This window comes from Stenotrophomonas sp. CASM101 (assembly GCF_049384845.1).
Lineage (GTDB): Bacteria > Pseudomonadota > Gammaproteobacteria > Xanthomonadales > Xanthomonadaceae > Stenotrophomonas > Stenotrophomonas hibiscicola.
In genome coordinates, this window is record NZ_JBMRFR010000017.1 from 1 (window position 1) to 57,671 (window position 57,671).

General features: G+C 68.0%; 39 protein-coding genes and 1 pseudogene (1 of these 40 running past the window's edge). 36 read left to right on the forward strand and 4 right to left on the reverse strand.

The features are described from left to right. Nucleotides 1–315: 315 nt before the first annotated feature. The 17 genes from purL to pncB all read left to right on the forward strand — a co-directional run bounded on the left by purL (nucleotide 316) and on the right by pncB (nucleotide 28,617). On the forward strand, nucleotides 316–4,200 hold the full coding sequence (gene purL, locus VG543_RS17740; RefSeq protein WP_154081343.1) for a phosphoribosylformylglycinamidine synthase: 3,885 nt from the start codon (nucleotides 316–318) through the stop codon (nucleotides 4,198–4,200). Between the two features lie 437 nt (nucleotides 4,201–4,637). Then, entirely contained in the window at nucleotides 4,638–12,161 is a 7,524-nt protein-coding gene (locus VG543_RS17745) for an ESPR-type extended signal peptide-containing protein (RefSeq protein ID WP_423178920.1), read from the forward strand. 157 nt (nucleotides 12,162–12,318) lie between these two features. Further along, nucleotides 12,319–14,172: a S8 family peptidase gene (locus VG543_RS17750; RefSeq protein ID WP_021203162.1), complete on the forward strand. Its 1,854-nt coding sequence runs from the start codon at nucleotides 12,319–12,321 to the stop codon at nucleotides 14,170–14,172. A gap of 136 nt (nucleotides 14,173–14,308) precedes the next feature. Continuing rightward, nucleotides 14,309–16,030 (forward strand): type II secretion system ATPase GspE, encoded by a 1,722-nt coding sequence (gene gspE, locus VG543_RS17755; protein ID WP_058980469.1) that lies wholly within the window; start codon nucleotides 14,309–14,311, stop codon nucleotides 16,028–16,030. A 24-nt stretch (nucleotides 16,031–16,054) separates the two neighbouring features. After that, nucleotides 16,055–17,275, forward strand: coding sequence for a type II secretion system protein XpsF (gene xpsF / locus VG543_RS17760; protein ID WP_312543480.1), 1,221 nt, complete (start codon nucleotides 16,055–16,057; stop codon nucleotides 17,273–17,275). A gap of 49 nt (nucleotides 17,276–17,324) precedes the next feature. Further along, complete coding sequence (gspG, locus tag VG543_RS17765) at nucleotides 17,325–17,768, forward strand: type II secretion system major pseudopilin GspG (protein WP_021203164.1); 444 nt, start codon at nucleotides 17,325–17,327, stop codon at nucleotides 17,766–17,768. 6 nt (nucleotides 17,769–17,774) lie between these two features. Beyond that, the gene (gene xpsH, locus VG543_RS17770; protein ID WP_019661005.1) at nucleotides 17,775–18,269 is read left to right on the forward strand and encodes a type II secretion system protein XpsH; all 495 of its coding nucleotides are present in this window, start codon (nucleotides 17,775–17,777) and stop codon (nucleotides 18,267–18,269) included. Beyond that, nucleotides 18,266–18,685 carry a type II secretion system protein XpsI gene (gene xpsI / locus VG543_RS17775; RefSeq protein WP_312543481.1) on the forward strand — a complete coding sequence of 140 codons (420 nt, stop codon included), beginning with the start codon at nucleotides 18,266–18,268 and terminating at the stop codon, nucleotides 18,683–18,685. The genes xpsH and xpsI overlap by 4 nt, the downstream gene beginning before the upstream one ends. Next, complete coding sequence (locus VG543_RS17780) at nucleotides 18,682–19,314, forward strand: type II secretion system protein J (protein ID WP_019661007.1); 633 nt, start codon at nucleotides 18,682–18,684, stop codon at nucleotides 19,312–19,314. Before xpsI ends, VG543_RS17780 begins: the two co-directional genes overlap by 4 nt. Beyond that, the gene (locus VG543_RS17785) at nucleotides 19,311–20,174 is read left to right on the forward strand and encodes a general secretion pathway protein GspK (protein ID WP_019661008.1); all 864 of its coding nucleotides are present in this window, start codon (nucleotides 19,311–19,313) and stop codon (nucleotides 20,172–20,174) included. Before VG543_RS17780 ends, VG543_RS17785 begins: the two co-directional genes overlap by 4 nt. Further along, nucleotides 20,171–21,316 (forward strand): PilN domain-containing protein, encoded by a 1,146-nt coding sequence (locus tag VG543_RS17790; RefSeq protein ID WP_312543482.1) that lies wholly within the window; start codon nucleotides 20,171–20,173, stop codon nucleotides 21,314–21,316. The genes VG543_RS17785 and VG543_RS17790 overlap by 4 nt, the downstream gene beginning before the upstream one ends. Next, nucleotides 21,297–22,004 carry a type II secretion system protein GspM gene (gspM, locus tag VG543_RS17795; protein WP_312543829.1) on the forward strand — a complete coding sequence of 236 codons (708 nt, stop codon included), beginning with the start codon at nucleotides 21,297–21,299 and terminating at the stop codon, nucleotides 22,002–22,004. The genes VG543_RS17790 and gspM overlap by 20 nt, the downstream gene beginning before the upstream one ends. Further along, complete coding sequence (locus VG543_RS17800; protein WP_423178919.1) at nucleotides 21,994–22,782, forward strand: hypothetical protein; 789 nt, start codon at nucleotides 21,994–21,996, stop codon at nucleotides 22,780–22,782. The genes gspM and VG543_RS17800 overlap by 11 nt, the downstream gene beginning before the upstream one ends. Before the next feature lie 9 nt (nucleotides 22,783–22,791). Next, the gene (gene gspD / locus VG543_RS17805; protein ID WP_329859338.1) at nucleotides 22,792–24,999 is read left to right on the forward strand and encodes a type II secretion system secretin GspD; all 2,208 of its coding nucleotides are present in this window, start codon (nucleotides 22,792–22,794) and stop codon (nucleotides 24,997–24,999) included. 650 nt (nucleotides 25,000–25,649) lie between these two features. Further along, entirely contained in the window at nucleotides 25,650–26,501 is an 852-nt protein-coding gene (locus VG543_RS17810) for a glycosyltransferase family 2 protein (protein WP_021203169.1), read from the forward strand. Then, on the forward strand, nucleotides 26,498–27,337 hold the full coding sequence (locus tag VG543_RS17815; RefSeq protein WP_019661014.1) for a glycosyltransferase family 2 protein: 840 nt from the start codon (nucleotides 26,498–26,500) through the stop codon (nucleotides 27,335–27,337). Before VG543_RS17810 ends, VG543_RS17815 begins: the two co-directional genes overlap by 4 nt. Before the next feature lie 101 nt (nucleotides 27,338–27,438). Continuing rightward, nucleotides 27,439–28,617, forward strand: a complete 1,179-nt coding sequence (gene pncB, locus VG543_RS17820; RefSeq protein WP_021203170.1) for a nicotinate phosphoribosyltransferase — start codon at nucleotides 27,439–27,441, stop codon at nucleotides 28,615–28,617. A gap of 10 nt (nucleotides 28,618–28,627) precedes the next feature. On the opposite strand, the gene VG543_RS17825 is transcribed toward pncB, so the two are convergent. Further along, entirely contained in the window at nucleotides 28,628–28,993 is a 366-nt protein-coding gene (locus VG543_RS17825) for a hypothetical protein (RefSeq protein ID WP_111098855.1), read from the reverse strand. Between the two features lie 459 nt (nucleotides 28,994–29,452). Between VG543_RS17825 and VG543_RS17830 the strand changes: the two genes are divergently transcribed. The 13 genes and pseudogenes from VG543_RS17830 (at nucleotide 29,453) to bcsZ (ending at nucleotide 48,677) form a co-directional block, all read left to right on the forward strand. Then, entirely contained in the window at nucleotides 29,453–29,992 is a 540-nt protein-coding gene (locus VG543_RS17830) for a fimbrial protein (protein WP_019661017.1), read from the forward strand. Nucleotides 29,993–30,077: 85 nt separating this feature from the next. Continuing rightward, nucleotides 30,078–30,806 (forward strand): fimbrial biogenesis chaperone, encoded by a 729-nt coding sequence (locus VG543_RS17835; RefSeq protein ID WP_019661018.1) that lies wholly within the window; start codon nucleotides 30,078–30,080, stop codon nucleotides 30,804–30,806. Nucleotides 30,807–30,898: 92 nt separating this feature from the next. Further along, a pseudogene (locus VG543_RS17840) lies at nucleotides 30,899–33,483 on the forward strand (fimbria/pilus outer membrane usher protein). Next, nucleotides 33,474–34,508, forward strand: a complete 1,035-nt coding sequence (locus VG543_RS17845) for a fimbrial protein (protein WP_021203174.1) — start codon at nucleotides 33,474–33,476, stop codon at nucleotides 34,506–34,508. The pseudogene VG543_RS17840 and the gene VG543_RS17845 overlap by 10 nt, the downstream one beginning before the upstream one ends. Before the next feature lie 213 nt (nucleotides 34,509–34,721). Further along, the gene (locus tag VG543_RS17850) at nucleotides 34,722–36,260 is read left to right on the forward strand and encodes a BcsE family c-di-GMP-binding protein (RefSeq protein ID WP_019661021.1); all 1,539 of its coding nucleotides are present in this window, start codon (nucleotides 34,722–34,724) and stop codon (nucleotides 36,258–36,260) included. Further along, nucleotides 36,257–36,436, forward strand: a complete 180-nt coding sequence (gene bcsF / locus VG543_RS17855) for a cellulose biosynthesis protein BcsF (protein WP_019661022.1) — start codon at nucleotides 36,257–36,259, stop codon at nucleotides 36,434–36,436. The genes VG543_RS17850 and bcsF overlap by 4 nt, the downstream gene beginning before the upstream one ends. Beyond that, nucleotides 36,433–38,064: a cellulose biosynthesis protein BcsG gene (gene bcsG / locus VG543_RS17860; protein ID WP_423181123.1), complete on the forward strand. Its 1,632-nt coding sequence runs from the start codon at nucleotides 36,433–36,435 to the stop codon at nucleotides 38,062–38,064. The genes bcsF and bcsG overlap by 4 nt, the downstream gene beginning before the upstream one ends. Continuing rightward, nucleotides 38,064–38,243 carry a cellulose biosynthesis protein BcsR gene (gene bcsR / locus VG543_RS17865; protein ID WP_021204328.1) on the forward strand — a complete coding sequence of 60 codons (180 nt, stop codon included), beginning with the start codon at nucleotides 38,064–38,066 and terminating at the stop codon, nucleotides 38,241–38,243. The genes bcsG and bcsR overlap by 1 nt, the downstream gene beginning before the upstream one ends. Beyond that, complete coding sequence (gene bcsQ, locus VG543_RS17870) at nucleotides 38,240–38,995, forward strand: cellulose biosynthesis protein BcsQ (RefSeq protein WP_423178917.1); 756 nt, start codon at nucleotides 38,240–38,242, stop codon at nucleotides 38,993–38,995. The genes bcsR and bcsQ overlap by 4 nt, the downstream gene beginning before the upstream one ends. Continuing rightward, the gene (bcsA, locus tag VG543_RS17875; RefSeq protein WP_423178916.1) at nucleotides 38,995–41,619 is read left to right on the forward strand and encodes a UDP-forming cellulose synthase catalytic subunit; all 2,625 of its coding nucleotides are present in this window, start codon (nucleotides 38,995–38,997) and stop codon (nucleotides 41,617–41,619) included. The genes bcsQ and bcsA overlap by 1 nt, the downstream gene beginning before the upstream one ends. Next, entirely contained in the window at nucleotides 41,616–43,979 is a 2,364-nt protein-coding gene (gene bcsB, locus VG543_RS17880; RefSeq protein ID WP_219634192.1) for a cellulose biosynthesis cyclic di-GMP-binding regulatory protein BcsB, read from the forward strand. The genes bcsA and bcsB overlap by 4 nt, the downstream gene beginning before the upstream one ends. Continuing rightward, the gene (bcsC, locus tag VG543_RS17885) at nucleotides 43,979–47,560 is read left to right on the forward strand and encodes a cellulose synthase complex outer membrane protein BcsC (protein ID WP_423178915.1); all 3,582 of its coding nucleotides are present in this window, start codon (nucleotides 43,979–43,981) and stop codon (nucleotides 47,558–47,560) included. The genes bcsB and bcsC overlap by 1 nt, the downstream gene beginning before the upstream one ends. Further along, on the forward strand, nucleotides 47,544–48,677 hold the full coding sequence (gene bcsZ, locus VG543_RS17890) for a cellulose synthase complex periplasmic endoglucanase BcsZ (RefSeq protein WP_134731600.1): 1,134 nt from the start codon (nucleotides 47,544–47,546) through the stop codon (nucleotides 48,675–48,677). The genes bcsC and bcsZ overlap by 17 nt, the downstream gene beginning before the upstream one ends. 65 nt (nucleotides 48,678–48,742) lie before the next feature. Here the strand turns inward: bcsZ and VG543_RS17895 are convergent, their stop codons facing one another. From VG543_RS17895 to ettA, 3 genes are all read right to left on the reverse strand, one after another. Continuing rightward, the gene (locus VG543_RS17895; RefSeq protein WP_312543494.1) at nucleotides 48,743–50,059 is read right to left on the reverse strand and encodes an NCS2 family permease; all 1,317 of its coding nucleotides are present in this window, start codon (nucleotides 50,057–50,059) and stop codon (nucleotides 48,743–48,745) included. A 64-nt stretch (nucleotides 50,060–50,123) separates the two neighbouring features. Further along, complete coding sequence (locus VG543_RS17900; RefSeq protein WP_058980447.1) at nucleotides 50,124–50,813, reverse strand: outer membrane protein; 690 nt, start codon at nucleotides 50,811–50,813, stop codon at nucleotides 50,124–50,126. Nucleotides 50,814–51,047: 234 nt separating this feature from the next. Then, nucleotides 51,048–52,712, reverse strand: a complete 1,665-nt coding sequence (gene ettA, locus VG543_RS17905; protein WP_005415249.1) for an energy-dependent translational throttle protein EttA — start codon at nucleotides 52,710–52,712, stop codon at nucleotides 51,048–51,050. A gap of 252 nt (nucleotides 52,713–52,964) precedes the next feature. On the opposite strand from ettA, the gene VG543_RS17910 reads away from it, so the two are divergent. The 6 genes from VG543_RS17910 to ribD all read left to right on the forward strand — a co-directional run. Next, complete coding sequence (locus VG543_RS17910) at nucleotides 52,965–53,441, forward strand: RcnB family protein (RefSeq protein ID WP_019661032.1); 477 nt, start codon at nucleotides 52,965–52,967, stop codon at nucleotides 53,439–53,441. A gap of 159 nt (nucleotides 53,442–53,600) precedes the next feature. After that, nucleotides 53,601–54,854 (forward strand): serine hydroxymethyltransferase, encoded by a 1,254-nt coding sequence (glyA, locus tag VG543_RS17915; protein WP_019661033.1) that lies wholly within the window; start codon nucleotides 53,601–53,603, stop codon nucleotides 54,852–54,854. 65 nt (nucleotides 54,855–54,919) lie between these two features. Continuing rightward, complete coding sequence (locus tag VG543_RS17920) at nucleotides 54,920–55,339, forward strand: hypothetical protein (protein WP_312543499.1); 420 nt, start codon at nucleotides 54,920–54,922, stop codon at nucleotides 55,337–55,339. Nucleotides 55,340–55,365: 26 nt separating this feature from the next. Then, nucleotides 55,366–55,815: a hypothetical protein gene (locus VG543_RS17925; RefSeq protein WP_423178921.1), complete on the forward strand. Its 450-nt coding sequence runs from the start codon at nucleotides 55,366–55,368 to the stop codon at nucleotides 55,813–55,815. A gap of 144 nt (nucleotides 55,816–55,959) precedes the next feature. Next, nucleotides 55,960–56,481 carry a transcriptional regulator NrdR gene (gene nrdR / locus VG543_RS17930; protein WP_019661036.1) on the forward strand — a complete coding sequence of 174 codons (522 nt, stop codon included), beginning with the start codon at nucleotides 55,960–55,962 and terminating at the stop codon, nucleotides 56,479–56,481. Nucleotides 56,482–56,601: 120 nt separating this feature from the next. Then, nucleotides 56,602–57,671, forward strand: the 5' portion of a protein-coding gene (ribD, locus tag VG543_RS17935; RefSeq protein ID WP_423178913.1) for a bifunctional diaminohydroxyphosphoribosylaminopyrimidine deaminase/5-amino-6-(5-phosphoribosylamino)uracil reductase RibD. It continues 16 nt past the right edge of the window; 1,070 of the gene's 1,086 nt are visible here — the first part of the coding sequence; the start codon lies at nucleotides 56,602–56,604; the stop codon falls past the right edge of the window.

Sequence of the window (57,671 nt, forward strand, 5' to 3'; positions counted from 1 at the left end):
GCAGGACCGTTGGCGCCATGGATGGCGCCATCGAGCCCCCATGGGTGAGGGCGCTTTGTTTGCGAAGCACTGCTTCGCAAGCGCCCGAACGCCCAGCCGCCAGCGGCTGGGCCGGACCGCGGAGCGGGGTTTACGGCGTGTCCTGCTGGCCCCCACCCCCCCGCCATCCCACGGGAACCCAGCTCTTGCTTGGGCCGTGGACGTTGCCGTTGCTTCGGCTGTTGCCTCGGCGGGTGCCGGGCGCCGCCCGGCCAAAGCCCTTCCCCCGCTTCCGGTACAATGTCGGGCCCGTTTCCCAACTACGGTTCCCCGGACATGATGGTCCTCGAGGGCGCGCCCGCCCTGTCGCCGTTCCGCCGCGAACGTCTTGAATCCCGCCTGCAGTCCATCGCTCCCTCCCTGCGCATCAGCGGTGCCTGGCACGTCTACTTCGTGCAGCCCGAAGGCAGCGCCGCCCCCGACCTGACCACCCTGTGCCGCATCCTCGAAGCGGCGCCGCAGGCCGAAGCCGTGGCCGAAGGCGCAGTCAGCCGCATCGTGGTGCCGCGCCTGGGCACGCTGTCGCCGTGGTCGAGCAAGGCCACCGAACTGGTCCGCGGTGCCGGCCAGCCGGTCAGCCGGGTCGAGCGTGGCCTGCGCATCGACGTGCAGGGTTGGCCGGCCGATGCCGCCGCCCAGCAGGCGCTGGTCAAGGCGCTGCACGACCCGATGACGCAGTCCGTGCTGGAGACCGTGGAACAGGGCCAGGCGCTGTTCTCGGCACCGGCCCGGGGTGAACTGGAGCGCGTGCCGGTGGACCAGCTGGAGGCCGCCAACCAGCGCCTCGGCCTGGCCATGGCCCAGGACGAGATCGACTACCTGCGCGAGCGTTTCACTGCGCTGGGCCGGTCGCCGTCGGACGTGGAACTGATGATGTTCGCGCAGGCCAATTCCGAGCACTGCCGCCACAAGATCTTCAACGCCAGCTGGACCATCGACGGCCAGGAGCAGGACCGCTCGCTGTTCCGGATGATCAAGAACACGCACCAGCAGACCCCGCAGCACACGCTCAGCGCGTACAGCGACAACGCCGCGGTGATTGAAGGCCATCCGGCGTCGCGTTACCGCCCGGATCCGGCCAGCGGCGAGTACCGCCGCGAGCCGCAGGTGCCCAGCGCGTTCCAGATCAAGGTGGAAACGCACAACCACCCGACCGCGATCGCGCCATTCCCCGGCGCCTCGACCGGTGCCGGTGGCGAGATCCGCGACGAAGGCGCGACCGGCCGCGGCGGCAAGCCCAAGGCCGGCCTGACCGGCTTCTCGGTTTCGCACCTGCGCATTCCGGAACTGCCGCAGCCGTGGGAGGCGCCGCGCGCGCTGAACCCGCGCATGGCACCGGCGCTGGAAATCATGACCGACGGCCCGCTCGGTGGCGCGGCGTTCAACAACGAGTTCGGCCGCCCGAACCTGCTCGGCTACTTCCGTAGTTTCGAACTGCCCGAAGGCGCCGATCTGGTGCGCGCCTACGACAAGCCGATCATGCTGGCCGGTGGCCTCGGCGCGATCGACCGCGTGCAGGTCGACAAGATCCCGCTGCAGGCCGGTGATGCGGTCATCGTGCTGGGTGGCCCGGCGATGCTGATCGGCCTGGGCGGCGGTGCCGCCAGTTCGGTGGCCTCCGGTGAAAGCGCCGAGGACCTGGACTTCGCCAGCGTGCAGCGCGACAACCCGGAAATGGAACGCCGCTGCCAGGAGGTCATCGACCGCTGCGTGGCGATGGGCGCCGACAACCCGATCAAGTTCTTCCACGATGTCGGCGCCGGTGGCCTGTCCAATGCCATCCCCGAACTGCTGCACGACTCCAGGGTCGGCGGCGTGATCGATCTGGGCAAGGTGCCCACCGATGACCCGTCGCTGTCGCCGATGCAGCTGTGGTGCAACGAATCGCAGGAACGCTACGTGCTGGGCGTGGCCCAGGAGCGCCTGGCCGAGTTCGCCGCGCTGTGTGCTCGTGAGCGCTGCCCGTTCGCTGCAGTTGGCGTGGCGACCGCCGAGGAACATCTGGTGGTGGCCTATGGCGCCGTGCCGGGCCACACCCCGGCCGACGCACCGATCGACCTGCCGATGGACGTGCTGTTCGGCAAGCCGCCGAAGATGCACCGCGACACTGCGCACCCGCCGACACCGCGCTGGCCGGCGCTGAAGACCGGTGGCCTGGATCTGCAGGAAGCAGGCCTGCGCGTGCTCGCGCACCCGACGGTCGCCTCGAAGAACTTCCTGGTCACCATCGGTGATCGCAGCGTCGGTGGCCTGACCGCACGCGAACAGATGGTCGGTCCGTGGCAGCTGCCGGTGGCCGATGTTGCGATCACCCTGGCCGACTTCGACGGCGTCGCCGGCGAAGCGATGTCGATCGGCGAGCGCACCCCACTGGCCCTGCTCGATGCGGCTGCTTCGGCACGCATGGCGGTGGGCGAAGCGCTGACCAACCTGTGCGCGGCGCCGGTCGATGCGCTGGATGAGATCAAGCTGTCGGCGAACTGGATGGCCGCGGCCGGCCACCCGGGCGAAGACGCACTGCTGTACGACGCTGTGAAGGCAGTGGGCATGGAACTGTGCCCGCAGCTGGACATCAGCATCCCGGTGGGCAAGGACTCGTTGTCGATGCAGGCGCAGTGGCACGACCAGGGTGAGGCGCACAAGAGCGTGTCGCCGGTGTCGCTGGTGATCTCGGCGTTCGCGCCGGTGGCCGACGTGCGCCAGCAGTTGACCCCGCTGCTCGACCGGGAGGTGGACAGCGAGCTGTGGCTGATCGGCCTGGGGGCCGGCAAGCAACGCCTGGGTGGTTCGATCCTGGCCCAGGTGCATGCCGACCACAGCGAACTGCCGGCCTTTGCCGGTGCCGCCCCGGACCTGGACGATCCGCAGCGCCTGCGGGGTTTCTTCGAACTGATCCGCGATGCGCGCCAGTCCGGCCTGCTGCTGGCCTATCACGACCGCAGCGACGGCGGTGCCTTCGCCGCGTTGTGCGAAATGGCCTTCACCTCGCGCCTGGGCCTGGACATCACCCTCGATGCCTGGGGTGACGATCCGTTCCGCAGCCTGTTCAACGAAGAACTGGGTGCGGTGGTGCAGATCGCACGCGAAGACCGCGCCGCGTTTGCCGACCTTGTCGAACGCCATGCATTGACCGAATGCGCGCAGCGCATCGCCAAGCCGACCACCGCACCGGTGGTGCGCGTGTCGCTGGGTGGCGAAAACTTGGCCGAATGGCGCTGGGAAGCGTTGTTCGACGCGTGGTGGTCGGTTACCCACGCGATGCAGAAGCGCCGCGACAATCCGGCCAATGCCGACGCAGAGCGCGAGGTGGCACGTGCCTTCAACGCACCGGGCCTGAAGCCGAAGCTCAGCTTCGATCTCAACGAAGACGTGGCCGCACCGTTCATCAGCAGCGGTGCGCGCCCGCGCGTGGCCGTGCTGCGCGAGCAGGGCGTCAATGGCCAGATCGAAATGGCCAACGCCTTCGAACGCGCCGGCTTCCGCGCCTTCGACGTGCACATGAGCGACCTGATCGAAGGCCGCGTGGCGCTGCAGGACTTCACCGGCCTGGTGGCCTGTGGTGGCTTCAGCTATGGCGACGTGCTCGGTGCCGGCCGTGGCTGGGCTACCTCGATCCTGGAGCGCAGCGCACTGCGTGATGCCTTCGCCGCGTTCTTCGCACGCGAAGACAGCTTCGCGCTGGGCGTGTGCAATGGCTGCCAGATGATGAGCCAGCTGAAGAACATCATTCCGGGTGCCGAGCACTGGCCGCAGTTCCGCCGCAATGCCAGCGAGCAGTTCGAAGCCCGTACCGCACTGCTGGAAGTGGTGGAGTCGCCGTCGATCCTGCTGCGTGGCATGGCCGGCTCGCGCCTGCCGGTGGCGGTGGCGCATGGTGAAGGCCAGGCAGTGTTCGACACGGCCGTCGACCAGGCCGCGGCCCGCGTCTCGCTGCGTTACATTGATGGCCATGGCAACGTTGCCAGCCAGTATCCGCTGAATCCGAATGGTTCGCCGGATGGCATCACCGGCCTCACCAGCAGCGACGGCCGGGTCACCATCATGATGCCGCACCCCGAGCGCACCCCGCGCGCGCTCAACATGAGCTGGGCGCCGGCCGAATGGCAGGGTGATTCGCCGTGGATGCGCATGTTCCGCAACGCACGGGTGTGGTGCGGCTGATCGCAGCATTGCGCGCACGGCGCAATGCCATCGCGTATGGAAAACCCGCCGCGTTGCCGGCGGGTTTTTCTTTGCGCGCGCGAAACCCTTGTCGCGCCCGCTAGTTACATCGATTTTCATGCGCCAGCAGTTCGTCACGTGTGCATAACGAAGTTCTTTTATAAACACGCGAAATGGTGAACTGCTTCACGGCAATAGGATTTGCCGTGTCAAAGTCTTGACGATCTGCAAAGTTGCCGTTAACACTTGAAGCCCGTTTCAGAATCATTCATTTCGCAGTAACCGCTTGGCGCATGCGCTCGGGTTTCTGTCGCTGCGCGCCGTTCGGCATTACCCGCAGTAAATCACGCGAATAGACGCCCCCAGGGGACGCTGGGCCAGAAGGCTCGGCAATGGCGTCGCTTTGCCCAAAACCAGTCCAATCAGGAGCCGTACCGATGAATCGGATTTATCGCAAGGTCTGGAACAAAGCATTGGGTCAGTTGGTGGTGGCCTCGGAGCTGGCCTCCTCCGACAGCAGCGGTGGTGTTGTCGACCAGCGCCGCGATACGACACAGGCCACGCCCGCGCTGTTGGCGGTGGCACTGGGCCTGGTATTGGGATTGGGCATGAGCAGTTCCGCCGCTGCACAGTCGGTGCAGATCGGTGGCAGCGCCACCTGTGTGGCACTCAGCGGCAAGCTGCTGGAAAAGTGCCTGGTTGAAGGCACGGCCAGTGCCAAGGGCAGCAACGCGGTGGCGATCGGTGGCAACAGCAGCGCCAGTGCAGCCAACAGCGTTGCGCTGGGCGCAGGCTCCAAGGCTACGCGCGCCAACACGGTGTCTGTCGGCGATGCCGGCAAGGAACGGCAGATCACCAACGTGGCCGCCGGTACCCAGGCCACCGATGCGGTGAACAAGGGGCAGCTGGATGCGCAGGCGCGCGCCACGCAGGCCGCGCTGGCGGATGTCGCCGCAGCTGGGGACCGCTACTTCAAGGCTGATGGCGCAGGTGATGACAGCGACGCGGCCAAGATCGACGGGCAAGGCGCGGTAGCCGCCGGTGCCGGCGCCCAGTCCCTGGCCAATGCCACCACCGCCATCGGCACCCAGGCCATTGCCGCCGGTCTCGGCGCCAGTGCGTTCGGACAAGGCGCATTGGCGATCGGCGATGCCAGCGTGGTGGTCGGGCAGAGCGCCGCAGCGTTCGGTCTCGGTGACACCGCCGTTGGCGCCAGCGCCTATGCCGCCAGCGAGAACGGCGCGGCCACCGCGCTGGGTGCGTTGTCCGAAGCAAGCGCCGACGGCGCCACTGCCGTAGGTGGTGGCGCTGTGGCGATGGGCCCAGGCAGTTCCGCACTGGGTCGAGGCGCCACTGCCGCAAACGAAGCCTCGATTGCGGTGGGTGCATTCAGTACCGCCGTGGGCGAATACAGCACCGCACTGGGCTCCAATTCGGCGGCGGTTGCCACCGGTAGCGTGGCGCTGGGCGCAGGCTCGCTGGCCGACCGTGTCGATACGGTGTCCGTCGGTGCGACCGAGTACGGCCTGACCCGGCAGATCACCAGCGTTGCGGCAGGTACTGAAGATACCGACGCGGTCAATGTCGGCCAGCTGAAGGACGTGGCTACCGTGGCCGATGCCACCGCCAAGCGATTCCAGGCTACTGGCAGCAGCAACAGCGATGCCGGCGCGCTGGCCGAAGGTGACGAGGCACTGGCGGCCGGCGAGGCGGCCAACGCCATCGGCAACGGCGCCACCGCTGTGGGCGCGGGCGCCAACGCCATTGCGCAGAACGCGACCGCCGTGGGCAACAACGCACTGGCCTCGGGCCAGAACAGTGCCGCGTTCGGCAACAACGCACAGGCCAACGGCCCGGGCAGCGTCGCCGTCGGTGGTGCCGCTGTCGATGCCGATGGCAATCCGCTGATCACCAGTGGCGGCGTACCGGTGGAAACCGGCGCCACCAGTGCCGGTGTCGGTGGCACCGCGGTGGGCGCCAGTGCCGAAGCCAGCGGCTTTGCGGCGTCGTCCTACGGGGTAGGTGCCTATGCCGCCGGCGCGCAGGCATCCGCGTTCGGTGCGGTCGCCAACGCCATCGGTGATTACTCCACGGCGCTGGGTACGCAGAGCAACGCCACCGGCACCAGCAGCGTGGCCATCGGTGGCCCGGCCGACCTGATTCCCGGCCTGGGTTTCTTCGTGCAGACCCAGGCCAGCGGCGAAGCGGCGACAGCCGTCGGTGCCGGTGCCATCGCAAGCGGTGACCGCGCGGTGGCCAACGGCAGCCTGACCGAAGCCTCCGGTGCTGAAGCCACGGCCGTTGGCTACTTCGCTTACGCCCCGGGTGAGAATGCCAGCGCACTCGGCGCGCAGACCTGGGCCAGCGGCGCACAGAGCACGGCCGTCGGGTACTACGCCACCGCGCGTGGCGCCAACAGCGTCGCGCTTGGCGCGAATTCCGAAGCGGTGCGCGCCAACAGCGTGGCCGTCGGCAGTGCCGGCAACGAACGGCAGATCACCAGCGTCGCTGCCGGCAGCGAAGCCACCGATGCAGTGAACAAGGCGCAGCTGGACGCCGTGGCCAGTACCGCGGACAACACCGCGCGCTTCTTCCAGGCCCAGCCGGAAGCGGGCAGTAATGCCGGTGCGCTCGCCGAGGGCGAAGGCGCGGTGGCGTCCGGTTCGTCGAGCAATGCGATCGGCGTCGGTGCGGTTGCACATGGCGCCGCCGCTTCGGCGATCGGTGATGACAGCGTGGCGGTGGGTCGCAACAGCAGCGCCACCGGCAACGGCGGTGTTGCCATCGGTGGCCTCGGCCAGGCCTACGACGAGTACAACCAGCCGATCATCGGTGCCGACGGCACGGCGCAGCAGGTAGGCACCACCGCCGTCGCCAACGCCACCGCAGTGGGCAGCGGCGCACAGGCCACCGGCGCCGCCAGCAGCGCGTTCGGCAATGCGGCCAAGGCCAGCGGGGACAACAGCTTCGCTGCTGGCGGCACGTCGCGTGCAACCGGCAGCTATGCGGTCGCGGTTGGTGACAGCGCCTTCGCCAGCAGCGATGACAGCACCGCGGTAGGGGGTTACAGCTGGGCGACGGCCAGTGGCGCAGCAGCGTTCGGTTCGGGTGCGTGGGCCACCGCCACCAACGCGTCGGCCTTTGGCAACGCGGCCTGGGCCAGTGGCAGCGGCGCAACCTCCATCGGCTACAACAGCTGGGCCAATGGGGCCAGTTCCACTGCGGTCGGCCGCGGTGCGTTCGGCTATGGCGACAACAGCGTGGCACTGGGCTTCCAGGCGCTGGGCAACAGCATCAACAGCATCGCCATCGGTACCAATACGGTGGCCGGCGGCGAAAGTGCGATCGCGTTGGGCGCCGGCAGCAACGCCAGCGCCAGCAATGCTGTCGCGCTCGGTGCCGGTTCAGTTGCCAGCCGTGCACGCACGGTGTCGGTGGGCAGCAGCGGCAACGAACGCCAGGTCACCAACGTCGCTGCCGGTACCCAAGCCACGGACGCGGTGAACAAGGCACAGCTGGATGCAGTGGCAACCACCGCCACCACCACCAGCCGCTTCTTCCAGGCCAGCGGCAACGGCGACGACGTGACTGGTGCCCTGGTAGACGGTGACAACGCGCTGGCCGCCGGTGATGCGGCCAACGCCATCGGCAACGGCGCCACCGCGCTCGGCAGTGGTGCCAATGCGCTGGCCAACAACGCGCAGGCGATCGGCTTCAACGCGCTGGCCAGCGCCGCCAACGCCAGCGCCGTCGGCGCCAACGCGCAGGCCACCGGTGAGTACGCCACCGCACAGGGCGCGGAAAGCGAAGCCAGCGGCGAGCAGAGCGCGGCGTTCGGCGCGGCCAGCGTTGCCAGTGGCGCCGGAAGCACTGCCAATGGCGTTCTGTCCGAAGCGTCCGGTGAAGAGGCCGTAGCCGTGGGCTACTTCAGCAATGCCAGCGGCGATGCGGCCACCGCTGTCGGCAGCGAGAGCGTGGCCAGCGGCACCGCGTCGGCAGCGTTCGGCATCGGTGCAGAAGCGACCGGTGGCTACAGCACCGCCATCGGTGGCTATGCGCAGGCCTCGGCGTTCAACGCCACCGCCTTCGGCAACTTCGCCAATGCCTCCGGTTCCAACAGTGTGGCAGTGGGTGGCGATGCGGAAGCCTCCGGTGCCTACAGCACGGCCACCGGCCAGGGCAGCCTGGCCACCGGCACCAACAGTGTTGCCGTCGGCGGTTCGCTGTTCGGCGTGCTGGCCACCGAAGCATCGGGCAACTACTCCACCGCCGTCGGTGGTGGCGCCTGGTCCGGTGGCATCAACAGCACCGCACTGGGCAACGCCGCCGAATCGCGCGCGTCCAACAGCGTGGCGCTGGGTGCCGATTCGATCGCCGACCGCGACAACACCGTGTCGGTGGGCGGTGGTGGCAATACCCGCCAGATCACCAACGTGGCTGCTGGCACGCAGGGCACTGATGCGGTCAACAAGAACCAGCTCGACGCCGTAGCCGCTGCAGCGGAAAAGACCAGCAGGCAGTTCCAGGCCAGTGGCAACGCCGATGGTGAAACCGGCGCCCTGGTTGAGGGCGACAACGCGTTGGCCGCCGGTGATGCGGCCAACGCCATCGGCAACGGCGCCACCGCACTCGGTAGCGGCGCCAATGCGCTGGCGGCCAACGCCACGGCGGTGGGCCTCGATGCGCTGGCCACCGGCGACAACGCCGCAGCGTTGGGCAGTGCCGCACAGGCCACCGGCGAAGACAGCCTTGCGCTCGGCACCGGCGCCAGCGCCAGCGAGCTGGGTGCCAGTGCCGTGGGTGCGCGTGCACAGGCCAGTGGTGCATACAGCACCGCGACCGGCACTGAATCCAACGCCAGCGGCACGCAGGCACTGGCCAGCGGCTTCCGCAGCGCCGCCTCGGCCGATGGCACCACCGCCGTCGGTGGCTATGCCGAAGCAAGCGGACGCCTCGGCACCGCGTTGGGCTATGGCTCGGCGGCCAGTGGTGCCAACACCACGGCAGTCGGCTTCGGCGCTGCCGCGGCCGGTACCGGTGCCGTGGCCGTAGGTCAGTCCAGCGAGGCCAGTGGCGAGGAGAGTGTGGCCATTGGTGGCAGCACCTTCTTCGGCTTGATCCCGTCGCGTGCCAGCGGCACTGGTGCAGCGGCATTCGGTGCGGGTGCGTGGGCGACCGAAGACTACGCGACCGCGATCGGCTGGAACTCGTGGGCGGATGCGGCGGATGCCACTGCGCTGGGTGCCGGTGCCACCGCCAGTGGGTTGAACAGCGTGGCGCTGGGCGCCGGCTCCAAGGCCGAGCGCGACAATACCGTGGCTGTGGGAACCGCGGGCGGTGAGCGCCAGGTGACCCATGTTGCAGCCGGCACTGAAGCCACCGATGCGGTGAACAAGGGCCAGCTGGACGCGGTGGCCAGCGTTGCCGACAAGACCAGCCGCCAGTTCCAGGCCAGCGGCAATGCCGATGGCGAAGCAGGCGCACTGGTGGAGGGTGACAACGCGCTCGCCGCTGGCAATGCGGCAAATGCAATTGGCAACGGCGCTACGGCGTTGGGCAGCGGCGCAACGGTGGTCGCTGCCAATGCCACGGCGGTCGGCGTCGACGCACTGGCCACGGCCGAGCAGAGCGTGGCCATCGGCAGCGGTGCCAGCAGCACCGCAGACAGTGCCGTTGCGCTGGGTGCACAGAGCAGCAGCGGCGGCGCCGCCAGCATTGCGATCGGCGCGCAGTCGCAGTCGCAGGGCATCGGGGCGACCGCTGTCGGTGGCATGGCCGAGGCCGCCGGCCTTGCGGCTACCGCAGTGGGCTACGGCGCGATCGCCGATGGCCGCGAAACGACCGCAGTCGGCAACTTCGCGCAGGCCAGCGGCTGGCGCGCCACGGCGTTTGGTGCAGGTGCCAGCGCCGGCTTCTTCGGCACCGCCGTAGGCAGTGCTGCGCAGGCCGCCGATGTTTCCACGGCGGTGGGCCAGGGCACCATCGCGCAGATCGCCGGCGCCGGCTTCGGCGTGCAGGCAAAGGCTGGCGAGTACGGCACCGCTCTGGGCAACAACGCCGCCACCGGGTTGAACGGCGTGGCGGTCGGCTTCAACGCACTGGCCGGACAGGATGCCGCCAGCGCCAGCGCCGGCCAGTTCACTACCGCCATCGGCAGTGAAGCGTGGGCCACCGAAGATGGCGCCACCGTGGTCGGTTACAACAGCTATGCGCAGGCCAGCAACGCGACGGTGCTCGGCAGCAACACCTGGACCACCAAGGACGCCGGTAACAGCGTCGCGTTGGGCGCGGGCTCGCTGGCCGACCGCGCCAACACGGTGTCGGTGGGTGCTGCGCAGGAGTGGCTCGATGCCGCCGGCGTCACCCACAGCGCGATCAACCGCCAGCTCACCAATGTCGCGGCGGGTACGCAGGCCACCGATGCGGTGAACAAGGGCCAGCTCGATGCAGTGGCCGCCACCGCCGATGCGGTCGGCCAACGCTTCAAGGCCAACGGTTCGGGTACCGCCAGTGCCACCGGCACCGATGCCGTGGCCATTGGCGGCAACGCCAACGCCAGTGGCGGCCGCAGCAATGCGTTGGGCAGCGGTGCCGCGGCCATCGGCAATGCGACGCTGGCACTGGGTGCCAACAGCGGCGCCAGCGGCAACAACTCGGTGGCATTGGGTGCCGGTTCGCGCGCGCTGGAGGCCAACGTGGTCTCGGTCGGCGGTGGCAACGGCACCGCCGGTCCGGCCACGCGGCGCATCGTCAACGTCGCCGACGGCCGCATCGCTGCCGGCAGCACCGATGCGATCACCGGCTCCCAGCTCAACGTCACCAACCAGCGGGTGGGAGCAGTGGAAACCCGCGTGGGTGACTTCGACTCGCGCATCGCGACGGTCGAGACCACGGCGGCCAGTGCGGTCGGCTACGACGACGCCAGCCGTGACCGACTGACCCTGTCCGGTTTCCAGGGCACCACCATCGACAACGTCGGTGCCGGCAGCATCGCCGCCGGTAGCCGCCAGGCGATCAACGGCGGGCAGCTGTTCCAGTCGCTAAGTGATGCCGCCAGCTTCCTCGGCGGTGGCGCCAGCGTTGGCATGCAGGGCGTGTTCGTGGCGCCGAACTACGTGATCCAGGGCGCCACCTACAGCAACGTCGGCGATGCGCTGGGCGCGCTGGACCGCAAGGTCAGCGAGATCGACCGTCGCACCGCCGGTGGCACGCGTGCCGGAACCGCCAGCCTGCGCGCGATGAGTGCCTCGCTGGATGACAGCCCGCTGGCCAGCGCCGCGGATGCGCGTGCAACAGCCGATGCAGCACCGGCCGGCACCGCGCGGGTGCAGGGTACGCCGACGGCCGCCGCGGCGGGTGCTGGCATTCCGGTCGGGACCCCGGCGACCGGCGCCAATGCGGTGGCCATGGGCGAGGGCGCCGTCGCCAGCGGCGCGTCGTCCACCGCCGTCGGCCAGGGTGCCAGTGCCACGGCTGCCAACGCCGTGGCACTGGGCCAGGGTTCGGTCGCCGATCGTGCCAACACCGTGTCGGTCGGCAGCGAAGGCAACGAACGCCAGGTCACCAACGTCGCCGCCGGCACCACCGCCACCGACGCCGTCAACAAGGGCCAGCTGGACCGTGGCGTAGCCACGGCGAACAGCTACACCGACAGCCGCGTCCAGGCCGTCGCCGACAGCTTCGATGTGTTCAAGGGCGAAATCGATGGACGCCTGCGCCACATGGACCGCCGCATCGACCGCCAGGGTGCGATGAGTGCGGCGATGCTCAACATGGCCACCAGTGCCGCCGGTATCCGCACCCAGAACCGGGTCGGCGTCGGCATCGGTTTCCAGGGCGGCGAGTCGGCGTTGTCGCTGGGCTACCAGCGTGCGATCAGCGATCGCGCCACGGTTACCTTCGGCGGTGCCTTCAGCAGTGACGACAGCTCGGTTGGCGTCGGTGCCGGCTTCGGCTGGTAAGCCAAACCACTGCGCCGGCGGCCACCCACGCCGGCGCCAAACCTGCAAACAGGGCCTGGGGGGAGGTCACGGCAATCCCGGCTGGGCCGGCCGGGAGTCGTCAAGGAATGATGGCCGCAGTGTTGGTTCGATCCATGACCCAGAAGAGGAATTCGACGTGATCAAGAAGCAGAACCTTCGCATCAATGTGCTTGCCGCCGCCGTGCTGTCGATGACCGCCGTCGGTGCCGTCCACGCCGCCGGGTTGCCGACCCGTGAACCGGTGCGCCAGGCCAGCACCGCCGAGCCGGGCACCCAGCGCATCATCGTCAAGTACCGTGCCGGCACCGCTGCGGCGGGCGACCGGTCGGCCAAGCTGTCCACCGTGCAGTCCGCGCTGACCCGCGCCAGCCTGTCCGGTGGCACTACCCGCGCCAGCGCGCTCGGCCCGCAGGTCGTGCGCAGGCTGGGCGTCGGTGCCGACCTGATCCGCCTGCAGGGGCGCCTGGCGCCTGCCGAACTGCAGCGCGTGCTGAAGGAACTGAAGGCCGATCCGTCCGTGCAGTACGCCGAGGCCGATGTGAAGCTGCGCCGTACCGAGCTGCGTGCCGGTGACGTGCAGCCGGCGCTGGCGCCGAATGATCCCTATTACCAGCAGTACCAGTGGCACCTGCACAACGCCACCGGCGGCATCAACGCACCGTCGGCGTGGGATGTATCGCAGGGCGAAGGCGTGGTGGTGGCGGTACTCGACACCGGCATCCTGCCGCAGCACCCGGACCTGGTCGGCAACCTGCTGGAAGGCTACGACTTCATCAGCGATGCCGAGACGTCGCGCCGTGCCACCAACGACCGCGTGCCGGGCGCGCAGGACTATGGTGACTGGGTCGAGAACGACAACGAGTGCTACACCGGCTCCGTCGCCGAGGACAGCTCCTGGCACGGTACCCATGTGGCCGGTACCGTGGCCGAGCAGACCAACAACGGCGTCGGCATGGCCGGTGTCGCGCACAAGGCCAAGGTGCTGCCGGTCCGCGTGCTCGGCAAGTGCGGTGGCTACCTTTCCGATATAGCCGACGCCATCACCTGGGCCTCCGGCGGCACGGTGGCCGGCGTACCCGCCAATGCCAACCCGGCCGAGGTCATCAACATGAGCCTCGGCGGCAGCGGCAGCTGCGACGGGACCTACCAGGAAGCGATCAATGGCGCGATCTCGCGTGGCACCACCGTGGTCGTGGCGGCCGGCAACGAGACCGACAACGCCTCCAAATACCGTCCAGCCAGTTGCGACGGCGTGGTGACCGTCGGCGCCACCCGCATTACCGGCGGCATCACCTACTACTCCAACTACGGCACCCGCGTGGACCTGTCCGGTCCGGGTGGTGGTGGCAGCGTCGATGGCAATCCCGGCGGCTACGTCTGGCAGTCCGGTTCCGATGCGGCCACCACGCCGGAGTCGGGCAGCTACAGCTACATGGGCATGGGCGGCACGTCGATGGCCTCGCCGCACGTGGCTGCCGTCGCTGCACTGGTGCAGAGCGCGCTGATCGCCAAGGGCAAGGATCCGCTGGCCCCCGCCGCGATGCGCACCCTGCTGAAGGAAACCGCGCGTCCGTTCCCGGTCAGCATCCCGACCGCCACTCCGATCGGCACCGGCATCGTCGATGCCAAGGCGGCGCTGGCCAAGGCGCTGGAAGAGCCGTGCACCGAGAACTGTGGACCGGTGGCGACGCCGCTGACCAACAAGGCCGCCGTGGGGGGGCTGAACGGCACGGCCGGCAGCAGCCGCCTGTACAGCTTCGAGGCAGCCGCTGGCAAGCAGCTCAGCGTGATCACCTACGGTGGCACCGGCAACGTGTCCGTCTACATCGCCCAGGGTCGCGAGCCGAGCGCCAGCGACAACGATGGCAAGTCGACCCGTCCCGGCACGTCCGAAACGGTACGGGTGAACAAGCCGGTGGCAGGCACCTACTACATCAAGGTAGTGGGCGAAGCGGCCTACAACGGCGTGAGCATCCTCGCCACGCAGTAAGCCTGACGTGTCGTAGTTGAACGGCCGAGGCCCGTCATCCTGTGTGACGGGCTTCGTCTTTTTACGAAAGCTGGCCGCAGGGCGGCGGAAATCATGGCTTAACTGCTAAAGTCGGTCCGATTGACAGGAGAGTCACGTGAACGCGCTCGCTGCAACCGTTACCGACGATGCCGAAGGCCGCATCCTGGATGCGCTGCTGGCACGCGGCCGGCTCAAGGAAGGAGACCTGGCGCGCGCGCGGCCGTTGCACGCCGAGGCCGGCGGCAGCCTGCTGGGCCTGCTGGTGCGCCTGGGCCTGGTGTCTGAACGCGACCAGGCACAGACCAGCGCGGAGGTGCTGGGCCTGCCGCTGCTGGAGGGCAGGCAGGTGCCGGAGGCCCCGCCACAGGCACTGGCCGAGGGCATGCCACTGTCGCTGCGCTTCCTGAAGCAGTTCCATGTGTGCCCGCTGGAGTTGAATGAACACGGGGTGCGTCTGTGGCTGGCCGATGCCCACGATGCCTATCCGCAGCAGGCCGTGCAGTTGGCGCTGGGGGTTCCGGTGACACCGGTGCTGGGCATGCGCGCGGAGATCGATGACCTGGTCGAGCGCTGGTTCGGCCAGGGCCGCAGCGCGATGGGCGCGATCGTGGAGACCGCAGACGGCGAGGGCGGCGCGGTCGACGATATCGAGCACCTGCGCGACCTGGCCTCGGAAGCGCCGGTGATCCGCCTGGTCAACCTGGTGATCCAGCGTGCGGTGGAACTGCGCGCGTCGGACATCCATGTCGAACCGTTCGAGAGCCGCCTGAAGGTCCGCTACCGTGTCGATGGCGTGCTGGTGGAGGGCGAAAGCCCGCCGGCCAACCTCACCGCAGCGGTGATCAGCCGCATCAAGATCATGGCCCGGCTCAACATTGCCGAGCGCCGCCTGCCGCAGGACGGCCGCATCATGCTGCGCGTGCAGGGCAAGGAGCTGGACCTGCGCGTGAGCACCGTGCCGACCGCGCACGGCGAAAGCGTGGTGATGCGCCTGCTCGACCGCGAGACAGTGGTGTTTGATTTCCACCGGCTGGGGTTCACCGATGCGTTCCTGCCGCAGTTCCGCAAGGTGCTGGAACAGCCGCACGGCATCCTGCTGGTGACCGGCCCGACCGGCTCGGGCAAGACCACCACGCTGTACACCGCGCTGAGCCAGCTCAATACCGCCGACGTCAAGATCATCACGGTCGAGGACCCGGTCGAGTACCAGATCGAGGGCATCAACCAGATCCAGGCCAAGCCGCAGATCGGCCTGGACTTCGCCAACGCGCTGCGCAGCATCGTGCGCCAGGATCCGGACATCATCATGATCGGCGAAATGCGCGATCTGGAAACCGCGCGCATCGCGATCCAGTCGGCACTGACCGGCCATCTGGTGCTGTCCACCCTGCACACCAACAATGCCGCCGGTGGTATCACCCGCCTGCTCGACATGGGCGTGGAAGACTACCTGCTCACCTCCACCATCAACGGGATTCTGGCCCAGCGCCTGGTGCGCCGGCTGGAACCGACCCACGCCGAGCGCTACGAGGCTTCGCCGGAGGAAATCAAACGCTTCGAGCTGCGCCGCCTGCAGCCGGAAGGGCCGATCCATCTGTTCCGCCCCAGGCCCTCGGCGCTGGCGCCGACCGGTTACCTCGGTCGTACCACCATCATGGAATTCCTGGTGATGAACGATGCGCTGCGGCGTGCGGTGATGCGCCGCGACGGCATGGGCGAGATCGAACGCATTGCCCGCGAAGCCGGCATGCGCACGATGTACGAAGACGGCCTGTCCAAGGCCCTCAGTGGGCAGACGACCATCGAGGAAGTCCTGCGTGTCACCGAGGAAAGCTGATGCGCGCAGGACGACGGGGCTGACATGCCGACCTACCGTTACAAGGCACTGAATCCGCACGGCGAGATCTTCGACGGGCAGATGGAAGCGGCCAGCGAGGCCGAGCTGGTCGCGCGCCTGCAGGACCAGGGCCATCTGCCGATGGAGACACAGCTGGCCGATGGCGGTGCGATCGGTGGCGGTACCTGGCGCAACCTGTTCCGCCAACGGCCGCTGCAGGGCGCGGCATTGCTGCAGTTCACCCAGCAGCTGGCGACACTGCTCGGTGCGGGCCAGCCGCTGGACCGCGCGCTGTCGATCCTGCTCGGGTTGCCCGAAGACGATCGTTCGCGTCGCGCGATCACCGACATCCGCGATGTGGTGCGCGGTGGCGCGCCGCTGTCGATCGCACTGGAACGCCAGCATGGGTTGTTCTCGCGCCTGTACGTGAACATGGTGCGTGCCGGTGAGGCCGGCGGCAGCCTGCACGAAACCCTGCAGCGCCTGGCCGACTACCTCGAACGCAGCCGGGCCCTGCAGGGCAAGGTGATCAACGCGCTGGTGTACCCGGCCATCCTGCTGGTGGTGGTGGGTGGTGCGCTGCTGTTCCTGCTTGGCTACGTGGTGCCGCAGTTCGCGCAGATGTACGAGAGCCTGGACGTGGCGCTGCCGTGGTTCACCAACGCAGTGCTGCAGCTGGGCCTGTTCGTGCGTGACTGGTGGGTGCTGCTGCTGGTGGTGCCGGCGCTGGTGGCGCTGTTCTTCGAACGCAAGGCGCGGCAGCCGGCCTTCCGGTTGGCGCTGGATGGTTGGCTACTGCAGCGCCGCGGCATCGGTCGTCTCGTCGGTGAACTGGAAACCGCGCGCCTGGCGCGCACGCTGGGCACCCTGCTGCGCAACGGCGTGCCCCTGCTGGGTGCACTGGGCATCGCCCGCAACGTACTGGGCAACCGCGCGCTGGCAGCCGACGTGGAAACGGCCGCCGATGAAGTGAAGAACGGCGCCGGCCTGTCGCTGGCACTGTCGCGAGGCAAGCGTTTCCCGCGCCTGGCCCTGCAGATGATCCAGGTTGGCGAGGAGTCCGGCGCGCTCGATACCATGCTGTTGAAAGCGGCTGACACCTTCGAACAGGACAGCGCCCGCCGCATCGACCGCCTGTTGGCGGCGATGGTGCCGGCGATCACCCTGGTGCTGGCCTCGGTGGTGGGTGCGGTGATCGTTGCCGTGCTGGTGCCGCTGTACGACCTGACCAATGCCATCGGTTGACGATGGATCCCTACGCAACCCCGACACTCCGCAACTGAAAGGACCGACCATGATTGCTTCCCGTCGACCGATCCGCCTTTCCTTCACCGCAGCGCGCAACCAGTCGGGCATGAGCCTGCTGGAGATCATCATCGTCATCGTGCTGATCGGCGCGGTGCTGACCCTGGTCGCCAGCCGCGTGCTGGGTGGCGCCGACCGCGGCAAGGCCAACATTGCCAAGGCACAGGTGCAGACCGTCGCATCCAAGGTCGACAACTACCAGATCGATACCGGCAAGCTGCCCGGCTCGCTCAATGATCTGGTGACTGCACCGGCTGGCGTGGCTGGCTGGCTGGGGCCCTATGCCAAGCCGGCCGATCTGAACGATCCGTGGGGCCATGCGCTGGAATACCGCACGCCGGGCGAGGGCCAGCCGTATGAGCTGATCAGCCTGGGCAAGGACGGCAAGGCCGGTGGCAGCAGTGTCGACGCCGACATCCGCTACCAGCCGTAACCGGGCATGTCGCGTTTCCTGCCGCGCCGGTTGCAACGCCCGCGCCTGCCCGGCAGGCGCGCAGCGGGCCTGTCGCTGCTGGAAATGCTGCTGGTGATCGCGCTGATCGCCGCGATCGGCCTGATCACCGCTGCCGGCCTGTCACGCGGTTTCGCTGGCATGCAGCTGCGCAGCGCCGGCAAGGACATCGCCAACCAGCTGCGCATGGTGCGCGCGCAGGCGATCACCCGCGGCGAGCCGCAGCGCTTTGTCATCGAGCCGGCCAAGCGGCGCTGGGAAGGCGCCAACCAGCGCCACGGTGACGTGCCGGCACAGCTGCAGGTGCAGTTCGAAGGCGCCGCGCAGCTGGCCACCGCGCCGGGGCAGGGCGTGATCGAGTTCCACCCCGATGGCGGCTCCAGCGGTGGCCGCATCCGGCTGCAGCGTGACGACGCCGAATGGCGCATCGACGTGGGCTGGCTGACCGGTGAGGTCCGCTCTGGCCCTTGGCGGGCGCAATGAAGCGGCGCGCCCGCGGCTTCACCCTGCTGGAAGTGATCATCGCCTTCGCCCTGCTGGGCCTGGCGCTGACGCTGCTGCTGGGCAGCCTGTCCGGTGGCGCAAAACAGGTGCGCGATGCCGAGCTGCGCACGCGCGCGGTGCTGCATGCGCAGTCGCTGCTGGCCGAAACCGGCGTCGCCTCGCCGCTGCAGGCAGGCAGCCGGCAGGGAGACTGGGAGCAGGGGCGCTACCACTGGGAATTGCAGGTCCAGCCGTGGGCGGAGCCGCGCGCAGGCAATGTCGCGCAGGCAACGTCACCGGGAACCCCCTGGCTGGCCGAACTGCAGCTGCAGGTGCGCTGGGGTGACAGCGAGCGCGAACAGCTGCGCTGGCGCAGCCTGCGCCTGTTGCCGCCCGACCTGGAGAATGCGCGGTGAAGCGCCGCGCCGCAGGGTTCACCCTGGTCGAAGTAATGCTGGCCACCGTGCTGCTGGCCGGCGGCCTGGCATTGGCCTTTGCCAGCGTGCGCTCGGCGATGGCGGTCAGCCAGCGCGGCGAACAGATCGCCGCCGAAAGTGAACGCATGCGGGCGGTCGAGTCTCTGCTGCGCAGGCAGCTGGCCGGCGCACTGCGCACCCCGCTGGAGGTCCCGGACCCCACCCGCGAACCGGTGTTCTTCCAAGGGGAAGAACAGCGCATGCTGTTCGCCGCCGACCTGCCCGGCTACCTCGGCCGTGGAGGCTCCTACCTGCACGCGCTGCAGGTGGACGGACGCGAGGGGCAACAGCGCCTGCTGCTGGACCTAGTGTTGCTGCAGGAAGGCGAGCGCATCGCCGAGAATCCGCCACGCCCGCCGGAGGTGTTGGTTGAGAACCTGAAGTCGGTGCAGCTGCGCTATCGCGGCATCGATGCGGGCACCGGTCAGATGAGTGACTGGATGCCGCGCTGGGACGATACCCGGCGGCTGCCGATGCTGGTGGAGATCAGGATCGTGCCCGCCAAGGGCGCGCCCTGGCCATTGCTGGTGGTGGCACCGCGCGCCGGTGGCAGTGGAGGTGCGCGATGAACCGGCAACACGGTGCGGCGCTGGTGCTGGTGCTGTGGCTGATCGCATTGATGACCGCGCTGGTCGGTGCGTTCGCGCTGAGCGCACGGGTCGAGCATCTGCAGCAGCGGGTACTGGATGACGATGCACGCGGGCAGGAACGTGCGCGCGCCGGCCTGGAGTACGCGCTGCTGCGCCTGTCCGCTGATCCGCTGCGGGCGCCCTGGCGTGCCGATGGCCGCACCTACCGCTGGCAGTTCGATGACGCCAGCATCGAGATCAAGGTGCTGGACGAGAATGGCAAGATCAACCTCAACCTGGCCGACGTGACCCTGCTGACGGCGTTCCTCAAGGCACTCGGTGAAGACGAAGGCGCTGCCCGGCAGATGGCCGGCGCCATTGTTGACTGGCGTGATGAAGACAGCCTGCTGCAGCCCGGTGGCGGTGCCGAAGCGCCGGACTACGCGGCGGCCGGGTTGCCGTATGGCCCGCGCAACAAGCGCTTTGAGACACTCGGCGAACTGCAGCGGGTGCTGGGCATGCGCGGCCCGCTGTACAAGGCCATGCTGCCCCACCTGACCCTGTACAGCCGCCAGGCGCGCCCGGATCCCCAGTTCGCCAGCGCGCCGGTGCTGACCGCACTGGGGCTGGATGCGGATACCGTGCTGGCGCAGCGCGCCCAGCAGGAGCGTGACGCAGATACCGCTGGCGGTGCGACAACGCTTGCCAGCAGCAGCGGCACCTATAGTATCGAGTCCCGTGCAACCGACAGCAGTGGACGCCGGTCGGTGTTGCAGGCAGTGGTACGCAATGGCTCGGGCGGGGTTCCCGGGCGGTCCTACACAGTGCTTCGCTGGGAGCAGGGAATGACAGCAAGATGACGGCATGGCAGGACAGTGTGCGGCAGGTGCAGGGCCGGATCGGCCCGGGCGCCGGCCGTTTCCTGCGCTGGTGGCGGCAATCGCTGCTGGCGTGGGTGCCGGCCCGTTGGCAGTGGGCGCTGGGCTGGGCACAGGCGCGCCTGCTGCTGCAGCGCCAGGGTGACCAGCTGCAGGTCTGGCGTGAGGCCGGTGAACGCCGCGAAGCGGTTGCCAGCGTGCCATGGCCGCTGTCGCCGGTGGAACTGGACCGCGTGCTGGAACCGCGGCTGCGCAGCCTGCCACGGGTGTGGCTGCTGCCGGCCAGCGAGGTACTGCGTCGTCATCTGCGCTTGCCCGCGGCTGCGGCCGACCGCCTGCGCGCCGTGGTCGGTTTCGAGATCGACCGCCAGACGCCGTTCGAATCGAGCCAGGTCAGCTTTGACGTGCGTGAGCTGGGGGGCGCAGCCGAGGGCCAGCTGCAGGTCGAACTGATCGCCTGGCCGCTGCGCCAGCTGGAAGCGTGGCGGGCCAGCGTGGGCGAGTGGGCCGATGCACTGGCCGGTGTCGATGCCATCGACAGCGAGGGTGAGCCTCTGCAGGTGAACCTGCTGCCACCGGCGCAGCGCCAGTTGCGCGCGGATCCCATGCGGCGCTGGAATGTGCTGTTGGCGGTGGCCGCGCTGGTGATGCTGGTGCTGGCCGCCGTGCAGCTGCTCGACAACCGCCGTGACGCTGCCGATGCGCTGCGTGCGCAGGTCGAGCGCAGTGCACGCAGTGCGCGTGGTGTCGCCAGCGAACGCGCGCAGCTGCAGGCGCTGATCGATGGTGCCGCATTCCTGGAAAAGCAGCGCAGCCAGCGTGCCGGAACGGTGGAAATCTGGAATGAACTGACCCGGCGCCTGCCGGAGGGCACCTACCTGGAAAAGCTGGCCATCGAGAACAACAACCTGCAGCTGATCGGCCTGAGCCGCGAGGCCTCGCAGCTGGTGCAGCTGCTGCAGGATGCGCCGCAGTGGCGCAAGGTCAATCTGACCGGCGTACTGCAGGCCGATGGCGCCGCCAGTGGCCGTGACCGCTTCACCATGACCGCCGAACTGCAGCCGTTGCCGGCTGCGGCCCCGACCCGGGAGGCGGCCGATGCCGATGCCAAGCGCACGCCGTGACCGCTGGCTGGCACTGGCGCTGCTGCTGGCAGTGCTGGGCCTGGCCTACCTGCTGCTGGTGCACCCCTGGTTCACCCAGCCGCTGCGCGAAATCGATGCCGACGTGGCCGCCCTGCGCGAGCGCGAACAGCGCGTGCAGGCGCAGCTGCAGCAGCAGCCGCAGATCGAACAACGCCTGCGCGCCACCCGCGAGGCACTGCAGCAGCGGCCGGGTTTCCTGCGTGAAGCCACCGCCGAAGCTGCAGCCGCTGCGCTCGGCGCGAAGCTGCAGGATGCGGTGGCGATGGCCAGCCCGGGCAACCGCAGCTGCACCATCAGCAACCGCACGCCACTGACCGACAACCGTCGTGACGCCGAGTTCGTGCGCGTTGCCATGCAGGTGCGCCTGCGTTGCGGTGTGGCCGAACTGGCCACGGTGCTGCACAGCCTGGAAACCGGCAGCCCGCGCCTGTTCGTCGACAACCTCAACCTGATCGCGCAGCGCTTCCAGCAGTCGCCGAATGAATCCGGGCTCGGCCTGGACGTGTCGTTCGAACTGGCCGGTTACCTGCTGCCCGGTGCCGCTGCCGATGACGCTGCGGCGGCACCTGCAGCCGAGCCGGGCGCGGCGCCGCAACCGCCTTCGGCTGCACCGGCACCTTCACCGGCTGCGCCGGAAGAGGGGCAGGAGGTGGCCGATGAAGCTTGAGCAGATCAGCCTGCGCACCGGTTTCCTGCTGGCACTGGCCGGCTGGGCGGCAGCGGTCTGGCTGGCCACCGGCTTCGGGCTGGGCAGCCAGCTGCCAGCTGCCGGCGGCAATGCCGACGCGGTGCCCTCGTTGCCGGTGCTGCCGCCATTGGCTGCAGAACGCATGCCCAGCGCCGACAGCTACAGCGCAATCAGCGAGCGGCCGCTGTTCGCCGAGGACCGCAGGCCCAAGCCCTACCTGCTCGGTGGCAGCGAGCCCGCCGCCAGTGCCGCGCTGCGCCTGACCGGCGTGCTGCTGACCGGCAACTTCGGGATGGCCACTTTCACCACCGAGCAGAACCGCTCGCTGCGCCTGCGCCTCAACGGTGAAGCTGTCGACGGCTGGCAGCTGGTGGCGCTGCAGCCGCGCCAGGCCACCGTGATCGGCCCCGGTGGCAACCAGGTGCTGGAACTGGCGGTATTCAACGGGCAGGGCGGTGAACCGCCGACCGTACTGCGCGGCGCCAATGGTGTGCCGCCGGCAGGTGCGATCGTTGTGCCGCCCCCGGCAGGCGCTCCGCCGGCACCGCCGCCGGTTGCGGCAACCCCATCGCCGTCGCCTGCTGGCAGTGCGCCAGCGCCCTCGGCTGCGGCATCCGCCCCTGCCACCAACAACGGCCCCAGCGAAGCGCAGATGCAGGCCATCCGCGAACGCATCCAGGCCCGTCGCCGCCAGCTGCAGCAACAACAACAGCAGCAACAACCGTCGCCGCCCCCGGGCGATGGCACCAACCGATAGAGTGAATGCATGAGCCTGCGTTTCCTTCCCTGGTCCTTTGCCCTCGCGCTGCTGGTCGGCTGCAGCACCGTGTCCGCGCCGCACGTGCAGCGCAAGGGCAATCTGTCGCCCACTGCCGAGGCCGGCCAGGCGGCCAATGTCGCCGCGGATGCTGCCCGTGACGCGCAGGGCGCTCCGCAGGCAGTGATCCGCCGTGGCACCGGCACCATGATCAACCGCGAAGCAGCACGCGCACCGGCACCGGCACTGCATGGCGCCAGCACCGGTGAAGCAACCTTCAATTTCGAAGGCGAATCGGTGCATGCGGTGGTCAAGGCCATCCTCGGTGACATGCTGGGCCAGAACTACGTGATCGCACCGGGGGTGCAGGGCACGGTCACCCTGGCCACGCCCAAGCCGGTGTCGCCGGCGCAGGCGTTGAACCTGCTGGAGATGGTGCTGGGCTGGAACAACGCACGCATGGTCTACAGCGGTGGCCGCTACAACATCGTCGCCGCCGACCAGGCGCTGGCCGGTACGGTCGCGCCGAGCACGGCGCCCGCTGCCAGTGCGCGAGGCTTCGAGGTACGGGTCATCCCGCTGCAGTTCATCTCCGCCACCGAAATGAAGAAGGTACTGGAGCCGTATGCGCGGCCCAATGCGATCGTCAACGTCGACAGCGGCCGCAACGTGATCACCCTGGGTGGTACCCGCGCCGAGCTGGAAAACTACATGCGCACCGTCGAGATCTTCGACGTCGACTGGCTGTCGGGCATGTCGGTGGGCGTGTTCCCGATCCAGTCGGGCAAGGCCGAGCAGGTGGCTGCCGACCTGGAGAAAGTATTCGGCGAGGAGAGCAAGACGCCCAGTGCCGGCATGTTCCGCTTCCTGCCGCTGGAAAACGCCAACGCGGTGCTGGTGATCACCCCGCAGGTGCGTTACCTGGACCAGATCCAGCAGTGGCTGGACCGCATCGATACCGCCGGTGGCAGTGCCCGCCTGTTTTCCTACGAGCTGCGGTACATCAAGGCGCGTGACCTGGCCGAACGGCTCAGTGAAGCATTTGCCAGCAGTGGCAACCGCGGCGGTTCCAGTCCGGCCTCGCTGGCCCCGGGGGCGATGCCGTCGCAGCTGGGCAGCGACTCCGATCGTGGCATGGACAGCACCAACAACAACAGCAGCAGCTTCGGCTCGGTCCCGGGCAGCAGCTCCAGTGGCGGTGGCAACGGCAGCATGAACCTGCCGCAGCGCCAGTCCGGCAACGTCAGTGTCAGCCTGGAAGTGGAAGGCGACCGCGTGGGCGTGTCGGCGGTGGAGGAGACCAACACCCTGCTGGTGCGTTCGACCCCGCAGGCCTGGCGGTCGATCCGCGAGGTGATCGAGAAGCTGGATGTGATGCCCCTGCAGGTGCACATCGAAGCCCAGGTGGCCGAGGTCTCGCTCGATGGCGACCTGAAGTACGGCGTGAACTGGTTCTTCGACAACGCCGTGGCCGGGCGTGCCCTGACGGGCGCATTGGGCGGCGTGACCCTGCCGGCGGCAGCGGGTGGCTCGTGGAGCAGCTTCGCCGGTGCCGCAACGGGCGGCGAAGGCCTGGGCTGGGCATTCACCGGCCACAATGGCGCGGCGGTGGTGAGTGCGCTGGACAAGGTCACGGATGTACGCCTGCTGCAGACGCCTTCGGTGTTCGTGCGCAACAACGCCGAGGCCACGCTCAACGTCGGTGACAAGGTGCCGATCAACACCACCACGGTGAATACCGGCATCGGCACCAGCAGCTACAGCTCGGTGCAGTACATCGACACCGGCGTGATCCTGAAGGTGCGCCCGCGCGTGACCCGCGACGGCACGGTGTTCCTCGACATCGTGCAGGAAGTGAGCAGCGCCTCGAACGTGCCCGACAACTGCAATCCGACCGAGCGCAACTGCAACCCGCGCATTTCCACAAAGAAGCTGTCGACCGAAGCGGCGGTGCAGAGCGGCGACACCATCATGCTGGCCGGCCTGATCACCGATTCGGGCACCGATGGCAGCAGCGGCATTCCCGGCCTGAGCCGGATTCCGGTGGTTGGCGCGCTGTTCGGGCAGAAGAGCCGCTCCAGCCGCCGTTCCGAAGTGATCGTGCTGCTGACCCCGAGCATCGTGCGCAACAGTCTGGAAGCGCGGAATCTGACCGACGAGTACAGCCAGCGTTTCCGCGCGATGGAGCCACTGAACCAGCCGCGCGCAAAGAAGTAAGGGGTTTGCGGCCGGGCTGCGCCCGGCACCCGCCGAGGCCGGAGCAACAGCAACAGCGGGTTTACTGAGGGATGGCGGGGCACTGCGGGTTTGCGGGGACGCCGTGAATACGTCCATGTAGGCTTGGTCGCCGCATCCATGCGGCTCACACCCCGCAAACCCACAGTGCCCCGCCTTCGACAGTTTCCTGCTTGCTGTTGGTAGGTGTCGACCTTGGTCGACACGATCCACGCCATGCGTGGATGACTCTCCATCGAAATCGAATATTTCGATATCTGTGAGATCTGAGCCGAGCACGGCTCGGCTCTACAGAAGAGCAGGCAGGTCGCGGAAAACTGTCGAAGGTGGGGTGGGTCCGGTTGTGGGGGCGTGAGCCGCATGGATGCGGCGACCGAGCTTACATGGGTGAGGGCGCTTTGCTTGCGAAGCACTGCTTCGCAAGCGCCCGAACGCACAGCCGCCAGCGGCTGGGCCGGGCCCCGGAGGGGGACTTGCAGCGTCCCCCGCAACCGGACCCACCCCGCCAACCCCAGGAACCCAGCTCTTGCTTCGGCTGTTGCTGTTGCCCTGGCCTGAAGCGGGTGCCGGGTGCAACCCGGCCGATACCCTCCCGGTGCTAGGCTGTGGCCACCGACAACCACGGAGGCGGGATGGGGGCGATCGTGTTGTTGCCGCTGTGCGTGGACGATGCCGCGCTCGACCGCTGCCTGGCCGCACTGGATGCGGGCACCGCGCCGGGCACCGCAGTCTGGCTGGCCGACGATGCGCAGACCGGGCCGCGTGCGCAGGCGGTGGTGGAACACTGGCTGGCACATACGCCACTACAGGCCGAGTACACCCGGCGCGCGCGGCCACTGGGCGAGGTCGCCCATCTGGACGAGATGCTGCGCGCCTGCGATGGCCTGGACGTGGCCGTGCTGGCACCGGACAGCGTGCCTGCGCCGGGTTGGCTGCAACAATTGCAGGACGCCTTCGCCCGCGATGCCGCCATCGCGACCGCAACCCCGTGGTGCAATGCCGGCGAAACCGCAGCGTGGCCACGGTTGGGCGAGATCAATCCCGAGCCCGAAGATGCGGCGCTGCTGGCACAGACCTGCGCCGCCTTGCCGGCGCTGCACCCGGAACTGCCATCGGCGGTCACCCATGCGGTTCTGGTGCGTGGCAATGCGCGCCGCCGCGCCGGTGGCCTGGATGTGGACAGCTACGCTGGCTGGAACGCGGCCCTGGTCGACCTCAGCCTGCGCATGGCCGGCCTGGGCTGGCGCAACGTACTGTGCGAGACCGCCTTTGTGAGCCGGGCGGGCGAGGCGGCCAGCCGCGATGGCGACCTTGAGGCGCTGGCTGCGCGTTGGCCTGGCTGGGTGCCGCGCCTGGCCGATTTCCTGATGCACGATCCATTGCACGGGCTGCGCGCCGACCTGCAGCAGCGCATGCGGCAGGCGATAATGCCGAAGGAACAGGGCGACCTGTTCGTTCCTTCCGCGCCGGAGTCACTCGCTTGAATGTTGCCATCGCCGCCATCGTCGTGACCTACCAGAGTGCCAGCACCATCGATGCCTGCCTCTCGCGCCTGCGCCAGGCGCAGGACGTGGCCGAGATCCGGGTGATCGACAATGGCTCGATGGATGGCACGCTGGACATCGTGCAGCGCCATGCCAGCCACGATCCGCGCGTGCGTTTCGTCGGCAACCCGGACAATCCCGGCTTCGCCGCTGCCAACAACCAGGGCGTGGCCGATTCGCGCAGCCCCTGGTTGGCCTTCATCAACCCGGACCTGATGGTCGAGCCGGAGACGTTGGCCGCACTGCGCAGCCGGGCGGAAGCACTGGGCGATTGCCTGCTCGGTGTCGAGCAGGTGGACGAGCAGGGCCATGCCGACGAAGCCGTGCGCCGCCGCGACCCGGATTTCCTGATGATGCTGCGCTCGCCGGGAAAGGGCTCGAAGCTGGCGCTGCCGCGTGACCCGCAGCAGGTGCTGCAGCGGGTGCCGGCACTGTCTGGCGCACTGCTGATGATGCCGCGTGCATTGTTCGACCGGATCGGAGGCTGGGACGCCGGGTATCGTCTGCACGCCGAAGACCTGGACTTGTGCCGGCGTGCACGCGAAGCCGGGGCCGTGGTGGCGATTGCAAACGACCTGCAGGTCACCCATGTACGTGGCGTCTCGAGCCGATCGCGGCCGTTCTTCGTTGAATGGCACAAGCACAGGGGCCTGTGGCGCTACTTTCAGAAGTTCGAGGCCAGGCAGCGCTCGCTGCCGGTGCGCGTGGCGGTGTGGGCCGCGATCTGGGGGCACGCCCTGATGCTGGTACCGCGCCTGTTGCGCAGGTCGTTGTAGGGCCGAACCTGCATCCACGCATGGCGCGGATCTACCCACGCGGAGAGCCGAGCGTGCCCGCGGCCACCCCGGTTCACCCGTCCGGGCGCATAATCCGCCTCATGCCTATCATCCAGTCCCTGCTCGACACCGACCTGTACAAGTTCACCATGATGCAGGCGGTGCTCCACCAGCACCCCGGTGCCCAGGTGCAGTACCGGTTCAAGTGCCGCACGCCCGGCATCGACCTGGCCCATTACATCGACCAGATCGACGAAGAGATCGACCACCTGTGCAGCCTGCGTTTCAGCGACGCGGAACTGGACTACATGCGCGGCCTGCGCTTCGTGAAGCCCGACTTCGCCGATTTCCTCGGCTTGTTCCATCTGGACCGCAAGTACATCCAGCTGCGCGCGTCGACGGCCGTGCCCGGCGAAATCGAACTGGACATCACTGGCCCGTGGCTGCATACCATCCTGTTCGAAGTCCCGCTGCTGGCGATCATCAACGAAGTCTGGTTCCGCAACACCACCACCGCCGACTTTGCCGAGGGCGAGCGTCGGCTGCAGGCCAAGGCCGCGCTGCTGCGTGATACTCCCGGTTTCGAACAGTGCCGCATTGCCGACTACGGCAGCCGCCGCCGTTATTCGCGTGACTGGCATGCGCGCCTGCTGCCGCTGCTGCGCGATGCGCTCGGCCCGCAACTGGTCGGCACCAGCAACGTGCACTTCGCCCGCCTGTACGGCATGACCCCGCACGGCACCATGGCCCATGAGTACCTGCAGGCATTCCAGGCACTTGGCCCGCGCCTGCGTGATTCGCAGGTGGCGGCACTGGAATCGTGGGCACGCGAGTACCGCGGCGACCTCGGCATCGCGCTGTCCGACGTGGTCGGCCTGGATGCGTTCCTGCGCGATTTCGACATGTATTTCTGCAAGCTGTTCGACGGTGTCCGCCACGACTCGGGCGATCCGTTCGACTGGGGCGACCGCATGCTGGCGCATTTCCAGCAGCGCCGGGTGGATCCGCGCACCAAGGTGCTGGTGTTCAGCGATGGGCTCGACATCGCCAAGGTGATGCGCCTGTACGACTACTTCCGTGGTCGCTGCCAGGTCGCCTTCGGCGTTGGCACCCACCTGACCAATGATCTGGGGCCAACGCCGCTCAACATCGTCATCAAGATGGTCCGCTGCAATGGCCAGCCGGTGGCCAAGCTCAGCGATTCGCCAGGCAAGAGCATGTGCGACGACCCGGGCTACCTGGCCTACCTGCGCCAGGTGTTCGAGCTGCCGCCGGCGTAAGCGTGCCGGCTTACAGGTAGTCGACCACCACCAGATAGGCGCCCTGCAGCGGCTGCTGCGTCGACGCCTGCACGCTGTAACGCTCGGAGAAGGCGATATCGCCGGCGCGCAGCGCGCTGGCCGACACCGACAGCTTCTGGCCGTGGCGCTTGCCGTCGCGCAGCGTCGCGGCCTGGCCGTTGGCCAGCGCCGTCACTTCCACCGTCGAGCCCTTGGCCGACGGCGGGCAGGCGGCCAGGCTCAGCTCGCCCTGGGACAGATTCGTCGTGCAGCCCGGCTCGGCGATGCGGCCACTGAAACGGATGCTGCCGCTGCTGGCCTGGGCCAGCGCACTGACGGACATCAGGGCCACGCACAGCAGAATGGAATTCCTCATGACACGTTCTCTGGTTCGGTGTGTCCTAGTTAGCGACAGCTTCGATCAGCCTTTAATAGGACGATTCCGAATCTGCTAGGGCCATCACCAAGAAAGAGTGATGCGCATCAAAGAAGGCGATTTCCGCCGGGAAAAGGTTTGTTTCCGTGCATGCCGAACGCGCCACCCGAAGCGTCATCCAGGGTCGCTTCTGACCTGATCCGGCGACCGTCGGGTTCCCGAACCCCCGTGGGTCCTGATTTCGGCTATCACGTCACATTTCCAGCGTCAATGAATTGACGTTCAGAAAAATAATGAGACTTTCATCACACTTGGACCTATACTTGCGTCACGGATTCAGGGAAAGCTACGTCCGAGTCCGGCCACAGGTGAGACGCAAGGATGGGTCTTGTTAGCCCGGCAGTGCTCCTTGCTTCCTCCTCTACTTCTCATCTCTTCAGTAGGGTTAGGTAAAAGCGAATGCACAAGATCAATATCATCGCCGCTCTGATGCTGGCCGCCGCTCCGCTGGCCGCCAACGCCGCCGACGGCACCATCACCTTCAATGGCAAGGTGACCGACAAGACCTGCACCATCTCGACCCCGGGCGGCAAGGACTTCGCCGTGACGCTGCCGACCGTGTCCAAGAACACCCTGGCCACCGCCGGCGCCGTTGCGGGCCGTACCCCGTTCGCCATCAACCTGACCAAGTGCAGCGCCGGCAACGTCGCCACCTACTTCGAGCCGGGTTCGACCGTCGACTTCAACAGTGGCCGCCTGGTCAACCAGGCCTCGGCCAACGCTGCCACCAACGTGCAGCTGCAGCTGCTGGGCTCGAACAACCAGTTCCTGCCGATCAAGGCGGCTGGTGCTGGCCTGGCCCAGACCAACTCGCAGTGGGTCACCGTCGGCACCGACGGCTCGGCCGACCTGAACTACTACGCTGAGTACTACGCCACTGCCGCCGCCACCCCGGGCGACGTCACCAGCAGCGTCAAGTACACGATCATCTACAACTGATCGCAGTCATGCCCCCACTGGCCGGCGTTCGCGCCGGCCGGTGTTCCGCGGCCGCTGGCCACACCCCTCGAGCGTAGTACTTCCGATGAAAGCATTCTTTCCCCGGGCGCTGCTGCTGGCAGCGTTCACGCTGCCCTTCTGCCAGAACGCACTGGCCGGCGTGGTGGTCAATGGCACGCGAGTGATCTATCCGGCGCAGGCGCGCGAAGTCACCGTGCAGGTCGACAACGTGGGCGATTCGCCGGCGCTGGTGCAGGCCTGGATCGACAGCGGCGACGCCAACCAGACCGCCGATACCAGCGATGCCCCGTTCGTGCTTACACCGCCGATCGCGCGTGTCGAGCCGGGCCGCAGCCAGGCGCTGCGACTGATCTTCTCCGGCGCGCAGCTGCCGACCGACCGTGAGTCGGTGTTCTGGCTCAACGTGCTGGATGTGCCGCCGTCCCCGGACAACGCCGAAAGCGGCGAACAGAATTACCTGCAGGTCGCGTTCCGTTCGCGCCTGAAGCTTTTCTACCGGCCGCAGGGCCTGAAGGGCGTCGCCAACGACGCGCCGGCAGCGCTGCGCTGGACCCGCAATGGCGACCGCCTGCGGGTGGAAAACCCGAGCCCCTTCCACGTCACTCTGGCCGAAGTACATGCCGTAACCGGCAGCAGTGAAAAGGCCGTCGAGGACAAGGGCGCGATGGTCGCGCCGAAGCAGAGCCTGGAGTTCGCCGCACCGGCGGGCACCGGCCAGGTCCGCTTCATCACCATCAACGACTACGGCGGCCGGGTGGAACACACCATCCGCCTCGGCAGCACCGGGGGCTGAACGCGCCGCGCCGGCCCCTGGCCTGCGCATCCCGCCACCGCCGCTGTGCGGCGAATTGAAGGAATGTCAGTGTGATCGGAAACAGATTGACATTGTCGATCCATCAGGCGCTTTGCCTGTTGGTTGCTGGTGTGGCCTGCCCAGGATGGGCGCTGGCGGCACCGGCCAATCTCGGCGAACAGGCGCTGATGGCGCAGAGTGGTGCGGCCAATGCGCGTGCACCGGAATCGGCCCAGTTCAACTCCAGCTTCCTGTCTGGCCAGGCCAAGCAGGTCGACCTGGCGGCCTTCAGCAACGGCAATCCGATGGTGGCCGGCAACTATCGTGTCGACGTCTACGTCAACGGTGCCTGGCAGGGCCGTCGCGATCTGCAGTTCAAGGCCGATGCGCAGGGCCGTGTCGACGCCTGCCTGCCGCTGCCGATGCTGGAAGAAATGGGCGTGGACAGCGAGGCCGTGCTGCTGCAGCAGGATCCGTCCGTGCCCACCGACAAGACCAGCTGCGTGCCGGTCCAGCAGCGCATGGCCAATGCCTATGGTGTCTATGACAGCGGCAACCTGCGCTACGACCTCAGCATCCCGCAGGTGTTCCTGCGCCGTGAGGCGCGCGGCTACGTCAACCCGGCGCTGTGGGACCGTGGCATCAATGCCGGCTTCGTCGGCTACAGCTTCAACGCCATCGACAGCAACAGCCGTGTGGAAGGTGGCCAGCGCAACCGCAGCGCCTACCTCGGCCTCAACGCCGGCCTGAACCTGGGCGGCTGGCAGTTCCGCCATGATTCCAACCTGACATGGTCCGAGGGTGACGGCCGCCATTGGCAGAGCATCGCCACCTACGCACAACGCGGCATCCCGCAGGTGCGCGGCATGCTCACCATCGGTGAGGCCTACACCACCGGCGAACTGTTCGATTCGATCGGCTACCGTGGTGCCAGCCTGGCCAGCGACGACCGCATGCTGCCGGACTCGCTGCGCGGTTACGCGCCGGTGGTGCGCGGCATCGCCGAGACCAATGCGCGCATCGAAGTGCGCCAGAACCAGCAGCTGATCTACTCCTCCACCGTCTCGCCGGGCAGCTTCGTCATCGACGACCTGTACCCGACCGGCTACGGCGGTGACCTGGAAGTGAGCGTGATCGAGGCCGATGGCCGCCGCCGCGAATTCAAGGTGCCGTTCGGCTCGGTGCCGCAGATGCTGCGCGAAGGCGTGTCGCGCTACTCGCTGACCGCCGGCCAGGTGCGCAACAAGCTGCTGGCCGACGAACCCTGGCTGGTGCAGGGGACCTACCAGCGTGGCATCGGCAACCAGCTGACCCTGTACGGGGGCACTGCGCTGAGCGACGGCTACCTGTCGCTGCTGTATGGCGTCGGCCTGTCCACGCCGGTCGGTGCGTTCGCTGCCGACGTCACCCATGCGCGTACCTCGTTCGACCACTACGGCAGCCACACCGGCGCCAGCGTGCGGCTGAGCTACAGCAACATGATCGGCGAGACCGGCACCAATCTGACCCTGGCCGCCTACCGCTATTCGACCGAAGGCTTCTACAGCCTGCAGGATGCCCTGTATGGCCGTGATTCGGACACGCGCGGCATCGATCCGACCACCCGTGGCCGTCAGCGCAGCCAGTTCCAGATAACGCTGAACCAGCCGCTGGGACGTCGCGGCGGCGCGCTGTACGTGACCGGTTCGGTGCGTGACTTCTACGACCGTTCCGGCACCTCCAAGCAGTACCAGGTGGGCTACAACAACGCCTGGCGTTCGGTGAACTACGGCTTCTCGGCGCTGCGCACCGAAGAGGGCGTGCTCGGCCGTTCCGACACCCAGTACCTGCTGTCGATGAGCGTGCCGCTGGGCCGGGGTACCCACCCGGTGTCGTTCAGCGCCGATCTGGGCATGCGCGATCGCGGTGGCTACGACAACAGCCGCGTCGGCATCACCGGGTCGGCCGGCGTCGACAACAACTTCAGCTACGGCGTGGCGCTGTCCGATTCCCGCGAGGGTGGCACCACGGCGGTCGGCAACGCCGAGTACCGCAGCCGCTACTCCGCGTTGAACGCGACCTACAGCCACTCGCGCGATTTCCGCCAGGCCTCGGTCGGTGCCAACGGCAGCGTGGTCGTGCATCCGGGCGGCTTCACCTTCACCCCGCAGCGGGGCGACACCATGGTGCTGGTGGAAGCGCCGGGTGCGCGCGATGCGATCGTCAGCAACGCCCCGGGCCTGCGCGTAGATGGTCGTGGATATGCAGTGGTTCCGTACGTATCGCCGTACCGCCTCAACACCGTCACCCTCGACCCGCAGGGCATGGCCCATGACGTCGAGCTGGAAAGTACCAGCCAGTCGATCGCGCCGTTCGCCGGTGCCATCAGCTACCTGCGCTTCGATACCCGCAAAGGCAATGCGCTGCTGATCCAGGTACGCAATGCCGATGGCCGCAGCATGCCGTTCGGTGCGCAGGTCAAGGATGAGCAGGGCCAGCCGGTGGGCATGGTCAGCCAGGGCGGCCGCCTGTACGTGCGCAGTGAAAAGAGCCAGGGCCGCCTGCTGGTGGAGTGGGCCGCCTGCTGGTGGAGTGGGGCGCCGGTGCAGACCAGCGCTGCACCATCGATTACCAGGTTCCGTCGGGCGCCGATGCGTCCAAGACCGGCTTCATCCCGCTGGAGGCAGCATGCCGATGATTTCTTCCCGCAGCCGCACGCTGCTTGCCGCCATGGCCGTGATGGGGGGTATCGCCGTGGCCAGCCCGGCGTTGGCGACCTGCTATATCACCCAGCAGGGCTTTGTCGCGCAGGACGTGCAGATGGACATGGGGCAGATCGTGATCCTGCCCAGCCTGCCCGTCGGTGGTGTGATCAAGGAGTTGATCGTGCCGATCAACCAGCGCGACAGCATCGGTTACTGCGATCGCTGGGGCGGTAGTGCCAACGGGCGTTTCGTCAACGCCGCACAGCAAAACGCAGTCCCGGGTTTCAGCAACGTCTATGCGACCGATGTAGCGGGAGTGGGTATCCGTGTCTATCGTGATTCGGGCACCATCCAGACCTACTACCCGCACACGCTGCAATTGGGGGGCAACCGGACGTTGACCCTCAATGGTGGCCGCTTCCGCGTGGAGCTGATCAAGACCGCCGCGCAGACGGGCTCGGGCATCATCGCGCCCAACGGCCGCTTCACCACCTACTATCTCGACGGCGACGGTCCTGGCCGTCCGGAGCTGACCTCGACGTTCAAGGGCTCGGGTACCACCGTGGTCAGCCCCACCTGCGAAGTGCAGGCCGGCAGCCGCAACATCGCCGTCGATTTCGGCAGCGTGCCCAACACCACCTTCACCGGTGTCGGCTCCAAGGCCGCTGATCGCGATTTCGAGATCCGCCTGAACTGCCAGGGCAGCAACGTGGCCGCCTACCAGAGCAAGATCGGCATCCGCCTCGACGCCGACCAGGACAGCTCGAACATGCCGGGCGTGCTCAAGCTCAGCGCGGCCAGCAACAGCGCCACGCGCATCGGCATCCAGATGGTCCAGCGCGACGGCAGCACCGAGCGAGAAGTGCGCTTCGGCCAGACCATCAACGTCGGCACTACGGCGCCGGGTACCAGCGTCATGGCGTTGCCGTTGCGCGCGCGCTATGTGCAGACCCAGGCAGGTACCGTCGGTGCGGGCACCGCCAACGGGCAGGCGACGTTCACCATCCAGTACGAGTAGCGCAGGTCTCCCATTGCTGAGTTTGGAGCCTCACGCCGCCCGCTCCGCGGGGGGCGTTGACTGCGTCTTGATCCCGCAGACGTGAAGATCAGGGCTATCATTGCCGTACAGACACATGAATGTGATGTGCGTCATGGAAATGATCCCCTCTCCACTGCAGCGCCCCCGCTGCCGGGCCGTCGGCCTGGGTGAGGGGCAATGAAAGGATCCGGCGTGCCAGCAACACACCTTGCCATTGCCGGACTGCCTACCGAACTGGTGGAGATGCGCAGTGGGGGCCTGTATTGGGTCGTTGCCGCGGGCAGCGCGCCGACGGATCTGCTCGGTGCCGGTGTGCTAGCCACGGCCGACGCACTGGATGAGGCCGTGCTGGTCACGCTGGGGCGGGGGGCCGAATCGATGCTGACGCTGCTGCCGGCCGATCAGGGGCCGGCCCGCCTGCGGCTGTTCCAGCGGTCGCATCACGGCATGCAGCAGGCGCTGCGCGGGCTGACCGGCGATCTGCCGCGCACCGCCTCGGTGCGCACCCGGCTCAGCGTGGTGCAGTTCCCGGTGGCGGCGCTGGACGGCTGGGATGATGCCCGGCTGGCGCGCTGGTGCCAGCAGCTGCAGGACTGGGCCGGGCAGGCGCAGCAGGTGCTGCTGTTGCTGTGCCATGGCGAAGTGGCGACCCTGGCCCCGCGCCTGTTGTCATTGAACCGGAGCTGCGCCGGTGTGGCCCAGCTGCATCCGCATCGTGGTGCCCTGCAGCTGCTGCTGCACTACTGGTCCAACAGCCATGGCGTGGTGGCCCAGCGATCGTTCGGCGTCGAGCAGGAAAGCCGCGGGCTGCGCCATCTGGCCGAGGCCGATGCCGCCGGGACTGGGGTCGATGCCACCAGTGGCAGTGATCGCGATGTCTTCCTGGCCCAGACCGAAGTACTGGACGGTGCGCCGCCACTGTCGGCAGCCTGGCACCTGTATGACGGCTGGGCTGGATTGTTGCCGGCCGCGCTGCAGGCGCGCGAGGCCACCGTAGTGCTGGCCATCGACGAGAACGCCAAGGTGGATGCACTGGCCCGACTGCTGCACCGCCTGCGCCGGGAACGTGGCAATGCACTGAAACTGGTGGTGCGCGAGCTGCAGCCCTGCCTGCGCTACGCTGATGAGCGGCTGCTTATGCAGTGCGGCTGCAGCCTGGTAGTGCCGTCAGCCACGCCGTTGCCGCGCCTGCTGACCCTGCTGGAAACCGTGCAGCGTCAGCGTTGGCAGGGCCAGCTGGCTGACGATCCGGAGCCGCTGATCCGTGCGCATCGGCCGCCACCGGTAAGCGGCCTGGTCAACGCCGCACGCTTCCGCCAGATCGCCGGCGAACGCATCGACCAGGACGGCAGCGCAGTGGAAAGTGCCGTGCTGGCGTTGCAGCCGGTGGCCGGCCTGCGCGCCGAGCAGACGTTGCAGCAGCTGCGCATCCGCCGCCAGGGCGATCTGGCCTGTGTCTACCGCGGGCAGGTGCGCCTGTTCCTGTTCGGGTGCCGGCGTGATGCGGTCGAACAGGCCTTGGGCAATCTGTTCCGCCTGCCCTGGCGGGAGCTGTTCGATGGCTACCAGCGTCTGGCCGAATACGACATTGCAGCGATGAACGCCGGCAGCAGCGATCCGGAGGCCGAGGTCCTGCCCGAAGCCCCCGCCGTCCTGCCGCCGGTGGCCCCGGCGCTGGAGGCGCCTGTTTTCACTGTCCCGAAGCCGCTGCGACTGGGAGATCGCGCATGACCACCGACCAGCAACTCTGGACCCTGATCGTCGCCTGTGCGCTCGTGATGATTCCCTTCGGTGCCATGCTCGGTACGCTGTGGCGTGCGCTGCGCCGCCGTGCCGCGCGCTGGCTGCCCCCTCGCCACCTGCGCCGCGCCGGTGTACGCCTGCGTGCGCCGCGGGGGGCTGCATGAGTCCGCAGGTGGCTCCCGCATCGCCCTTCGCCTGGGCCGACCTGCGCGGCTGGAACCTGTATTTCCTGTCCAAGGTGGTACTGGCCTGGATGGGCGCGCTGGATCTGAAGATCCTGCCCAACCTGCTGTTCCTGGGCGCGCTGCTGGTTCCACTGCGCTGGCGCTGGGCACGCATCGCGCGTACTGTCGCTGCGGTACCGGTGGGCGTGGCGCTGTACTACCAGGACACCTGGTGGCCGCCGTTCCGGCGCCTGTTGGTGCAACCTGGCGTACTGGACTTCTCGGCGGATTACTGGCTCGAGCTGGCCCAGCGCTTCATCAACTGGCAGATGGTGGCGGTACTGGCGACGCTGGTGCTGGCCTACGTACTGCTCAAGCCGTGGCTGCGCATCACCACTCTGAGCGTGCTGGGCATGCTTGGCCTGGCTGTGATGGCGATACCGATGCCGGCGGGTTGGAACTGGGGGCAGGGTACCGCCACCGCGGCCACCACCAGCGTCGCAGGCACTTCAGGTGGCGGCCTGCCGCCGGCCAACAACGAGACGCTCAACGCATGGCTGGCCGGCTTCTACCAGCAGCAGGCCAGCCTCAAGACCAGCTTCCCGGCACCGGGCAGCGGCGCGCCGTTCGACGTCATCATCCTCAACATCTGCTCGCTGGCATGGAGCGATCTGGATGAAGTGGGGCTGCGCCAGAACAATCTGCTCGACCACATGGACGTGGTGTTCGACGACTTCAACTCGGCAACCGCCTACAGCGGCCCGGCGGCGATCCGCCTGCTGCGCGCCAGCTGTGGCCAGACCTCGCATACCGGGCTGTTCGATCCGGTGCCGGCCGAGTGCCAGCTGTTCTCGAACCTGCAGCGTCTGGGCTTCCAGAGCGAGCTGGCGATGAACCACGACGGTCACTTCGACGACTTCATCGGTGAACTGCACCAGTACGGCGGGCTGCAGGCACAGCCGATGGATATCAGCGCGTTTCCTAAAGCGCTGGTGGCGTTCGACAAGTCGCCGCTGCGCCGCGATGGCGATGTGCTGATGGCGTGGTGGAAACAGCGGCTGGCCGGGTCCAGCCAGCAGGTGGCGCTGTTCTACAACACGATTTCGCTGCACGATGGCAACCGCATCGTCGGCGCCGATGGCCGTTCGAATGCCGCCGACTACAAGGCACGTGCGGAAATGGTGTTGGGCGACATGGCCGGTTTCGTCGATGCGGTGGAGAAGAGTGGCCGCCGCGCGATGATCGTGGTGGTACCCGAGCATGGCGCGGCCCTGCATGGCGACCGCATGCAGATTCCGGGCATGCGCGAGATTCCCAGCCCGTCGATCACCCACGTGCCGGTGGGCGTGAAGCTGATCGGCATGGGCGCGCCGGCGGCCGGCGGCCCGCGTCATGTTCCCGAACCGAGCAGCTACCTGGCCGTGTCCGAGCTGGTTTCGCGCGTGTACGCGCTCAATGCCCAGTCGCCGCCGAGCGAGCGCAACTGGGACAGCCTGCTGAAGGGGCTGCCGCAGACACCGTCGGTGTCGGAAAACGAAGGCGCCAAGGTCATCGAGTACGCCGGCAAGCCCTGGCTGCAGCTGCAGGGCAGCCAGGCCTGGAGCCCCTACCCCGAGGAGGCACGCTGATGCCTGCCGACATCCTTGCCGTACCGGTCACGCTGTCCGTGGAAGAGGACGATATCGACCTGCTGCGGCGCAGCCTGGGCATGCCGGGGCTGCCCTACGTGGACTTCTCTGCCCAGCATGAGCGTGCCCAGGCGCTGGCGCGCTGGCCGTTGCTGGCCGAACTGGAGCCGCGCCGATGAGCACCGTGCTGTCGCTGCAGGGCATCCATGGCGGAACCGGTGTCACCACAGTGCTGGCCGCACTCGGCCAGGGCTTGCACGCGCAGGGCCAGCGCGTCCTGCTGGTCGAATGCAGTCCGGACCAGATGCTCGGCCTGCACCTGGGGCTGCCTGCCGACGTGGACAACGGTTGGGGGCGCGCGCAGCTGGACGGCACGGACTGGCGTGATGCCGCCTACGCCGTTGCAGCAGGACTTGCGGTGCTGCCCTATGGTCGCGTCGATAGCGAGGCCGCAATTCGCATCGAACAGCAGCTGCAACAGGCACCGGGCACCTGGGCCGAACGCATTCCGCTGCTGGAGACCCAGTTCGACTGGATCCTGTTCGACCTGCCGCAGCGCCTGCCGGCGCATGCAGCGGCCATCAACCAGCACGTGCGCTGCACGCTGCCGCTGCGCCTGGCCTGTGTCGATCCGGTCAGCCACGTGTTCCTGCAGCGGCAGCCGGAGGACACACGCCTGTTGCTGGCCAACCGCTATGACCCGGTCATCCCGGTGCAGCGCGATCTGATGCAGCTGTGGCTTCACGCGCACGGCCCGCGGCTGGTGCCGCAGCCGCTGCACGAGGATGCGCGGGTGCCCTCCGCGCTGGCCAGCAAGCAGCCACTGGGGCGCTATGCGACCGATTCGCTGGCCGCTGCCGATGTCGATGGCCTGGTGCTGTGGTGCCTGGCCGAGGCCGCACGGCGCCAGCCCGTTGCGGGGACACGCTGATGGGCGCCCGCGTCTACTACCTGGACTGGGGGCGCCTGCGCGAACGCGTGCATGCGCCTTGGCCAACCCGCTCGCTGCTGTGGCTGCTGCAGTGCGTGGGCTGGGCGTTCCTGCGCCTGGAAGGGCCGGCATGGCAGGCACAGGCCCCGCGCCTGCGCAACGCCTTCCCGCAGATCCAGGGTGACCGCCGCTGGCGCCCGGGCGATCCACTGCGGTTGTTGATCCAGGCCATGTGGCTGTCGGTGGTGCGGTTGGTACCGCAGCCCTCGCTGAGGCGGCAACGGTTGGCCCGGGCCCGGCGCGAACGCATTGCCGAACTGCGCGGTGCGGCCGGTCGCGGCCGCCTGCGCTACCTGCGCGCCATGCGCGATGCACCCAGTGAATTCTGGAACAGCCGCGTGGCGGCATGGTTCGGCCGGAAGATGGGCAGCCTGTCGCCGCGTTCGCGGCACCTGCTGACCCTGCTGGTCGGGTTGGCCACGCTGGGGCTGGCGGCGCTGTGCATCACCCAGCCGTTCACCTATCTGGCGCAGTTCGTGTTCGTGGTGCTGCTGTGGGCCATCGCGCTGCTGGTGCGGCGCATGCAGGGGCGCTATGCGACGCTGGTGCTGGTCGTGCTGTCGATCACCGTGTCCTGCCGGTACCTGTGGTGGCGCTATACGGCCACGTTGAACTGGAACAGCACCTTCGACCTGGTCTGTGGCGTGGTGCTGCTGGCGGCGGAAACCTACTCGTGGCTCGTGCTGATGCTCGGTTACGTGCAGGTGGCCTGGCCGCTGCGGCGCCGCCCGGCGCCGTTGCCGGCCGATATCCGCCAGTGGCCGACGGTGGATGTGCTGATCCCCACCTACAACGAAGACCTGGCGCTGGTGCGGCACACCGTGTACGCGGCGATGGGCCTGGACTGGCCGGCCGACAAGCTGCGCATCCACATCCTTGATGATGGCAAGCGCGAAGAATTCCGCGCATTCGCCGAGCGCACCGGGGTCAACTACATCACCCGTGCCGACAACCGCCATGCAAAGGCCGGCAACCTCAACCATGCGTTGACCCTGATCAATGGCGAGCTGGTGGCCATCTTCGACAGCGACCACCTGCCGGTGCGGTCGTTCCTGCAGATCACCTGCGGCTGGTTCCTGCGTGATCCCAAACTGGCGCTGGTGCAGACCCCGCACCACTTCTTCTCGGCCGATCCATTCGAACGCAACCTGCAGGTGTTCCGCAGCGATCCCAACGAAGGCGAGCTGTTCTACGGCCTGGTGCAGGACGGCAACGACCTGTGGAACGCGGCGTTCTTCTGCGGCTCCTGCGCGGTGCTGCGGCGCGAAGCCATCGATGCCATCGGCGGGTTTGCCACCGAGACCGTCACCGAGGATGCGCACACCGCGCTGCGGCTGCACCGCAAGGGCTGGAACTCGGCCTACCTGCGCATTCCGCAGGCGGCCGGCCTGGCCACCGACAGCCTCGGCGCACACGTCAACCAGCGCATCCGCTGGGCGCGTGGCATGGTGCAGATCTTCCGCATCGACAACCCGTTGCTGGGCAAGGGCCTGAGCCTGTTCCAGCGCTTCTGCTATGCCAACGCGATGCTGCATTTCCTGGCTGGCATTCCGCGCCTGGTGTTCCTCACTGCGCCGCTGGCGTTCCTGCTGCTGCATGTGTACATCATCTACGCACCGGCGCTGGCCATCCTGTTGTTCGTGGTACCGCACATGGCCCACGCCAGCCTGACCAACGCACGCATCCAGGGCAAGTACCGGCGTCCGTTCTGGGGTGAGGTGTACGAGACGGTGCTGGCCTGGTACATCGCACGGCCCACCACCGTGGCGCTGTTCAGTCCGGGCCGCGGCAAGTTCAACGTCACCGACAAGGGCGGTACCCAGGCCGGCGATCGTTTCGACTGGCGCGTGGCGCAGCCCTACCTGGTGCTGGCACTGCTGAACGTGCTGGGCCTGTGCTTTGCCGTGTGGCGCTTCGTGCACGGCCCACTTGACGAACGTGGCACGGTGATCGTGAGTTCGCTGTGGGTGCTGTACAACCTGCTGATCATCGGCGGTGCGCTGGCGGTGGCGGCCGAAGTGCAGCAGGTGCGACGCACGCATCGCGTCACCACCCGTCTGCCGATGGCGCTGCAGGTGCCCGATGGCCGCCGCCTGCGCGGCGTGCTGCAGGATTACTCCAACGATGGCGTGGGCGTCGAACTCGGCGAAGACGCACAGCTGGCCGAAGGCCAGCGCGTGCAGGTGCTGCTGGGGCGGGGTCGCCGCGAGTTCGCATTCCCGGCGCGCGTGCAACGCACGGTCGGCCAGCGACTGGGCCTGCTGCTGCTGTTCGAGGACGAGCGCCAGCGCGTCGAGTTCGCCCAATGCACCTTCGCCCGCGCCGATGCCTGGCTTGACTGGCACGCCGGTTACCAGCCCAAGAGCCTGCCGCGCAGCCTGTGGAGCGTGCTGGTCCTGGGCTGGCGCGGCTACCGGCGGATGGGTGATTTCGCACCGTTCGACCTCGACCGCCCCGCACATTGGAACCGTCGCCTGCTGCGATGGCTGGCCAGTTTTGCTCCGCAACGTCCGCTTCCTTCCCACCCGGCTGACCCAGCCGCTGATCCAGGGCTTCGTCCATGACCCGTCCGTCCTCTCTGCGTTGGCTGCTGCTGCCCCTGCTGGCCCTGCCCGTGGCGTCAGGCAACAGCGCGCCTGCCCCGGCGCCGGTTGTCCCTCCCACTACCGCGCCTGCCGCTCCGCCGGCGCCGGGGGTGCCGGCCGCGCCAGCCACCACGCCTGCCACCGGTACCGAGCCCGCGCTGGCGCAGACCTGGGCGGGCAGCGCCTGGCCCTGGCAGCGGCAGAACACCTTCGCGCAGCTGGGGCGCCGCCAGGACACGCTGCTGTCGGGCGTGCGCAATGCCACCACCTTCGAGTTCCAGGTCCGCCGTGACCGCCTGGTCCGCGATGCCGAGCTGGATCTGAGCTTCACGCCTTCACCGTCGCTGCTGCCGACCCTGTCGCACCTGCGGGTCTATCTCAACGACGCGATGATGGGCGTGGTGCCGATCAGCAACGAGCAGCTGGGCCGCCCGGTGCAGGCCAAGCTACCGCTGGACGCGCGCCTGATCGCTGATTTCAACCAGGTCCGCCTGGAGTTCGTCGGCCACTACACCGACATCTGCGAAGAGCCGACGCACAGCTCGCTGTGGGTCAATCTCTCCAGCAACAGCACGCTGCGCCTGGGCGGCCAGCCGCTGGCGATGCAGGACGACCTGGCCAACTTCCCGCTGCCGTTCTTCGATCCGCGTGATACAGCACGGCTGGAACTGCCAGTGGTGTTCGCCGCTGCGCCGAGCCTGGCACAGCAGCGGGCGGCGGCGGTGATGTCCTCGTACTTCGGCAGCCTGTCGGGCTGGTGGCGCCAGGCACGTTTCCCGGTCAGCTTCGGCACGTTGCCGGACAAGGGCCACGCGGTGGTGCTGGCGGTCAACGGCAGGTTCCCGCCGGTGATCGCCAACCATGCCCCGGTGAACGGCCCGATGATCGAACTGATGTCGCTGCCGGAGGATCCGCAGCGGAAGCTGCTGCTGGTGCTGGGCCGCAACGATGACGACCTGCAGAAGGCCGTGGCTGCGATGGCGGCCGGCAACGTGCTGTTCCGCGGCCGCCAGGTCAGTGTCGATGAGGTCAAGCCACTGGCCCCGCGCAAGCCGTACGACGCACCGAACTGGGTGCGCACCGACCGCGCCGTCCGCTTGGCTGAACTGCTCGACTATCCGCAACAACTGCACGCCAACGGCGTGTCGCCGCAGCCGATCACGGTCAACCTCAACCTGCCGCCGGATCTGTTCATCTGGCGCAACCAGGGTATTCCGCTGAACCTGCGCTACCGCTACACGCCGCCGTTTGGCAGCGATGAGTCGCGGCTGGGCGTGGCGATCAACGACCAGTTCATCTCCAGCTTCCCGCTGGTGCGCCGCAACGGCAAGCAGGGCCTGGAGGAAATCCGCCTGCCGGTGCTGGCCGGCGATGCCGGTGCCGATGACGGTCGCCTGCTGATTCCGGCGCTCAAACTGGGCGACCGCAACCAGCTGCGTTTCGATTTCAACTTTGCCAGCGTGATGGGCAGTGCGCAGCGCGATCATTGCCAGACCGTGCTGCCGCCCAACCTGCAGGCAGCGATCGAAGACGACTCGACCATCGACTTCTCCGGATTCCATCACTACATGGGCCTGCCGGACCTGTCCGCGTTCGCGCTCAGTGGATTCCCCTTCACCCGCATGGCCGATCTGTCGGAGACTGTCGTGCTGGTGCCGCCCCAAGCCAACGAGGCACAGGTCAGCCTGCTGCTGAACCTGATCGGTGGGCTGGGCGTGCAGAGCGGCTATCCGGCCTATGGGCTGCGCCTGTCCGATGACTGGAAGCAGGCCAGCGCGCTGGATGCGGACCTGCTGATGCTGGGCGCCCTGCCGGCCGAACTGCGCGGTAGCCAGCAGCTGTCGCTGCTGATCGACGACCAGCGCACGCGCCTGCTCAATGGCCAGTCTCCGTCGCCGCAGCAGGCGATGGAACAGGCCCGCCGTGGCAGCCGCGATGGCGATCCAGCGGTGACCGAAGTGGCAGTGAGCGCGCAGGCACCGTTTGCCGCGATCATCGGCATGCAGTCACCGACGCATGCGCAGCGCAGCATCGTTTCGCTGGCCGCCAGCAATGCCGCCGACTACGGCCTGCTCCACGATGCACTCAGCGATACCGGCAAGCGCGAAGCCATCGCCGGCTCGGTGGCGATCCTGCGTACCTCGGGCATTCACAGCCAGTTCGTCGGTGATCACTACTACGTTGGCGCGCTGCCGTGGTGGCTGCTGCTGTGGTACCACCTGGCCGACCACCCGGCGCTGCTGGCGGTGCTGGCCACGCTGGTGGTGCTGATGGTCGCCTTCCTGCTGTGGCGCGCGCTGCGCTGGGTCGCGGCCAAGCGCCTGGACCCGGGGCACTGATGGCACGTACGCGGCATCCGCTGGTCACCGCGTCCGGCCTCGTCCTGTTGGGACTGGCCGGTGCCGGGCCCTGCGCGGCGCAGGCCTTGCCCGATACGCCGGGCGGAACCGTCGCCGAGCAGCGCCAGTGGCTGTTGCAGCAGGTGCGCATCGGTGAGGCCACCGGTCGCCAGAGCCTGATCGAAGACGCCTTGGCGCGGCTGCGCATGCTGGCACCGGATGATCGCGGCACCTTGGTGGCGATCCTGGAAGTGCAGCTCTCGCAACAGAAGCTGCAGGATGCCGAGGCGACCCTGAAGCGCCTGCGCGAGATCGGTACAGGTACCCGTGAACTGGCCGCCGGCGAACGCCTCTGGAGGGCCTACCGCGGTGATCTGCAGCAGGATCTGCAGCAGGCGCGCCTGTTCGCTGCCGGTGGTCGCAGCGCCGAAGCGCTGGCGATCTACCGCCGCCTGTTCAACGATGATCCACCCGGCCTGCAGCTGGGCCTGGAGTACTGGCGCCTGCGCGGCGGCCAGGCGGATGGGCGTGCACAGGCGATCCGTGCGCTGGGCGAACTGGACCGCAGTTATCCGGGCAATGTGCCATTGCTGCAGGCGCTGTCGCAGATGCTGTTCGCTGCCGGCCGCGATGCAGAGGCGCTCGCCGCGCTGCAGCGCATGGGGCGTAATCCGGAGGCCCGCGGCATGGCGGCGGACGCCGAATGGGCCTACCTGAAGGATCAGCCGGCCGACGACCGAAGCGTGCGCCGGCTGCAGGACTTCATCACCCGCAACCCAGCGTTTGCCGACATCGCGTTGGTGCGCGAGCGCTACACCGACCAGCACAAGCGGGTCAGCGACCCGGCGTGGCGCGCCGGCCTGCGCGGCCAGCAGCTGCTCGACGCAGGCCGCAATGCAGAGGCCGAGCGCGCTTTCCTGCAGGCGTTGCGCGGCTATCCGCGCGAGCCCGACCTGTTGGGGGGGCTGGGCATGGCGCTGATGCGCCAGGGCCGCCGCGAGCAGGCCATCAGCTATTTCCAGCGTGCGGTGCAGGCCACCCCGGCCGGCGACAGCAACGACAAGTGGCGCGACCTGATCGCCAGCACCCGCTACTGGCTGCAGCTGGACCAGGCCGATGCGGCGCTGGCGGCCGGCCGGCTGGACGAGGCCGAGCGCCTCTATGCGCAGGCGCATCGCCAGCAGCCCCGCGACGTCAATGCTGCACTGGGCCTGGTCGACGTGGCCGTGGCCCGCGGTGACGACGCCGCAGCCGAACGCCAGCTGCAGGTTGCGCGGCGGATGGCGCCCAACGATGCCAACGTGATCCGCAAGCTGGTGCAGCTGTACGGCCGCACCGACCCGCAGCGGCTGGAAGCCTTCATCAACGCATTGCCCGCTGCGCAACGCAGGTTGTATGCCGAAGACCTGCGCCAGCTCCAGATCAGCCGCCTGCGTGAGCGTCGCGAGCAGGCGCTGGCTGCCGGTGATGCGACCACCGCGATCATGCTGGGACAGAAGCTGCGCGGCGAACTGCCGGGCGATGCATGGCTGGCCTATGCGCTGGCCAACGAGCTGCGCGCCGCTGGCCGGCAGGACGAGGCCGACGCGGCGGTGGCCGACATGGCCACGCATAACGACAGCGCCGAAGCGCGCTACGCGCAGGCGCTCTACCTGTCGGGATCCGATCGGCTGCCGCAGGCGCTGGCGGTACTCGACGCGCTGCCGCAGGCGAAGTGGAACGACGACATCCGCGCGCTGTCGGCGCGCCTGCAGCGGCAGCAGCTGGTCGATCATCTGTGGGATCTGCGTGCGCAGGGCAGGGAGGCCGAAGCCATCGCGCTGCTGCAGCAGCAACCGCCCAGCACCGACAATGATCTGCTGATGGCCGAGTGGGCGCGCCTGCGCGGCGATCACGTGCAGGCGCTGCACTACTACCAGCGCGTGCTTGCCGCACAGCCGGACAATGTGGATGCGCAGCTGGGCCAGGTCCAGGCCTGGATTGGCACCGGCGATCTGGCCAGCGCACGCCGCCAGATGCACGACGCACCGCCGGCAGTGGACGATGACGAGATCGGCCAGCAGCGTCAGCTCGCCACCATCTGGACCGACCTGCGCGAGGACACGAAGGCCCTGGCGATCCTGCGCGCGTTGCTTGCGCGCAAGACCGGGCCCGACGCACAGTCCTGGCGTGATGCGGCACGGCTGGTGCGCCGCGATGATCCGCAGCAGGCGCTGGACATGTACGCGCAGGCGATGGCCGACAACGGCGTGTTGGCTCCCGGCCAGGCCGCGCCGCGCGACAACCCCGCGTTGACCCTGGCCAGCCGCGAGACAGCCGGCGATGACTGGTTGCGGCGCAGCCTGCGCAGCGATGTTGAAACCCTGTACCAGCAGGAGAATCCCACCCTGACGGTGATGCAGGACACCGGTCGCCGCAGCGATGGCACGCCGGGCATTTCGCGGCTGTCGCGCGATACCCGCATCGCGCATCTGGACGCGCCATTCGCCGGTGGCCTGGGCTGGGCGCGCATCGAGCAGGTCAGCTTCGATGCGGGCCGCTTCCAGACCGATGAGAGCGGCGCCTACGACGAGGATTTCGGCAGCTGTGACCTGGATCTGCTGCAGGCCGACGACAGCCGCCTGCGCGCACCGGGCTGCACCCGCTTCGTGCACCAGCGGCGCACCTCCGGTGCCGGCTTCGCCGTCGGCTGGCGCACCCTGGATGACCGCTGGAACGTCGATATCGGCCACACCCCGTCCAACTACGTGGTCGGCAACTGGCTTGGCGGTGTCACCCTCAATGGCGACCTCGGGCGCTTCGGCTGGGGCGCCACGCTGTCGCGGCGGCCGATGACCAATTCGCTGCTGTCGCAGGCCGGTGCGGTTGATCCGCGCAGCGGCATCAGCTGGGGCGGCGTCACCGCCAACGGCGTGACCTTCAGCCTCGGCTACGACCAGGGCGGCCGCGATGGCGTGTGGTCGAACTGGAGCTGGCATCGGCTGACCGGGCACAACGTGGTCGACAACACCCGCGCACGCGCGATGGTGGGCTGGTACCACAAGCTGATCCAGCGCCCCGACATGCGGCTGGATGTGGGTACCACCGCGATGTACTGGCGCTACCAGAAGGACCTGGGCGGCTACTCGCTGGGCCAGGGCGGCTACTACAGCCCGCAGCGCTATGCATCGCTGAGCCTGCCGGTCAGCTTTGCCTGGCGCAACGACGTGTGGTCGGTGCGCCTGGATGGCTCGGTCAGTGTGTCCAGTGCGCGTACCTCGTCGATCAGCCGTTTCCCCGACCAGGCCTTGATCGAGCGCGTGATTGCACAGCTTGAGCCGCAGTACGGCCCGCTGCGGCTGGACGAGGCCGGCCTGTACACCGGTGACAGCAGCAGCACGGGCACCGGGTACCGCCTGTACGGCGCGGTGGAGCGCCGCCTCGGCGACCACTTCGTGCTGGGCGCTGCCGGCACCCTCCAGCGCAGCCGCGATTTCTCGCCGAATTCGTTCCAGCTCTACCTGCGCTACACCTTCAAGCCCTGGCAGGGAAACCTGCCGCTGCCCGTATCACCACTGGTGCCGTATGGCGAATTCCGCTGACCTGCGGCGACGGCGCCTGCTGCAGGCGGTCGCCACGCTGCCGCTGCTCGGCGTGTGCCGTGTGCAGGCCGCGCCCGCCCCGCGCTGGCCGGCGTGGCAGGTACTGCTCGACAGCAGCCTGAGCCGCGACGGGCGCATGATCGATCGCAGCCAGGACGATCAGCGCAGCACCTCCGAAGGCCAGTCCTATGCCTTGTTCTTCGCCCTGGTCGACAACGACCAGGCGCTGTTCGACCGCATCCTGGGCTGGACCCAGGACAACCTTGCCGGTGGCGACATGGGCAAGCGCCTGCCGGCCTGGCTGTGGGGACGCGATGACGCCGGCGCCTGGCGGGTGCTGGACGACAACCCGGCCTCGGACTCCGATCTCTGGCTGGCCTACGCGCTGCTGGAAGGCGCGCGGCTGTGGCGCCGTCCGGCGCTGAAGGCCATCGCGGAGGGCATGCTGGTGCAGGTGCGGGCGCGCGAGATCGTGGATCTGCCCGGGCTCGGCCCAATGCTGTTGCCAGGCCCACAGGGGTTCATTGAAGGGGACGCCACGCGGGTCAACCCCAGCTATCTGCCACTGCCGCTGCTGCGCCGCTTTGCGGCGGAGGATCGCAGCGGGCCGTGGCAGGCGCTGGCGCGCAACAGCGTGCAGTTGCTGCAGCAGAGCAGCCCGCACGGGTTCGCACCGGACTGGGCGGCGTGGAAAGGCGATCGCTTCGTCGTCGATCCGGTGCGCGGTGCGGTCGGCGGCTACGACGCCATCCGTTGCTACACCTGGGCAGGCATGACCGCATCGCGCGATCCGTTGTTCCGCGCGCAGCTGGCGGCGCTGTCCGGACCGCTGCAGCGCCTGCGCAGTGGTGCACCGATGTGGGAAAAGATCGACACCCGCAGTGGCCAGGGGCAGGGCGAAGGCAACTACGGATTCCGCGCGGCCCTGCTGCCCTATCTGATCGCGCAGGGCGAAGCGGAGCGCGCGCAGTCGCTGCGGGCCAGCCTGCCCAGCGCCGAGCAGCAGCGCGCCGATGCACCGGCCTATTACTCACAGATGCTGGCCCTGTTCGGCGTGGGTTGGGCCGAAGGACGCTGGCGCTTCGCCACCGACGGCCGCCTGCAGCCGCGCTGGTAGCTGCAGCGCTGCGGGGTCAGGTACCTACGCAGCGCAGTGGGCTCCGACCGACCCTCAGCCAGGCATCATTCCAGCGCGTAGCGCAGGGTGAACAGCACCGCCACCAGCCACACCGCCGGATGCACTTCGCGCCAGCGGCCGGTGCCCGCCTTGAGCGCGGCATAGGCGATGAAGCCGAAGGCCAGGCCGTTGGCAATGGAGTAGGTGAACGGCATTGCCAGCGCACACAGCGCGGCCGGCACCGATTCGGTCAGGTCGCTCCAGTCCACCTCCACCAGTTCGCGCAGCATCAGGCCGGCCACGAACAGCAGCGCCGGTGCGGTGGCATAGCTGGGCACCATCGACGCCAGCGGCGAGAACAGCAGCGCGGCCAGGAACAGTGCCGACACAACCAATGCGGTCAGGCCGGTGCGGCCGCCCACCTGCACGCCCGAGGCGCTTTCGGCAAAGGCCGTGGTGCTGCTGGTGCCGAGCACCGAACCGGCCACGATGGCGGTGCTGTCGGCCAGCAGCGCGCGGCCGAAACGCTTCTGCGCGCCGGGCAGCTTCAGCAGGCCGGCGCGACCGACCACGCCGTACAACGTGCCGGTGGCATCGAACACTTCCACCAGCACGAACACCAGCACCACCTGCAGCAATACGGCGATCGGCGCACCACCGTCATGGTGCAGCAGGCCCGGCAGGTCCAGCTGCAGGAAGGTCGGCGCCAGGCTCGGCGGCAGCGAAACCAGGCCCTGGTACTGCACATCGCCCAATGCCCAGCCGGCGCCGGTCACCGCCAGGATGCCGATCAGGATCGCACCACGCACGCGGCGCACTTCCAGCACCGCGATCAGCAGGAAGCCGGCCAGTGCCAGCAGCGGCGGCGCCGTGTTCAACGGTCCCAGTGCCACCAGCGTATCTTCATTGCCGACAATCACGCCGGATTTCTGCAGCGCGATGATCGCCAGGAACAGGCCGATGCCGGCCACGATGGCCGAGCGCAGCGACGAAGGAATGCCCGATACCAGCCATGCCCGAACGCCGGTCAGTGACAGCACCAGGAACACCAGGCCGGAGATGAACACCGCCGCCAGCGCCTGCTGCCACGGCAGGCCGGCAGCACCAACCACGGTGAAGGCGAAGAACGCGTTCAGGCCCATGCCCGGTGCCATGCCGACCGGGAAGTTGGCGGCCAGCGCCATCACCGCCGAACCCAGTGCAGCAGCCAGGCAGGTGGCCACGAACACCGCGCCGGCGTCCATGCCGGTGGTGCCGAGGATCTCGGGGTTCACGAAGACGATGTAGGACATCGTCAGGAAGGTGGTGACACCGGCCAGCAGCTCGGTGCGCACGGTGGTGCCGTGCTGCTGCAGCTGGAACAGGCGCTCGAACAGGGACATCGCAGATCTCTCATGCCTGCGCGCCCTGCCGCCCCGGGGGACCTGCGGGTACGTCGCCAGGCGGTTAGAAGTGGTAGTTCAACTTCAGCGTAACGCTGCTGTAGTCGGTATGGAAGCTGCGACGCGCCGCAGCGGGGTAGTTGGGGTCTTCCAGGGTCACCGGGCTGGAACCCAGGTGGGTGTAGCGGTATTCGGCACCGGCCGAGAGGCGCTCGTTGAAGCGGTACAGCACGCCTGCGGTGGCGTGGGCGCCGGTGGAAAGGTGCGAGGCGCGGGTCTCGAACTCGGCCACGCGGCAGCCGTTGGTGGCCTCCACCAGCGACTTGTCGCAGCCCAGCGTGAATTCCTGCTGGGCCACGGTCACGCCCGCGCCGACATAAGGCAGCCAGCGGCCCATCGCACGGCCCAGCGTTACATCGAGGGTGCCCGAACGGGTCAGCGCGTCTTCGCCGTAGTACGGGCTGTACTGGTGCTGTTCGCGATCCTTCCAGTCACGGGTGACGTTGCCGAACGACAGCGTGCCTTCAACGCCGACCACGATGCTGTTGTCGAACTGCCAGCGACGGCCGCCCTGCACGCCGCCGGTGAAGCCGCGCACGCTCTTTTCCGAGGCGTTGGCATTGCTGCGGTCCTTGCTGTGCCCCTCGCCATGCGAGGCCTGGGCACCCAGGTAGAAGCCGTCCCAGTCGGTGGTCGCGGCCGTGGCCGTGCCCGACAGCATCACGGCTGCCGTGGTGATGATCAGTGCTTTCATTGGAATTTCCTACGTTGGGGGATGAATCGGGGCGTAGGAAAACCGATGTGGGCGCGCGGAAACATACAAAGAATTGCAAAGTCCGATTACGACAGGGATTCAAGCCCGCTTGAGGCGCCCGCGTTCATCAACGGTTGAATCGCGGCCAGCGAAAACGCCCGGAAAGCGGGCGTCAGGAACGCCTGAAAGACGAAAGGCCGCGCGAGCGCGGCCTTTCGTTTTCTGCGGCGGGGCTTACTTCAGCGCCTTGAAGCGCAGGCGCTTCGGCGCAGCGTCGTCGCCCATGCGGCGCTTCTTGTCTTCCTCGTACTCGCGGTAGTTGCCCTGGAAGAACTCCACGTGCGAGTCGCCTTCGAAAGCGATGATGTGCGTGGCGATGCGGTCCAGGAACCAGCGATCGTGCGAAATCACGAAGGTGTTGCCCGGGAACTCCAGCAGCGCATCTTCCAGCGCACGCAGCGTTTCGATGTCCAGGTCGTTGGACGGTTCGTCCAGCAGCAGCACATTGCCACCCTGCAGCAGGGTCTTGGCCATGTGCAGGCGGCCACGCTCACCACCGGACAGCGAACCGACCATCTTCTGCTGGTCCTGGCCCTTGAAGTTGAAGCGGCCGATGTAGGCGCGCGACTGGATCTCGATGCCGTTGATGTTGAGGATGTCCAGGCCGCCGGCGATTTCCTGGAAGACGTTGTGGTTGCCTTCCAGCTTGTCGCGGCTCTGGTCCACGTAGGACAGCTGCACGGTCGGGCCGATCACGATCTCGCCCGAATCCGGCTTTTCCTGGCCGGTGATCATCTTGAACAGGGTCGACTTGCCGGCGCCGTTCGGGCCGATGATGCCGACGATCGCGCCCGGCGGAATCAGCATCGAGAGGTTGTCGATCAGCAGGCGGTCGCCGAACTTCTTGGAGACGTTCTTGAACTCCATCACCATGTTGCCCAGGCGCTCGCCCGGCGGAATGAAGATTTCGTTGGTCTCGTTGCGCTTCTGGTAATCCTGCGACTGCAGCTCTTCCAGGCGGGCCAGACGGGCCTTGCCCTTGGAACGGCCGCCCTTGGCGTTCTGGCGCGACCACTCCAGTTCCTTCTGGATCGCCTTCTGGCGGGCCTTTTCCTGGTTTTCTTCCTGCTTCAGGCGCTCATCCTTCTGCACCAGCCATTCGGTGTAGTTGCCCTTCCACGGAATGCCGCGGCCGCGGTCCAGTTCCAGGATCCACTCGGCGGCGTTGTCCAGGAAGTAGCGATCGTGGGTAACGGCCACCACGGTGCCGGTGTAGCGCGCCAGGAACTGTTCCAGCCATTCCACCGACTCGGCGTCGAGGTGGTTGGTCGGTTCGTCCAGCAGCAGCATGTCCGGCTTCTGCAGCAGCAGGCGGCACAGCGCCACGCGGCGCTTTTCACCACCGGACAGGTTGGCGATCTTGGCATCCCACGGCGGCAGGCGGAGCGCATCGGCGGCCACGTCCAGCTGGTTTTCCAGGGTATGCGCATCACCGGCGGCCAGGATCGCCTCCAGGCGCTCCTGCTCCTTGGCCAGCGCGTCGAAGTCGGCACCTTCCTCGGCGTAGGCGGCATACACCGCTTCCAGCGCAGCCTGCGCCTGCAGCACTTCGCCCACGCCTTCCTCGACCGACTCGCGCACGGTCTTGTTCGGGTCCAGTTCCGGTTCCTGCGCCAGGTAGCCAACCTTGATGCCCGGCTGCGGGCGGGCCTCGCCCTCGAAATCGGTGTCCACGCCGGCCATGATCTTCAGCACGGTGGACTTGCCGGCGCCGTTCAGGCCCAGCAGGCCGATCTTGGCACCCGGGAAGAAGGACAGCGAGATGTCCTTGATGATCTGCCGCTTGGGCGGGACCACCTTGGACACGCGGTTCATGGTGTAGATGTATTGCGACGACATGAGGTCTCCGTAGGCGCGGCCCTGCACCCGACCCGTCACGGGAACATCCCGTTGCGGCAGCGGGCACAGACTGGAATGGAATACCGCCAATTATAGCCGGAACCGGTTCCGGGCCGCGCCCGGCGCAGGGGCGCCGGCTGGCCGTGGCCTGAATACTCCGTCACAGTCCTGCAGCGGGAAGCGTTTCCAGCCGGAAACGGTTCAGATCGGTTGCGCAATATGGGCTCACCACCACCCAAACAGAGGTCTGACATGCGCATCAATCGAGTAATGGCCAGCGCCGTGGCCTCTGTGCTGGCGCTCGGTGCCGTGGCTCCCGCCTTCGCCGACAACGACCACCGCCGCGGCCACGACCGCCGCGAGTGGCGCGAGGACCGCCGCGAGTGGCGACAGGACCGCCGTGACTGGGAACGCGACCGCCGCGAGGCCCGGCGCGACTGGGAACGCGACCGCCGCGACTGGCACCGCGACCATGACCGCTACTACCGCCCGGCACCGCCGCCGCGCGTGGTCTATCGACCGGCCTATGGCCCGGGCTACGGCTGGAAGGTCGGCCACCGCTACCGCGACTACTACCGTGGCCCGATCTACGTGGTGAACGACTACCCGCGCTACCACCTGCGCCGCCCGCCGCATGGGCACCACTGGATCCGCGATGACCGCGGCAACATGCTGCTGGTGGCGGTGGCAACCGGCATCATCGCCGACTACATCATCAACAGCCGCTGAGCCGGCGGCCACGTCCACGCATGGCGTGGATCCACTGGCATGCACGGGGCCGGATTCCTTCGGAAGTGCCGGCCCCGTCCTTTTCGGCCCCGGCGGGCCGGTGCGGGGCTACAATCAGGGGCTGAGCCGTACCCCTTTCCCTGCCTGCTGGAGTACCCGATGTTCCCGCGTGACGTCCGCATCGAATCCTACGATCCCGAACTGGCCAAGGCCATTGCCGCTGAAACCCAGCGCCAGGAAGACCACGTCGAGCTGATCGCCAGCGAGAACTACACCAGCCCGGCGGTGATGGAAGCCCAGGGCAGCCAGCTGACCAACAAGTACGCCGAAGGCTACCCGGGCAAGCGCTACTACGGCGGCTGCGAATACGTGGACATTGCCGAGCAGCTGGCGATCGACCGCCTCAAGCAGCTGTTTGGTGCCGACTACGCCAACGTGCAGCCGCACAGCGGCTCGCAGGCCAACCAGGCCGTGTACTTCGCCCTGCTGCAGCCGGGTGACACCATCCTCGGCATGAGCCTGGCCCATGGCGGCCACCTCACCCACGGCGCCAAGGTCAATGCCTCGGGCAAGCTGTTCAACGCCGTGCAGTACGGCGTGAACGACCAGGGCCTGATCGATTACGACGAAGTCGAGCGCCTGGCCCTGGAGCACAAGCCGAAGATGGTCGTTGCCGGCTTCTCGGCCTATTCGCAGGTGATCGACTGGGCGCGCTTCCGCGCCATCGCCGACAAGGTCGGTGCCTACCTGTTCGTCGACATGGCCCACGTGGCCGGCCTGGTCGCCGCTGGCGTCTACCCGAGCCCGCTCGAGCACGCCCACGTGGTGACCTCCACCACCCACAAGACCCTGCGCGGCCCGCGTGGCGGCATCATCATCGCCAAGGGCGCCGACGAAGACCTGGTCAAGAAGCTGCAGTCGATCGTGTTCCCGGGCATCCAGGGCGGTCCGCTCATGCACGTCATCGCCGGCAAAGCCGTGGCCTTCAAGGAAGCGCTGGAACCGGCCTTCAGGACCTACCAGCAGCAGGTGGTGAAGAACGCCCAGGCGATGGCCAACACGCTCATCGCGCGCGGCTACAAGATCGTCTCCGGCGGCACCCAGAACCACCTCATGCTGGTCGACATGATCGGCAAGGACGTGTCCGGCAAGGACGCGGAAGCCGCGCTGGGCAAGGCCCACATCACCGTCAACAAGAACTCGGTGCCGAACGACCCGCGTTCGCCGTTCGTGACCTCGGGCCTGCGCCTGGGCACCCCGGCGGTGACCACCCGTGGTTACGTCGAGCAGGACTGCGTGGACCTGGCCAACTGGATTGCCGACGTGCTCGACGCACCGAACGATGACGCCGTCATCGCCCGCGTGCGCGACGCCGTCAGCGCGCAGTGCCGCAAGTACCCGGTCTACGGCTGATCGGGTTGGGGTCGGACCCCTTCCCGCAGGGAAGGGCTCTGACCCCGGCATTGCAGCGATCGCGCATGGATGAGCGCCGCCTCAAATACCTGTACGCCACCCTGGCCGTGCTGTTCGGCCTGCCCAGCCTGGTGGCCGGCGGCTTTGCCGCATTGATGCTGCTGCTGACGGGGCTGGGCCAGTTCGGCCATGGCACGCTGGCCTCGGTGACGGTGATGCCGCTGTGGGGCCTGGCCGGCATTGCCGGCTGCCTGGCCTGGTTGTGGCTCAGCGCGGGTTTCCTGATGCAGGGGCGTGCCGGGCTGTACGCGCACCGTCTCTGGTGGTGGATGCTGCTGGCGGGCGGTCTAGCCGCTGTGCCCCCACTGGGGCTGGCGCTGTGGTGGAGCATCACCGTCCACGCCGAAGGCATCGCCCTGCTGCTGTTGGGCCCGTCGATGCTGGTGCCGGCTGCGATGCTGGTGTGGATCAAGCGCCGGGCATGACGCGGCCATGGAAGGACATCGAACGCATGGATGAGCGCCTGCACAAGCGCGGGATGGCCATTGCCGGCCTGCTGGTGGGCCTGCCCACCGTGGCGGCAGGCGGCACGGGTGCCGTGCTGGGGCTGATGGCCGTATGGGACGGCAAGTACCTGACGGGCGACGAGTACACGCTGTTGCTGCTGTGGTCGTCGGCCGGCATCATCGGCCTGCTGTCGTGGCTGTGGCTGAGCGGGCTGTTCCTGTGGCGCGGTGTTGCCGGCCTTCGCCAATCACCGGTCATGGCCTGGGTCGGCCTGGCGTTGGGTGGCTTGGCCGCGTCGGGCTTGGTCGTCGCCACGCTGTACTCCACGATCAGCAATGGCAAGATCTCGACATTGGCCTTCCTCGGCTTTGGCCCGCCGCTGCTGGTGATGGCCGGGCACCTGGCGTGGCTGCGCTGGGCACGCATGGCATCGCCGCCACCCGGACCCGGTTGAGCCGGGCATCCGACCTCGCCGGACACGCTGGGTAGCCAGAATGCAGGCGCTTCCGCGCAGGCAGCATTTGCTGCGGCGCCCTTTCTCAGGTACCTTTGCGACGCTGCCATGACCATGGCAATTGCTCCCTGAGCCAGGCGTTCCATGCATTGCCCCTTCTGCCAACATGCCGATACCCGGGTCATCGACTCGCGCGTCTCTGAAGACGGCGCGACGATTCGCCGTCGGCGGGAATGCGAAGCCTGCGGCGAGCGCTTCAGCACCCTGGAAACGGTCGAGCTGAAGCTGCCGGCCATCGTCAAGAGCGATGGCACCCGCGAAGCGTTCGACCAGCGCAAGGTCCGCGCGGGGTTCGACCGCGCGCTGCAGAAGCGCGCGGTGCCCGAAGAAAAGATCGAGGCGGCGGTACGTGCGGTGGTGCACCAGCTGCGTATCAGCGGCGAGCGCGAAGTGCCCTCGATCAAGGTTGGCGAGTTCGTCATGAACGAACTGCGCAAGCTCGACCACGTGGGCTACGTGCGCTTCGCTTCGGTGTACCGCAGCTTCGAGGACGTGGCCGATTTCCGCGAGGAGATCGAGAAGCTCGAGCGCGAGCTGCCGGCCAGTACCGAACAGCTGCAGCTGCTGGGCGATGTGATTGCCCTGACCAAGAAAAAGAAAGGCTGACTGCCTCTGCCTTGGGGGTGCCAACCTTGGGGGGCACCGGTGGCCGCATTCACCGGTGGGTGCCAACCGTTGGTTGGCACTGACGGCATGGATCCACACCGGCGGCGTTACCATGGCCGCATGACCACCCCTTTCTCCGCCCTCGACCACCTGCACATGGCCAACGCGCTGCGCCTGGCCGAGCGCGCTGCCTATACCACCCGGCCCAACCCGATGGTCGGCTGCGTGATCGCCCACGGCGAACGCGTGGTCGGGCAGGGCTGGCACCAGCGCGCCGGTGGCCCGCATGCGGAAGTGTTCGCGCTGCGCGAGGCCGGCAGCGAGGCCCGCGGTGCCACCGCCTACGTCACCCTGGAGCCCTGCGCCCACTACGGGCGCACGCCGCCGTGTGCGCTGGCACTGATCGAAGCGGGCGTGTCGCGCGTGGTCGCGGCGATGCGCGATCCGTTCCCCAAGGTCGATGGCGGTGGCTTCGATCTGCTGCGCAATGCCGGCATCGAAGTTGTCGAAGGGCTGATGGCGGCACAGGCGCGCGAGCTCAACAAGGGTTACCTGTCGCGCGTGGAGCGCAACCGCCCATGGCTGCGGGTGAAGCTGGCCGCCAGCCTCGATGGCCGCACCGCGATGGCCGATGGCAGCTCCAAGTGGATTACCGGGCCGGCCGCGCGCGAAGACGTGCAGCACTGGCGCGCACGTGCGGGTGCAATCCTGACCGGCGCCGACACCGTGATTGCCGACGACCCGATGCTGACCGTGCGCCTGGCCGATACCGAGGTGATGCCACCGCTGCGCGTGGTGCTCGATTCGCGCCTGCGTTCGCTCGAATGCAGCCGCGTGCGCGAGGGCGGGGCCCCGACGCTGTACCTGCACGATGCGGCGGTGAGCGCGCCGGATGCGGCCGACGCCGAATTCGCCAGCGTGCCCAGCGCAGAGGGACGGTTGGATCTGGGCGCGGTGCTGGCGTTGTTGGCCGAGCGCGGCATCAACGAAGTGCACACCGAAGCCGGCGCCACGCTGGCCGGTGCGCTGCTGCGCGGCGGCTGGGTCGATGAGCTTCTGCTTTATCAGGCCCCCACGCTGCTGGGCGACAACGGACGCCCGCTGCTGGCTGGCCTCGGCATTGATTCCATGGACCACCAGCGTCGCCTGCGCGTGGTTGAGCAGCGCCAGGTCGGCGAGGACAACAGGCT

What these genes read in the sequence shown, in the direction of transcription:
- VG543_RS17810 (WP_021203169.1), top strand. Translation starts at nt 25,650, where the DNA reads ATGGGGGCGATCGTGTTGTTGCCGCTGTGCGTGGACGATGCCGCGCTC.
- VG543_RS17785 (WP_019661008.1), top strand. Translation starts at nt 19,311, where the DNA reads ATGAACCGGCAACACGGTGCGGCGCTGGTGCTGGTGCTGTGGCTGATC.
- VG543_RS17835 (WP_019661018.1), top strand. Translation starts at nt 30,078, where the DNA reads ATGAAAGCATTCTTTCCCCGGGCGCTGCTGCTGGCAGCGTTCACGCTG.
- xpsH (WP_019661005.1), top strand. Translation starts at nt 17,775, where the DNA reads ATGTCGCGTTTCCTGCCGCGCCGGTTGCAACGCCCGCGCCTGCCCGGC.
- bcsG (WP_423181123.1), top strand. Translation starts at nt 36,433, where the DNA reads ATGAGTCCGCAGGTGGCTCCCGCATCGCCCTTCGCCTGGGCCGACCTG.
- bcsF (WP_019661022.1), top strand. Translation starts at nt 36,257, where the DNA reads ATGACCACCGACCAGCAACTCTGGACCCTGATCGTCGCCTGTGCGCTC.
- gspG (WP_021203164.1), top strand. Translation starts at nt 17,325, where the DNA reads ATGATTGCTTCCCGTCGACCGATCCGCCTTTCCTTCACCGCAGCGCGC.
- nrdR (WP_019661036.1), top strand. Translation starts at nt 55,960, where the DNA reads ATGCATTGCCCCTTCTGCCAACATGCCGATACCCGGGTCATCGACTCG.
- xpsI (WP_312543481.1), top strand. Translation starts at nt 18,266, where the DNA reads ATGAAGCGGCGCGCCCGCGGCTTCACCCTGCTGGAAGTGATCATCGCC.
- gspD (WP_329859338.1), top strand. Translation starts at nt 22,792, where the DNA reads ATGAGCCTGCGTTTCCTTCCCTGGTCCTTTGCCCTCGCGCTGCTGGTC.
- bcsC (WP_423178915.1), top strand. Translation starts at nt 43,979, where the DNA reads ATGGCACGTACGCGGCATCCGCTGGTCACCGCGTCCGGCCTCGTCCTG.
- pncB (WP_021203170.1), top strand. Translation starts at nt 27,439, where the DNA reads ATGCCTATCATCCAGTCCCTGCTCGACACCGACCTGTACAAGTTCACC.
- bcsZ (WP_134731600.1), top strand. Translation starts at nt 47,544, where the DNA reads ATGGCGAATTCCGCTGACCTGCGGCGACGGCGCCTGCTGCAGGCGGTC.
- VG543_RS17925 (WP_423178921.1), top strand. Translation starts at nt 55,366, where the DNA reads ATGGATGAGCGCCTGCACAAGCGCGGGATGGCCATTGCCGGCCTGCTG.
- ettA (WP_005415249.1), bottom strand. Translation starts at nt 52,712, where the DNA reads ATGTCGTCGCAATACATCTACACCATGAACCGCGTGTCCAAGGTGGTC.
- VG543_RS17910 (WP_019661032.1), top strand. Translation starts at nt 52,965, where the DNA reads ATGCGCATCAATCGAGTAATGGCCAGCGCCGTGGCCTCTGTGCTGGCG.
- VG543_RS17830 (WP_019661017.1), top strand. Translation starts at nt 29,453, where the DNA reads ATGCACAAGATCAATATCATCGCCGCTCTGATGCTGGCCGCCGCTCCG.
- glyA (WP_019661033.1), top strand. Translation starts at nt 53,601, where the DNA reads ATGTTCCCGCGTGACGTCCGCATCGAATCCTACGATCCCGAACTGGCC.
- bcsQ (WP_423178917.1), top strand. Translation starts at nt 38,240, where the DNA reads ATGAGCACCGTGCTGTCGCTGCAGGGCATCCATGGCGGAACCGGTGTC.
- VG543_RS17895 (WP_312543494.1), bottom strand. Translation starts at nt 50,059, where the DNA reads ATGTCCCTGTTCGAGCGCCTGTTCCAGCTGCAGCAGCACGGCACCACC.
- VG543_RS17745 (WP_423178920.1), top strand. Translation starts at nt 4,638, where the DNA reads ATGAATCGGATTTATCGCAAGGTCTGGAACAAAGCATTGGGTCAGTTG.
- gspM (WP_312543829.1), top strand. Translation starts at nt 21,297, where the DNA reads ATGCCAAGCGCACGCCGTGACCGCTGGCTGGCACTGGCGCTGCTGCTG.
- bcsA (WP_423178916.1), top strand. Translation starts at nt 38,995, where the DNA reads ATGGGCGCCCGCGTCTACTACCTGGACTGGGGGCGCCTGCGCGAACGC.
- VG543_RS17825 (WP_111098855.1), bottom strand. Translation starts at nt 28,993, where the DNA reads ATGAGGAATTCCATTCTGCTGTGCGTGGCCCTGATGTCCGTCAGTGCG.
- VG543_RS17900 (WP_058980447.1), bottom strand. Translation starts at nt 50,813, where the DNA reads ATGAAAGCACTGATCATCACCACGGCAGCCGTGATGCTGTCGGGCACG.
- bcsR (WP_021204328.1), top strand. Translation starts at nt 38,064, where the DNA reads ATGCCTGCCGACATCCTTGCCGTACCGGTCACGCTGTCCGTGGAAGAG.
- VG543_RS17920 (WP_312543499.1), top strand. Translation starts at nt 54,920, where the DNA reads ATGGATGAGCGCCGCCTCAAATACCTGTACGCCACCCTGGCCGTGCTG.
- VG543_RS17800 (WP_423178919.1), top strand. Translation starts at nt 21,994, where the DNA reads ATGAAGCTTGAGCAGATCAGCCTGCGCACCGGTTTCCTGCTGGCACTG.
- xpsF (WP_312543480.1), top strand. Translation starts at nt 16,055, where the DNA reads ATGCCGACCTACCGTTACAAGGCACTGAATCCGCACGGCGAGATCTTC.
- purL (WP_154081343.1), top strand. Translation starts at nt 316, where the DNA reads ATGATGGTCCTCGAGGGCGCGCCCGCCCTGTCGCCGTTCCGCCGCGAA.
- bcsB (WP_219634192.1), top strand. Translation starts at nt 41,616, where the DNA reads ATGACCCGTCCGTCCTCTCTGCGTTGGCTGCTGCTGCCCCTGCTGGCC.
- VG543_RS17790 (WP_312543482.1), top strand. Translation starts at nt 20,171, where the DNA reads ATGACGGCATGGCAGGACAGTGTGCGGCAGGTGCAGGGCCGGATCGGC.
- VG543_RS17845 (WP_021203174.1), top strand. Translation starts at nt 33,474, where the DNA reads ATGCCGATGATTTCTTCCCGCAGCCGCACGCTGCTTGCCGCCATGGCC.